Annotated in this window: 65 protein-coding genes (1 of these 65 cut by a window edge); 47 read left to right on the top strand and 18 right to left on the bottom strand. The window is 68.8% G+C overall.

The genetic code is table 11. The features are described from left to right. The 8 genes from ACFC09_RS27830 to ACFC09_RS27795 form a co-directional block, all read right to left on the bottom strand. Positions 1-813, bottom strand: the 5' portion of a protein-coding gene (locus ACFC09_RS27830) for a hypothetical protein (RefSeq protein WP_376533066.1). 324 nt of this gene lie to the left of the window's left edge; the window shows 813 of its 1,137 coding nt (coding positions 1-813); it begins with the start codon at positions 811-813; its stop codon lies beyond the left edge, outside the window. Then, positions 810-1,916: a hypothetical protein gene (locus tag ACFC09_RS27825; RefSeq protein WP_376533065.1), complete on the bottom strand. Its 1,107-nt coding sequence runs from the start codon at positions 1,914-1,916 to the stop codon at positions 810-812. Before ACFC09_RS27825 ends, ACFC09_RS27830 begins: the two co-directional genes overlap by 4 nt. Positions 1,917-2,092: 176 nt before the next feature. Further along, positions 2,093-3,310 (bottom strand): hypothetical protein, encoded by a 1,218-nt coding sequence (locus ACFC09_RS27820; protein ID WP_376533064.1) that lies wholly within the window; start codon positions 3,308-3,310, stop codon positions 2,093-2,095. Between the two features lie 70 nt (positions 3,311-3,380). Then, positions 3,381-4,571 carry a hypothetical protein gene (locus ACFC09_RS27815; RefSeq protein ID WP_376533063.1) on the bottom strand — a complete coding sequence of 397 codons (1,191 nt, stop codon included), beginning with the start codon at positions 4,569-4,571 and terminating at the stop codon, positions 3,381-3,383. A gap of 4 nt (positions 4,572-4,575) precedes the next feature. Then, the gene (locus ACFC09_RS27810; RefSeq protein ID WP_376533062.1) at positions 4,576-5,496 is read right to left on the bottom strand and encodes a phage tail protein; all 921 of its coding nucleotides are present in this window, start codon (positions 5,494-5,496) and stop codon (positions 4,576-4,578) included. A 106-nt stretch (positions 5,497-5,602) separates the two neighbouring features. Then, positions 5,603-6,844 (bottom strand): tape-measure protein, encoded by a 1,242-nt coding sequence (locus ACFC09_RS27805; RefSeq protein ID WP_376533061.1) that lies wholly within the window; start codon positions 6,842-6,844, stop codon positions 5,603-5,605. 62 nt (positions 6,845-6,906) lie between these two features. Next, positions 6,907-8,103, bottom strand: a complete 1,197-nt coding sequence (locus tag ACFC09_RS27800; protein WP_376533060.1) for a phage tail protein — start codon at positions 8,101-8,103, stop codon at positions 6,907-6,909. A 51-nt stretch (positions 8,104-8,154) separates the two neighbouring features. Next, entirely contained in the window at positions 8,155-8,802 is a 648-nt protein-coding gene (locus ACFC09_RS27795) for a hypothetical protein (protein ID WP_376533059.1), read from the bottom strand. A 59-nt stretch (positions 8,803-8,861) separates the two neighbouring features. Here ACFC09_RS27795 and ACFC09_RS27790 point away from each other — a divergent pair, with 59 nt between their 5' ends. Then, on the top strand, positions 8,862-9,254 hold the full coding sequence (locus ACFC09_RS27790) for a hypothetical protein (protein WP_376533058.1): 393 nt from the start codon (positions 8,862-8,864) through the stop codon (positions 9,252-9,254). Between the two features lie 143 nt (positions 9,255-9,397). On the opposite strand, the gene ACFC09_RS27785 is transcribed toward ACFC09_RS27790, so the two are convergent. Continuing rightward, positions 9,398-9,595: a hypothetical protein gene (locus ACFC09_RS27785; RefSeq protein ID WP_376533057.1), complete on the bottom strand. Its 198-nt coding sequence runs from the start codon at positions 9,593-9,595 to the stop codon at positions 9,398-9,400. A gap of 307 nt (positions 9,596-9,902) precedes the next feature. On the opposite strand from ACFC09_RS27785, the gene ACFC09_RS27780 reads away from it, so the two are divergent. Beyond that, positions 9,903-10,949 (top strand): hypothetical protein, encoded by a 1,047-nt coding sequence (locus ACFC09_RS27780; RefSeq protein WP_376533056.1) that lies wholly within the window; start codon positions 9,903-9,905, stop codon positions 10,947-10,949. 69 nt (positions 10,950-11,018) lie between these two features. On the opposite strand, the gene ACFC09_RS27775 is transcribed toward ACFC09_RS27780, so the two are convergent. The 5 genes from ACFC09_RS27775 to ACFC09_RS27755 form a co-directional block, all read right to left on the bottom strand. Beyond that, on the bottom strand, positions 11,019-11,420 hold the full coding sequence (locus tag ACFC09_RS27775; protein ID WP_376533055.1) for a hypothetical protein: 402 nt from the start codon (positions 11,418-11,420) through the stop codon (positions 11,019-11,021). 92 nt (positions 11,421-11,512) lie between these two features. Next, positions 11,513-11,803, bottom strand: a complete 291-nt coding sequence (locus ACFC09_RS27770) for a hypothetical protein (RefSeq protein ID WP_376533054.1) — start codon at positions 11,801-11,803, stop codon at positions 11,513-11,515. 126 nt (positions 11,804-11,929) lie between these two features. Further along, a complete protein-coding gene (locus tag ACFC09_RS27765; RefSeq protein WP_376533053.1) occupies positions 11,930-12,535 on the bottom strand; it encodes a phage tail protein in 606 nt (201 codons plus the stop codon). Positions 12,536-12,786: 251 nt separating this feature from the next. Beyond that, a complete protein-coding gene (locus ACFC09_RS27760; protein ID WP_376533052.1) occupies positions 12,787-13,200 on the bottom strand; it encodes a hypothetical protein in 414 nt (137 codons plus the stop codon). A gap of 369 nt (positions 13,201-13,569) precedes the next feature. Continuing rightward, on the bottom strand, positions 13,570-14,061 hold the full coding sequence (locus tag ACFC09_RS27755) for a helix-turn-helix domain-containing protein (RefSeq protein ID WP_376533051.1): 492 nt from the start codon (positions 14,059-14,061) through the stop codon (positions 13,570-13,572). Positions 14,062-14,325: 264 nt separating this feature from the next. Here ACFC09_RS27755 and ACFC09_RS27750 point away from each other — a divergent pair, with 264 nt between their 5' ends. The 6 genes from ACFC09_RS27750 (at position 14,326) to tuf (ending at position 20,402) form a co-directional block, all read left to right on the top strand. After that, a complete protein-coding gene (locus ACFC09_RS27750; RefSeq protein ID WP_376533050.1) occupies positions 14,326-15,201 on the top strand; it encodes a hypothetical protein in 876 nt (291 codons plus the stop codon). Continuing rightward, a complete protein-coding gene (locus ACFC09_RS27745) occupies positions 15,198-15,392 on the top strand; it encodes a hypothetical protein (RefSeq protein ID WP_376533049.1) in 195 nt (64 codons plus the stop codon). Before ACFC09_RS27750 ends, ACFC09_RS27745 begins: the two co-directional genes overlap by 4 nt. Before the next feature lie 649 nt (positions 15,393-16,041). Next, on the top strand, positions 16,042-16,413 hold the full coding sequence (rpsL, locus tag ACFC09_RS27740; protein WP_003948652.1) for a 30S ribosomal protein S12: 372 nt from the start codon (positions 16,042-16,044) through the stop codon (positions 16,411-16,413). A gap of 2 nt (positions 16,414-16,415) precedes the next feature. Further along, on the top strand, positions 16,416-16,886 hold the full coding sequence (gene rpsG / locus ACFC09_RS27735) for a 30S ribosomal protein S7 (protein WP_003992340.1): 471 nt from the start codon (positions 16,416-16,418) through the stop codon (positions 16,884-16,886). A gap of 39 nt (positions 16,887-16,925) precedes the next feature. Then, positions 16,926-19,052, top strand: coding sequence for an elongation factor G (gene fusA, locus ACFC09_RS27730; protein WP_376533048.1), 2,127 nt, complete (start codon positions 16,926-16,928; stop codon positions 19,050-19,052). A 156-nt stretch (positions 19,053-19,208) separates the two neighbouring features. Then, positions 19,209-20,402 (top strand): elongation factor Tu, encoded by a 1,194-nt coding sequence (tuf, locus tag ACFC09_RS27725; protein ID WP_376533047.1) that lies wholly within the window; start codon positions 19,209-19,211, stop codon positions 20,400-20,402. A 167-nt stretch (positions 20,403-20,569) separates the two neighbouring features. On the opposite strand, the gene ACFC09_RS27720 is transcribed toward tuf, so the two are convergent. Beyond that, positions 20,570-20,899 carry a hypothetical protein gene (locus ACFC09_RS27720; protein WP_376533046.1) on the bottom strand — a complete coding sequence of 110 codons (330 nt, stop codon included), beginning with the start codon at positions 20,897-20,899 and terminating at the stop codon, positions 20,570-20,572. A 103-nt stretch (positions 20,900-21,002) separates the two neighbouring features. Here ACFC09_RS27720 and ACFC09_RS27715 point away from each other — a divergent pair, with 103 nt between their 5' ends. Then, positions 21,003-21,650, top strand: coding sequence for a hypothetical protein (locus ACFC09_RS27715; RefSeq protein WP_376533114.1), 648 nt, complete (start codon positions 21,003-21,005; stop codon positions 21,648-21,650). A 189-nt stretch (positions 21,651-21,839) separates the two neighbouring features. Here the strand turns inward: ACFC09_RS27715 and ACFC09_RS27710 are convergent, their stop codons facing one another. Together ACFC09_RS27710 and ACFC09_RS27705 are read right to left on the bottom strand one after the other, a co-directional pair. Further along, complete coding sequence (locus ACFC09_RS27710) at positions 21,840-23,222, bottom strand: alpha-lytic protease prodomain-containing protein (protein ID WP_376533045.1); 1,383 nt, start codon at positions 23,220-23,222, stop codon at positions 21,840-21,842. 279 nt (positions 23,223-23,501) lie between these two features. After that, positions 23,502-24,458 (bottom strand): LysR substrate-binding domain-containing protein, encoded by a 957-nt coding sequence (locus tag ACFC09_RS27705; RefSeq protein WP_376533044.1) that lies wholly within the window; start codon positions 24,456-24,458, stop codon positions 23,502-23,504. Positions 24,459-24,742: 284 nt separating this feature from the next. Between ACFC09_RS27705 and ACFC09_RS27700 the strand changes: the two genes are divergently transcribed. From ACFC09_RS27700 to truA, 35 genes are all read left to right on the top strand, one after another. Next, positions 24,743-26,005 carry an AraC family transcriptional regulator gene (locus ACFC09_RS27700; RefSeq protein WP_376533043.1) on the top strand — a complete coding sequence of 421 codons (1,263 nt, stop codon included), beginning with the start codon at positions 24,743-24,745 and terminating at the stop codon, positions 26,003-26,005. 38 nt (positions 26,006-26,043) lie between these two features. Beyond that, the gene (locus tag ACFC09_RS27695) at positions 26,044-26,946 is read left to right on the top strand and encodes a carbohydrate-binding protein (RefSeq protein ID WP_376533042.1); all 903 of its coding nucleotides are present in this window, start codon (positions 26,044-26,046) and stop codon (positions 26,944-26,946) included. A 445-nt stretch (positions 26,947-27,391) separates the two neighbouring features. After that, complete coding sequence (locus tag ACFC09_RS27690; RefSeq protein ID WP_376533041.1) at positions 27,392-32,053, top strand: RHS repeat-associated core domain-containing protein; 4,662 nt, start codon at positions 27,392-27,394, stop codon at positions 32,051-32,053. Beyond that, entirely contained in the window at positions 32,041-32,553 is a 513-nt protein-coding gene (locus ACFC09_RS27685; RefSeq protein ID WP_376533040.1) for a hypothetical protein, read from the top strand. Before ACFC09_RS27690 ends, ACFC09_RS27685 begins: the two co-directional genes overlap by 13 nt. Positions 32,554-32,977: 424 nt before the next feature. After that, the gene (gene rpsJ, locus ACFC09_RS27680; RefSeq protein WP_003948644.1) at positions 32,978-33,286 is read left to right on the top strand and encodes a 30S ribosomal protein S10; all 309 of its coding nucleotides are present in this window, start codon (positions 32,978-32,980) and stop codon (positions 33,284-33,286) included. A gap of 16 nt (positions 33,287-33,302) precedes the next feature. Continuing rightward, positions 33,303-33,947 carry a 50S ribosomal protein L3 gene (gene rplC, locus ACFC09_RS27675; protein WP_031477844.1) on the top strand — a complete coding sequence of 215 codons (645 nt, stop codon included), beginning with the start codon at positions 33,303-33,305 and terminating at the stop codon, positions 33,945-33,947. 8 nt (positions 33,948-33,955) lie between these two features. Continuing rightward, positions 33,956-34,624: a 50S ribosomal protein L4 gene (gene rplD / locus ACFC09_RS27670; protein WP_376533039.1), complete on the top strand. Its 669-nt coding sequence runs from the start codon at positions 33,956-33,958 to the stop codon at positions 34,622-34,624. Further along, positions 34,624-35,043, top strand: coding sequence for a 50S ribosomal protein L23 (gene rplW / locus ACFC09_RS27665; protein ID WP_376533038.1), 420 nt, complete (start codon positions 34,624-34,626; stop codon positions 35,041-35,043). Before rplD ends, rplW begins: the two co-directional genes overlap by 1 nt. 50 nt (positions 35,044-35,093) lie before the next feature. Then, on the top strand, positions 35,094-35,930 hold the full coding sequence (gene rplB / locus ACFC09_RS27660) for a 50S ribosomal protein L2 (RefSeq protein ID WP_376533037.1): 837 nt from the start codon (positions 35,094-35,096) through the stop codon (positions 35,928-35,930). Positions 35,931-35,942: 12 nt separating this feature from the next. Beyond that, positions 35,943-36,224, top strand: a complete 282-nt coding sequence (rpsS, locus tag ACFC09_RS27655) for a 30S ribosomal protein S19 (RefSeq protein WP_376533036.1) — start codon at positions 35,943-35,945, stop codon at positions 36,222-36,224. 43 nt (positions 36,225-36,267) lie between these two features. Continuing rightward, complete coding sequence (rplV, locus tag ACFC09_RS27650; protein WP_217787114.1) at positions 36,268-36,615, top strand: 50S ribosomal protein L22; 348 nt, start codon at positions 36,268-36,270, stop codon at positions 36,613-36,615. Further along, the gene (rpsC, locus tag ACFC09_RS27645) at positions 36,615-37,460 is read left to right on the top strand and encodes a 30S ribosomal protein S3 (RefSeq protein ID WP_376533035.1); all 846 of its coding nucleotides are present in this window, start codon (positions 36,615-36,617) and stop codon (positions 37,458-37,460) included. The genes rplV and rpsC overlap by 1 nt, the downstream gene beginning before the upstream one ends. Before the next feature lie 5 nt (positions 37,461-37,465). After that, the gene (gene rplP / locus ACFC09_RS27640; RefSeq protein ID WP_143627890.1) at positions 37,466-37,885 is read left to right on the top strand and encodes a 50S ribosomal protein L16; all 420 of its coding nucleotides are present in this window, start codon (positions 37,466-37,468) and stop codon (positions 37,883-37,885) included. Then, the gene (gene rpmC, locus ACFC09_RS27635) at positions 37,885-38,109 is read left to right on the top strand and encodes a 50S ribosomal protein L29 (RefSeq protein WP_359307254.1); all 225 of its coding nucleotides are present in this window, start codon (positions 37,885-37,887) and stop codon (positions 38,107-38,109) included. Before rplP ends, rpmC begins: the two co-directional genes overlap by 1 nt. Beyond that, a complete protein-coding gene (rpsQ, locus tag ACFC09_RS27630; protein ID WP_376533034.1) occupies positions 38,109-38,402 on the top strand; it encodes a 30S ribosomal protein S17 in 294 nt (97 codons plus the stop codon). Before rpmC ends, rpsQ begins: the two co-directional genes overlap by 1 nt. A gap of 108 nt (positions 38,403-38,510) precedes the next feature. After that, the gene (rplN, locus tag ACFC09_RS27625) at positions 38,511-38,879 is read left to right on the top strand and encodes a 50S ribosomal protein L14 (protein WP_376533033.1); all 369 of its coding nucleotides are present in this window, start codon (positions 38,511-38,513) and stop codon (positions 38,877-38,879) included. Positions 38,880-38,881: 2 nt separating this feature from the next. Then, positions 38,882-39,205, top strand: coding sequence for a 50S ribosomal protein L24 (rplX, locus tag ACFC09_RS27620; protein ID WP_376533032.1), 324 nt, complete (start codon positions 38,882-38,884; stop codon positions 39,203-39,205). Continuing rightward, a complete protein-coding gene (gene rplE, locus ACFC09_RS27615) occupies positions 39,205-39,762 on the top strand; it encodes a 50S ribosomal protein L5 (protein WP_376533031.1) in 558 nt (185 codons plus the stop codon). The genes rplX and rplE overlap by 1 nt, the downstream gene beginning before the upstream one ends. 5 nt (positions 39,763-39,767) lie before the next feature. Beyond that, the gene (locus ACFC09_RS27610; RefSeq protein WP_003956452.1) at positions 39,768-39,953 is read left to right on the top strand and encodes a type Z 30S ribosomal protein S14; all 186 of its coding nucleotides are present in this window, start codon (positions 39,768-39,770) and stop codon (positions 39,951-39,953) included. A 268-nt stretch (positions 39,954-40,221) separates the two neighbouring features. Beyond that, positions 40,222-40,620: a 30S ribosomal protein S8 gene (rpsH, locus tag ACFC09_RS27605; RefSeq protein ID WP_043443042.1), complete on the top strand. Its 399-nt coding sequence runs from the start codon at positions 40,222-40,224 to the stop codon at positions 40,618-40,620. Positions 40,621-40,644: 24 nt separating this feature from the next. Next, positions 40,645-41,184, top strand: coding sequence for a 50S ribosomal protein L6 (gene rplF / locus ACFC09_RS27600; RefSeq protein ID WP_376533030.1), 540 nt, complete (start codon positions 40,645-40,647; stop codon positions 41,182-41,184). 3 nt (positions 41,185-41,187) lie between these two features. Further along, the gene (gene rplR, locus ACFC09_RS27595) at positions 41,188-41,571 is read left to right on the top strand and encodes a 50S ribosomal protein L18 (protein WP_376533029.1); all 384 of its coding nucleotides are present in this window, start codon (positions 41,188-41,190) and stop codon (positions 41,569-41,571) included. Positions 41,572-41,610: 39 nt separating this feature from the next. Further along, entirely contained in the window at positions 41,611-42,216 is a 606-nt protein-coding gene (gene rpsE / locus ACFC09_RS27590; protein ID WP_376533028.1) for a 30S ribosomal protein S5, read from the top strand. Next, positions 42,216-42,398, top strand: coding sequence for a 50S ribosomal protein L30 (gene rpmD / locus ACFC09_RS27585; protein ID WP_039656212.1), 183 nt, complete (start codon positions 42,216-42,218; stop codon positions 42,396-42,398). The genes rpsE and rpmD overlap by 1 nt, the downstream gene beginning before the upstream one ends. A gap of 2 nt (positions 42,399-42,400) precedes the next feature. Continuing rightward, on the top strand, positions 42,401-42,856 hold the full coding sequence (gene rplO, locus ACFC09_RS27580) for a 50S ribosomal protein L15 (protein WP_376533027.1): 456 nt from the start codon (positions 42,401-42,403) through the stop codon (positions 42,854-42,856). Positions 42,857-43,100: 244 nt separating this feature from the next. Next, positions 43,101-44,414 (top strand): preprotein translocase subunit SecY, encoded by a 1,314-nt coding sequence (gene secY, locus ACFC09_RS27575; protein WP_376533026.1) that lies wholly within the window; start codon positions 43,101-43,103, stop codon positions 44,412-44,414. Then, positions 44,414-45,079 (top strand): adenylate kinase, encoded by a 666-nt coding sequence (locus ACFC09_RS27570; protein ID WP_376533025.1) that lies wholly within the window; start codon positions 44,414-44,416, stop codon positions 45,077-45,079. The genes secY and ACFC09_RS27570 overlap by 1 nt, the downstream gene beginning before the upstream one ends. Before the next feature lie 133 nt (positions 45,080-45,212). Then, positions 45,213-46,049 (top strand): type I methionyl aminopeptidase, encoded by an 837-nt coding sequence (gene map / locus ACFC09_RS27565; protein WP_376533024.1) that lies wholly within the window; start codon positions 45,213-45,215, stop codon positions 46,047-46,049. A 152-nt stretch (positions 46,050-46,201) separates the two neighbouring features. Then, on the top strand, positions 46,202-46,423 hold the full coding sequence (gene infA, locus ACFC09_RS27560; protein ID WP_003948620.1) for a translation initiation factor IF-1: 222 nt from the start codon (positions 46,202-46,204) through the stop codon (positions 46,421-46,423). Positions 46,424-46,484: 61 nt separating this feature from the next. After that, positions 46,485-46,598 carry a 50S ribosomal protein L36 gene (gene rpmJ / locus ACFC09_RS27555; protein ID WP_003974245.1) on the top strand — a complete coding sequence of 38 codons (114 nt, stop codon included), beginning with the start codon at positions 46,485-46,487 and terminating at the stop codon, positions 46,596-46,598. 193 nt (positions 46,599-46,791) lie between these two features. Then, positions 46,792-47,172 (top strand): 30S ribosomal protein S13, encoded by a 381-nt coding sequence (gene rpsM / locus ACFC09_RS27550; RefSeq protein WP_018543922.1) that lies wholly within the window; start codon positions 46,792-46,794, stop codon positions 47,170-47,172. Positions 47,173-47,237: 65 nt separating this feature from the next. Further along, a complete protein-coding gene (rpsK, locus tag ACFC09_RS27545; RefSeq protein ID WP_003956432.1) occupies positions 47,238-47,642 on the top strand; it encodes a 30S ribosomal protein S11 in 405 nt (134 codons plus the stop codon). Positions 47,643-47,788: 146 nt separating this feature from the next. Further along, entirely contained in the window at positions 47,789-48,811 is a 1,023-nt protein-coding gene (locus tag ACFC09_RS27540; RefSeq protein WP_003966937.1) for a DNA-directed RNA polymerase subunit alpha, read from the top strand. A 204-nt stretch (positions 48,812-49,015) separates the two neighbouring features. Further along, positions 49,016-49,525 (top strand): 50S ribosomal protein L17, encoded by a 510-nt coding sequence (gene rplQ, locus ACFC09_RS27535; RefSeq protein ID WP_376533023.1) that lies wholly within the window; start codon positions 49,016-49,018, stop codon positions 49,523-49,525. Between the two features lie 125 nt (positions 49,526-49,650). Further along, positions 49,651-50,508, top strand: coding sequence for a tRNA pseudouridine(38-40) synthase TruA (gene truA / locus ACFC09_RS27530; protein ID WP_376533022.1), 858 nt, complete (start codon positions 49,651-49,653; stop codon positions 50,506-50,508). Positions 50,509-50,514: 6 nt separating this feature from the next. Here truA and ACFC09_RS27525 read toward each other — a convergent pair whose 3' ends face one another. Continuing rightward, entirely contained in the window at positions 50,515-51,393 is an 879-nt protein-coding gene (locus ACFC09_RS27525; RefSeq protein WP_376533021.1) for a hypothetical protein, read from the bottom strand. 323 nt (positions 51,394-51,716) lie between these two features. Between ACFC09_RS27525 and rplM the strand changes: the two genes are divergently transcribed. The 3 genes from rplM to glmM all read left to right on the top strand — a co-directional run bounded on the left by rplM (position 51,717) and on the right by glmM (position 54,301). Next, entirely contained in the window at positions 51,717-52,160 is a 444-nt protein-coding gene (gene rplM / locus ACFC09_RS27520; RefSeq protein ID WP_376533020.1) for a 50S ribosomal protein L13, read from the top strand. A 44-nt stretch (positions 52,161-52,204) separates the two neighbouring features. Continuing rightward, a complete protein-coding gene (gene rpsI, locus ACFC09_RS27515; protein ID WP_376533019.1) occupies positions 52,205-52,717 on the top strand; it encodes a 30S ribosomal protein S9 in 513 nt (170 codons plus the stop codon). Positions 52,718-52,942: 225 nt separating this feature from the next. Continuing rightward, positions 52,943-54,301, top strand: a complete 1,359-nt coding sequence (gene glmM, locus ACFC09_RS27510; protein ID WP_376533018.1) for a phosphoglucosamine mutase — start codon at positions 52,943-52,945, stop codon at positions 54,299-54,301. The last annotated feature ends 51 nt before the right edge of the window (positions 54,302-54,352 follow it).

The raw sequence follows: 54,352 nt of genomic DNA, 5'->3' as shown, positions 1-54,352 counted from the left end.
CACCGCGACCGTGGAGCAGACCGGCCGGGACTCGGAAGCCTGGTCGTCGTTGGCCGACGCGCCCCGGGCCCGAGCGGTGGTGCCGCCGCGGGTGGCGTCGCGCGGGAAGGAGTACGACAGGATCGTGCCCGGCCGGTCCAGCACCAGGTCGGTGCTGCCGGTGGTGATCGTCGGGCTGCCCAGCCGCAGCCGGCGCACCCGGGCGCCGGTGGTGGGGTCGAGATAGACGGAGACGTAGTGCTCGAAGCCGTGCTCCAGTGCCGCCAGCGCGTCCAGGGCGTCGAGGTAGACCGTCTCGTCGCCGTCCCGGTGGCTGACCGAGCGGGACACGTCCGAGACCTCGTCGCCGTAGGTGACGCCGATGTCGCCGCCCGGCAGCCCGGTCTGGAGGTCCTTCCACAGCGCCCGCGCGACGTCGAACTGCGGGCCGGTGAGCTGGAGCTTGTAGGTGGGGTCGTACGCGGCCGTGTGCGCCCGGACCAGCCGTCGGCTCGCGTACGACTCGAAGGTCGCCGCCTGGATGCCGAGCGTGAGCACCCCCTGTTCGTCGCTTTCCAGGGTGCTGGTCCACACGATGCCGCCCCACCACAGGTCATTTCCGCGCTGGAGGTAGACCGAGGTGCGGCCCTCCTCGATGCGGCGGGCCCGCGCGGCCATCGCCCGGTCCGGGATCGGGACGGTGCCGGAGAGCGAACCGGCCTTGCCGATGTAGTCGTCCACCGTGACGTCGCGCAGCGGCAGGATGTCGATGGTGGAGTCGGTGCGCAGATCGCAGAAGATCGCGCGGTAGGGGGTGTTGATGTTCGTCGTCATGCGGCGGCCTCGTAGGTGGCGGTGCCCCGGATGGCGTACGGGCTGGTCCAGGTCCACGGCGACAGGGCGTCCACGGAGCCGTAGTACGGCTGGACGGTCGCCACGGAGTCGACCCGGCCCGTGCTGATGTTCAGTTCGAAGGCGGTGGTCGTGCCGAGGTTGATCCGGCTGACCATGCGCAGGTTGTTGTTCCCGGACAGTTCGGCGAAGCCGATCACGGGGTGGGCGGCGGACGCGGCGACCGGCAGCGAGAACCGCCAGTTGTCGTCGGTGCCGGGGTTGGTGCCGAAGGTGGTGGTGCTGCCGAACTGGATGGAGAAGCTCAGGTGCACGGTCCTGCCGAACTTGACGTACCGGCAGTTGACCGTGGCGTTGCCGAACGACGGGGTGGCGTTGCCGGTACCGGTCGTCCAGGCCGGTGTCCAGCTCTGCCAGGTCGGGTACTGCGGAAAGGCGTCCCAGGCGGTGCCGTTCCAGCGCTGGAGCCCGCCGCTCACGTCCCGGTACTGGCCCGGGTAGGCGCCGTTCGTGGTGTCGGTGGTGACCGGCAGGATGCCGCCGATCGCGACGGTGGCGGTGCGCATGCCGGTCAGGGCCTTGTCCCAGTCGATGGCGGTGGTGCCGGTGCTCGCGTTGGCCGGCACGAGCACCTGGTACAGGGGGATCGACAGGGAAGGCAGCGGTGGGACGACCGGGACGGCCGCCGCCTCGCCCTGCACGATCTCCACGGCGGCCTCGGTGCGGATGGTGTCGCCGTCGCGGTACTCGTCGTGGATCCGCAGCACGACCAGGTCGATCCGCGCGTACTGGGCGGCGCCGTCGGCGAAGGTCAGCGGCAGGTACTCGGTGAGGGCGACCGGGTAGGCGCCCTGGGCGTCGGTGCCCTGGACGATCGCCCGGCCGGGGCTGACGGTGGCGGACATGGTGCCGGGGGTGCCGGTCAGGGTGAACCCGGTGATCCGCCACTGGCCGTCCGGCGAGCCGGGCAGGATGCCGGAGCGGGTGGCCACGGGCGAGGTCGGGGTGAGGGCGCCGAGCGAGACGAGCCGGGTGTCCTCGCGGGACTGGCTGTCCGGGGACAGCCATCCGGAGCGCAGCGGCATGGTCGACTCCTTTGTGAATCAGGCGGGTTGGTGATGTTCGGGCGATCGGTCGGCATGCGGACCGGTGCGGGCGGGTGTCGCGGCACGCGCGGCATACGGGCCGGGACGGGCGGGTGTCGCGGCACGCGCGGCATGCGGGCCGGGACGGGCGGGTGTCGCGGCACGCACCGCCGCGGTCAGGAGGCGGACTCGTAGGTCCCGTGGATGGACAGCACGTCTCCCGACGCCCAGGTGAAGGGCTGCGCCTTGCCCCAGACGCCGGAGCTGATCTTGAGGGTGTCGCGGAGCGAACGGACGATGCCGCCGCTCGTCGTCGAGAGCAGCGCGGTGCCCTGGTAGAACAGCGTGGGAGTCGAGGAGTCGTACGCCTCGACGCTCAGCACCCGCCCGTCCAGCTTCCAGGCCGTGTTGACCGGGGCGACCGGCAGCGAGAACGTCCAGTCGGTGCCCTGGGCGGACAGGTTGGTCGTCGAACCGATCTTCAGATAGATCCGGACGTGGACGACCGTGCCCGTCTTCACGTACGACCCGGCGATCGTGCCGTTGCCGATGGTGGGCGCCGTACCCGCCTCGACGCCCCACTTCGGCGTGTAGTCGGTCCAGGAGGGCACCGGCTGGTACGACACCCACGTCGTGCCGTTCCAGCGCTGCAACAGCCCGGCGGAGGAGTCCCGGTACTGGCCGGTGTAGCTGGCCGTGGCGACCGTACCGGCCGGCGCGATGCCGCCCAGGGCGCTCGGGTACGACACCCATGCCGAGCCGTCCCAGCGCTGGAGCGCGCCGCCGGAGTCGCGGTACTGCCCCGGGTAGGAGCCGTTGCCGGTGTCGCCGTAGACCGGCAGGATGCCGCCGACGGCGACCGTCGGCGTGCGCAGATCGGTGACGTCGGTGCTCCAGTTGATCCCGCCCTTGCCGGCGCTGATCCCCGCGCCGACCCGGACCTGGTAGATCGGCAGGCCGATGGCGGGGGCGCGGGGCGGCACCGGGGTGACGCCCGGCTCGCCCTTGACGATCTCCAGCGTGGCTCTGGCCCCGGTCTCCTCGGAGTTGTCGTACTGCGCGTCGCTGATCTTCAGGACGACGAGGTCGATCCGGGGGTTCGCCTCGCCGTCGGCGAAGGTGAGGGGCGTCGGTTCGGGCAGGGCGACCGGGTAGGCGCCCTGGCTGGGGCCCGCCTGGATGATGGCCCGCCCCTCGTGGACGACCGCCGTCATGGCGCCCGGGGCGCCCTCCATCCAGAAGCCGGACAGCCGGGACAGGCCGTCGTAGGACCCGGGCAGGATGCCGGAGCGGACCTCCAGCGGATTGGCCGGGGTGGTCGCGCCGATCTGGGTCAGCCGGGTGTCCTCGCGGGTCTGGCCGGTCTGCGCCACCCATGAGCTGCGCAGGTTCATGTGCGGGTCTCCTTTGGTGTCGTGCGGGCGGGGGTGCGGGTGGAGGTGCGGGTGGAGGTGCGGGCGGCGTTCAGGAACGGAGCCATTCCGCGGTGAAGTCGGTGGCGTAGCCGGAGCCGCCGAGCGTGGTGAGGGCGGCGCCCGAGTTCTGCAACCCGTACAGCGCGAGCCTGTCGCCGGCCGCGCACCTGAGGAGGACGCTGCCGCCGACGCTGGTCGCGCCCGGTCCGGCGCCGACCAGCCAGGTGGCGCGGGGCACACCGGAGCCGTTCTGGGCGATCCGGGCGCCGCGCGAGCCGGTGGGTTCCCCGGTCCAGGTGACGCCGCCGGTCACTCGCCACCAGCCGGTCCGGGACACCGTGTACGTGTTCGACCCGGACCAGCCGCCGACGTCGTCCACGTCGACGGTGGACAGGGTGATCTGGCTCCAGGTGTTGTTGGCCACGGACTGCGTCGTGCTCTGCTCGACGCTCAGCAGGATCTTCGAGCGTCCCTCCGCGTACTGCCAGGCCGAGCCGTCCCAGCGCTGGAGCTGCCCGGCGGCGTTCTCCTGGTACTGGCCGGTGTAACTCCCGCCGGTCAGCGCGCCGGCCGGGGCGATACCGCCCACCGCCTTCGGGTACGACACCCAGGTGGTGCCGTCCCAGCGCTGGAGGGTGCCCGGGGTGTCCCGGTACTGGCCGGCGTAGGCGCCGTTGAAGCCGCTGGCCGGGACGATCCCGCCGAGCGCGGCGGTCGCGTAGCGCAGGTTGGTGACCGCCGTGGTCCAGTCGAGCGGCTCGGTACCGGCGGAGGCGCCGGCCGGTACCAGGATCCGGTAGAGCGGCAGGGCGGTGCCGTCGGGGCTGTTCGGCACGGTCGGCGTGGCCGCGGGGGCGCCCACGACCAGGCGGATCATCGCCTCCGCGGCGTGGGTGCCGTCGTACGGGTCGTCCCTGACGACCAGTTCGACGAGATCGATCCGGCTGTACAGGGCGTCGCCGTCCGGCACGGTGAAGGTCTCGGGGTCGGTCACCACCACCGGGTAGACGCCCTGGAGCAGCCGGCCGCCCTGCACGAAGGCACGGCCCACGCCGATCGTGAACGTCATCGTCCCGGGGCCGCCGGTGAGTTCGAACCCGCCCGGGACGATGCCGCCGCGCCCCTTGAGCGGGATGTTCTCCGCAGCGCCCGCGTTGACGGTCAGCAGACCCGACAGACCGAGTCGGGTGTCCTCCCTGGTCTGTCCGGTTTCGGTGAGCCAGGACGCTCGTACGGTCATGTTGTCACCACTCCGCCGAGCGCCAGCGGACCTGGAGCTGCGCGCCGGCGCCGTAGCTGTCCGGCCGGAAGGCGAGCCGGGCCCGGCCGGGTTCGAAGGCGAACAGCTCCTCGGGGCTGCTGTCGCCCGCGGCGGTGTGGCGGCGCGAGGCGGTGCCGTTGAGCGTGACGGTCCCGGCGGCGGTGTCCACGACCAGCTCGTCGCCGGTGGCGAGCCCGATCTCGTAGCGCAGCCTGCGGCCCGACGACCGTTCGGTCACCGTGGGGTTGCCGCACGGACCGGTGAAGGTCAGCACCGGATGCGTCGGCGCCGAACCGTTGTTGTCGGCGTCGACGTCACCGGTGGAAGCGGTCTCGCCCCAGTACAACGGCCAGATCAGCGGCCAGGTCAGGCCGCTCTCCGGCTGCGGGCCGCCGGTGACCGCGCTCTGCTCGTCGACGGCGTAGCGGCGCGGGTCGGTGGCGTACCACTGCACGGACGCCTTGGCGACGCCCTGCGTGGTGTACGTCCGGTCGGCCGCCAGCACCCGCTGGCTGACCCGTGCCCGCACGGCCAGGGTCTCGCCGTGCAGCCGCACCGCCAGCCAGCGCTCCGCGTCGCCGAGCAGCAGGGCCTGGCGCAGGACGCGCGTCACGGTGAGGGAGGAGGCGGTGTCGTCGGCCGCCGGTACGCTCCACACCGTGCCGCCGACCTTGCGGGGCTTGGCGTAGCGGGCGCCCGGCCAGGCGCCGTGCGCGGTGGGGTGGTCGGCGTCGGTGGTGTCGTAGTCGGGCAGGTCCTCCCAGCCGGTGAGCCCGTCACTGCCGATCTCGTACGGAGTGCCGGGGCCCATCAGCAGTCCGGCCCACTGCATCTGCCCGTCGCGGGTGATGAGTGAGCCGGGGGGAACGTCGTCGGTGTATGCGGTTGGGGTCAGGTCGGCCATGGGGCCTTCACCTCACTTCGTGGGGTGCGCGGGTGGGTGTCGGTGGCTGGTGCCGGCGGCGGCGGCGGGCGGGTGCCGGGCGTGCGTCGGCGTCGCGGGCGGCCGGTCACGCGCCGGCGTGCGCGGCGGCCAGGAACAGCAGGTCCGTCGCGGTGGCGTGGGCGCCGGCGCCGTGGCTCTCGTGGAACTCCTTGACCTGGTAGCGGTGTGGGGAGGCACCGGCGTTGGCGCCGCGCTGCCTGCGGGCCGCTGCCCGTCGCCGCTCCAGGTCGTCGAGGGCGTCGAGGGACAGGACCTTCCCGGCCCTGGGGGCGGCGCCGGGAACGGCGATCCCGCCCTGCGCGAGCATCGGGATCTTGCTGAGGTGCACGCCGAACTTCTTGCCGAGGAAGCTGAAGCTGAGCTTGTTCAGCCCGTCGATCACCCAGTTCGCGAAGGCGACCAGCCCCTGGAACGGGCCCTTGATCACTCCGGCGACGGTCTGCGCGCCGGTGGTGACGAACTCTCCCATCGCGCGCAGGGTGCCGGAGGTCGCCTCCTTGATCCGGGTGAACCCGCGGGGGATGTCCTGGGTGATCCACTCCACCACCGGCCGTACGGCGTCCTTGAGCCCGTGCCAGACCGCCGACACCTTGCCGCTCAGGGCGCGGGTGTCACCGGTGGCGAGGGCCTTGACGACGGCGAAGGCGGTGCCGATGAGGGCGCCGATGGTGGTGAGGGCCGTGGTGATCAGGGTGAGGTAGCCGGTGACGTAGGTGTGCACCGCGCCCGCGATGGCCTGGAGGAGGGGTGTGAGGACGGCCAGGTAGCCCTGCACGTACTGGAGGATCAGCTTGGCGAGCTGGTCGATGATGCGCTGCCCGGTCTCCGAGTTCACCGCGAGATCGATCAGCCGGCCGGCCACCGGCAGGAGCAGCCCGGTGACGAAGCCGACGGGGCTGGCACGGGTCAGGGCGTTGATGACGAGCAGCACGCCGGAACCTATGGTCATGGCGGTGCCGAAGGTGCTGAGGAGGGTGCCGAAGACACCGGAGGCGCTGATGAGCGCGCCGACGATGGCGAAGACGCCGCCCAGGGCGGTGGTGAGTCTGCTGAGGGATTTTCCGGTGCTCGTCGCCCTGTTGCCGACGGACTTGATCCCGGAGGTTGCTGTTGCTGCCGTCTGTCCCGTCCTCGCGACCGAACGGGCGGCGGATTCCGCGGCCGACTTCGCCCTGCCGACCACGGTGGCCCCCTGAGAGGCGGCCGAACCGACGCGGTCGACACCCGTTGCAGCCTGTTTGATCCGACCGGTCAGGGAGCGCAGGTCGGTGCCGGCCTGCTGAATCCTGGACTGGAATGGGCGCATTACCGGCGCGACGCCCGCCAACGGATCCTGGGCCGGACCTCCCGCTGGGACCGATGCGCTGCTCATCCGCGGGCCTTCGCGAGGAACATCAGCGCGTCGGCGGTGCGCTGCGGGCTGCTGGTCTCGGCGGCGTAGTAGTTCTCGATGTGCAGTGCGCTGCCGTCGCCACCGGAGATCCCGGCGTACGCCCGGCCGCGCGCAGCCGCCGCCTTGAGCAGCCGGTCGAGCTTGCTGAGCGGCAGTACGGCCTCGGCCTCACCGGCCTCGGCGAGGATCGCCGGGACACCGCCGGAGCGGGGCATGATGACACCGCCGGTGGCCAGCGCGGGGATCCTCGGCAGGCTGACGCCGAAGGACTTGCCCCCGACCATCGGGACCCAGCCCGGTATGGAGACGTGGATCCGGTTGAGGGCGCTGATCGCGGAGTTGATGATGCCGATGACGCCGTTGATCGGGCTCCGGACGGCGTTCTTGATGCCGTTGAAGGCGTTGCTTGCGATGCCCTTGAGGCCGCCCCAGACGCTGGACAGCTTGTTCTTGACGGCCTGGAAGGCGTTCGGGATCGCGGACCTGACCCAGTTGACGACCGGCGAGATGACGGCCTTGATGCCGTTCCACACGCTGGAGACGACCGTCTTGATCGCGTTCAGCGCGGTGCTGATGACCTTCTTCCAGGTGTTGACGTAGGTCTTGATGACCGTGGCGACCGCCTTGACGACGTTGGAGATCGCCGACTTGATCCCGTTCCAGACCGACTTGATCAACTTGGCGGCGTTCTGCATGATCGGCCCGATGGCCTTCATGACGGTGCTGATCACGGTCTTGATGACGTCGAATGCCTGCTTCATGACCTTCTGCATGGTCTTCGACTGCGTCGCCATGTCGATGACCTTCTGGATGAGCGGCGCCAGGAGCTGCATGAGCATGCCGAAGAAGTTGCCCTTCATCGACTTGTTCATCTTGTCCTGGCCCTTGGCCGCCTTGCTCGCCCCGGACTCGTACTTGCCGAGGTTGGTTCCGGCACTGGAGCCGGTCTTCCCGGCCTTGGCCAACGACTTCTCGGCCTGGTCGGACGCGGTTTTGAGCTTCTTGAGCTCGCCACCGGAGTTTTGGGCGGACGACTTGAGGTTCTTGAGCCCGGAATCTGCGGAGCGGGCCCTGTCACCGATTCCCTTGGCGGCCGTGGCGGCGGCATTCGCTCTTTGGTTAAAGGCGGCCAGCGATGTGGAGGACCGGTTCAAGGACTGTACGAGGGACATGTGAGCCTCCAGAATTCATGAGGAGCCGCGCCGGGCGAAGCCGAAGCAGGCTCACCCGAGAGCTTCCGTGAGGAGACGTACTCGCGTCTCCAGTATGACGACGCGGTCGGTCGCGCCCGCCAGGGCCGGCGAAGACTCGGAGTGCCGGACCGCTTGCCTGGTCGTGTTCGACCTCCTTTTCAACTGGGCGACGGTTTTCTCTAGATAGTTGAGACGCTTCTGGGCGTTCTTGACCTTTGTGGGGAGGCCCTCCTTTATCAAGCGATCGATTCGCTGCTGTTCGGATTCCTTCCAGAGGAATCCGCTCGCGCGGCGCACGATGTGCCATCTCGCTTCGAGTTTCTTTTCGAAGGCTGCCTGCAGTGAATAGAAAGTTGGGAGTGCCACGGCGAGGAGGCTGCCGATGCCGATGGTGGCCACGGAACCGAGGGCGAGACTGGCTATGGAGCCAGTCGGCCAGGCGATTCCGGTGAAGCCCGGATCCGCTTCGGGTTTCCAGAGCTTTGACGCAGACCGCTCGGTGACCCATTTCTGCGTTGCCACCACTTCTTCGCCGGTGCTGGAAGCGAGTGCGGCGGGCCGGATCTGGCTGCTGAGGACATAATTGCTGAGGGTTGCGGTGTCCGTCTTCTTGACCATGTCCTGCTGGAGGATTTTGACCTTGTCTTCCAAGGCTGCGATCCTTGCTGCGTCACTCAAGAGACTTACCTCCTTCGCTTGCGTATGGCATGATATGAAAATCCGGACGGAGGGTGGGTATGTCGGGTTTCTATCTGTTGGGCTACTTGGTGCCCGTGGCGGTTTTCATCCTGGGTGCATCGGGATATTTCAGGCGGTTTATCCTAAAGCGGCGTGGGGTGTGCGTAACAGGTGCCCGCGCCGGTGAGAGTTGGAATGCCGGAATCTACTCCCTGATCGTTCACTACAAGGATCAGGACGGCGATAAGCATCGCCTATCCGTTTCACCCGAGAATGTGCCGAAAGGCAGCAGCAGTAAAATCTCCGTGGTATACGACCCGAAGAAGCCGGATTCCGCGCTGTCTGAGTTTGAGCTGCGGAAGTCCGCCTGGAAGACCACGGACATGTTGTTCTGCTGTCTTGGCTTCGGCATCGCCGTTGGTTATACCGTGGCGGTTCTGACCATGAGGTGACCGGTTACGAGTGCGATCCGGCTGTGTTGACTGCTTGAGCTGGCTTTCCCCGGACTTCGCCCGGAGGGCGGCCTCGTGAATGATGCCTCGATACGGAACCGGGGGCGACTTGGCGATCACCGGGTGGCGAGCCGGCGGTCGGGCTACGGCCGGCTCCGGCGGGCCTCCGTCAGCGCGTCCGTCCAGCCCGCCGCGTAGGCCCGTGACTCCCGAGTGAGCAGTTCCTCGTGCAGCCGGTCCAGCAGGGCCTCGCGGTCGGGGGTCGGGGTGGGGAGGAGGTGGGCGAGGCGGGTGTACGCGTCGATCGGCTGGTGCGGGGAATTGCTCGTGCCTGTCGCCATGTCGGCCTGCTTTCCGGTCTGTCCGCTGGGCTGGTGGTGCAGGCGGCGCTCCTGGAGCGTTCGAAGCGTCGGTTCGAACTAGTGTACGAGTAATCTTGTGGTGCCGGTCCGTGTTTGTCGAGCAAGCTCCTCGACCTCGCGTTCCCGACCTGCGGTGATGCGGGATCCAGTGAAGGTTGTGTCAGATCCGTGGAGTAAGATCCGGCCGTTCTGCCGTTGGTCAGTAGAAAGGTGAATGACACGGCCTGGTAGGGAGCCTGAGGGCCTGTCATACGACGGTGGGCGGCGGCAGGGCAGCCGTCCTCGCGTGGGGGCGCGACGGGGCAGGGACGAGAGCAAGGCCAATGGGGTGGACGGGGACGCGAGCAACGCGCGGCAACGGCATGTGATCGACTGGCTTGAACAAGCCCCCGACCTGCCGCATCTCATCGCTCGTGTCTCCGAGCTGGTGCTCCGTCTCGGTTACGAGCCCGACGATCTCGTCATCATGCCGCGCGGCGAACTCGACCGACGGGAGATGGCCGCCTACAGCGCGGGCTGGGCCGACGTGGTTGACGAGCAGCTTCCGGCCGTCCGGCGGGCGTACGAGCAGCGGATCACCGCCGCCTACGCCCAGGGGCAGGAGGACGGCCGTACCGGCCGCCGGCCGCGTGCGTCGAGCCGGTCCGAGGGGGAGCGGCGATCCGATGGCGGTGGCGAGGTCATTCCCCTGCACTTCGTCCAACTGCTGCGCCCTCCGTCCGAATTGACGCGGGTAGAACGGCGTGGGGAGCGGGAGCGGTCCGTGGCGGACGGGACACCCCTGCCGACGCCCGTTTTCGGCCAGGCGGACCGAGGAGGACCGCAAGGACAACAGCAGGGACAGCACAGACAGCAGGGACAGCAGGGACAGCAGGGGCGCCAGGGACACCGGGGACACGAAGGAGAAGGAAGCGGGCAGGGGGGTGCCGGTGCCGGCGTCGTCCACGCCGCGTCCGAAGAAGTCGAAGGTGACTGGCAGGGCCGTGCCGCGGACGAGGGACCGCACGACGCGGACGCCGGACCCGGGCCCGGGTCCGACACCCTGCTGTCCGCCCGCGAGGTACGGGAGAGGCGTGCCGTGCCCGGCGCCGAGCGGCGCTCGGTCGTACGGCGCAACGGGCGGCCCAGCGTGCCTCCGCTGACCCGGCCGCAGGAGGCGGGCGCCAACGGACGGGACAGGGGACGCAGGACGGAGCCGCCGGACCGGCCGCCGCAGGAGCAGACCGGTCCGGCCGGTCACCGCAACGAAGAGCGGACCCGGCTCTCGGACAAGGCCAGGGCCCTCGCGGACGAGTTGGAGGGCCGGGCTCCCGACCGGCACCGGGACGAGTAGCCCGGTACGGCGGGGCCGTACCGCCCCCGCCGTACCGCGTGCTCCGCGCACCCGGAGGTGTCAGCGCGCTCAGCTGAAGAACCGGGCCAGTTGCGCCGCGGATGGCGCAGACCCGGAGCCGGACCCGGACCCGGCCGTGTCCGGGCCGGGGTGCGGTTCGGCGATCGGGGACCGAGCCGCCCCGGCGGTGGCCGCTTCGACAGCCCCGTCGGCGTCGTCGGCCTCGTCAGTCCCGTCGGCCTCGTCGCCGTACGACGGACGCGGCACCGGCGCCGGTGGCTCCGGCTGGTCGCCCTCCTCCGAGTTGACGCACGCGAACATCCAGTTCGCCGCCGCCAGATGGTCCACGGCGGCGGCCAGCAGATGGTCGGAGACCGACCAGTCGGCGGCCTCGCCGTGCAGTTCCCGGTTCAGGGCGCTGTCCCGCGGCAGGTGCTTGACCAGTACCGCGAGCCGTCGTGCGGACAGCATCTCGCGGTGCCAGTCGAGCAGGTCGATGCCGTAGTAGCGGAGCAGGTCCGCTTCGAGGGCCTCGGCGTGTTCGTCGACGAACCCGACGAGGCTCAGCCTTCCCCCAGGCCGAGCCCGGTCTCCTTGCCGTAGGCCTCCAGGATGGCGGCGATGTCCTGCATGGTGATCTCGTGCTGTTCGAAGCGGGCGAACTGCTGCTCGCCCAGGAGCAGCGCGAGCAGCCCGTCCACGTCGTTGTCGTCGAGCTTGCGCAGCGCCTTCGCGGTGGCGCGGCTCAGCTCCGTGGGCAGGGTGAAGCTCTCGTCGTCCAGCTCGAACGACCAGGTGCGGCCGAGGGCTTCGAGGCGCTGGGCGCGGGCTGCGTTGACGTCGAAACGGGCCATGGTGATGCGTACTCCTCATGAAGAAGGCAGTGATGAAGAAGGCAGTGCGGAAGGGGAGGGGAAGGGAAGGGAGGATTGGGAGGAAGCGGGGTGGGACAGGCGGGGCGCCTGTCCCACCCCGGCGGGTCAGGACGCGGCGGAACCGGCGTACGCGGCGTCCTTCATCACGAAGCTGGCCAGCGCCGAGCCGTCGGGACTGGCCATCGCGGTGAAGGTGACGCCGAGCTGGGCCGCGGCCTTGCGGGCCAGCTTGATGTCGTCCGCCGCCGTGACCTGGCCGCGCTTGATGCCGAAGCGGTAGGTGACGTCGGCGCCGTCGGCCGTCCGGTCCGTGAACTCCAGGCCGAGGGCGCGCGCGTCGGCGTACGGCCGGTCGGCGACGTCGTACTTGTAGACACCCGTCGGAGTGGTCAGCGCCTCCGCCGAACCGCCGCCCATGAAGAACGGCAGCGTGTCCTTGTTGAACTGCATCAGCGAGAACTTCAGGGTCAGGTCGCGGTCCGAGTACACGAAGTGCACCGGGCTGACGGCCTGCCACACGTCGACCGGCTCCAGCTTGTCCTTCTTGCTGAAGGTGACGCCGTCGCCGGAGGTGAAGCCCAGGTCCGTCCACTGCGCCCAGTCGGTGGCGGTGTCGGGGCCGAAGGTCGTCGGGATGTCGGTGTCGGCCTTGGCCACGTAGAGGCGGCCTACGCCGGCGATCCGGATCTCGGACGAGTTGGTTCCTGCCATGGTGGTGGTTCTCCTTGTGGTCGTTCGTGGTGTGTGTGGTGCGTGCGTGGTGCGTGCGTGGTGCCTGTGTGTGGTGCCTGTGCGTGGTGCGGTGGTGCTGCCGTACGCGGTGGCCCGGGTACGGCGAAGGCCCCGCCGGGGTGGCGGGGCCTTCGGTCTGTGGGAGCGGAGCGTGCGGCGTGGGACCCGCCGCTCGGGTGGGGCGGGCGCGACGCTCCGTGCGGTCGGCGGGTACGACGTGCGTACGGCCGTCAGTAGACGTCCACGAACACCTTGATCACGGTGACGTAGCGGTTGGCCGCGGAGTAGAGGTAGTCGGGCAGCCAGCGCGGGCCGTCCTGTTCCTCGACCTCCGTGATGAGGTTCGTGCCGTACCGGTTGCCCGCCGCGGAGAGCAGGATCTGGCGGGCGTCGTTGGCCAGGACGTGTGCGGCGTGCTTGGTCGGGCCGTACACCTCCAGCTCGATCAGCGGTTGGTCGACGTGGCGTTCGCCGACCCAGGCGCCGCCGCGCCGGTTGACGAACACGGCGGGGGCCGTGCCGTCGAAGCCCGGCGGCGCCTGGACGGTGACGAGCGCGCCGGAAAGCCTCGGATCGTCGTCCAGGATGTCGACGACCATGGCCTCGACGTCCGGGAACGTGCTCGGTGGGGTGGGTGTGGTCATGCCGGTCACCTCGTGGCAGCTTCGGGAGGGCGTGCAGGACGCGACGAGCCAGTGTGCGGCCGGCCTGCGGGCACAGCTCCGCCGCTGCACCAACTGTGACAGAGGATCGTGCGCGCACGCAACTAAAATCGCGGAGGAGTTCTGCGGAGTTCCGCCGAGAGGCGCGTCAGGAGGCCCGAACGGGCGTAAGTGCGAGGTGGGAGCGGGGAGCGGGGAGAGGGGAGCGGGGAGAGGGGAGCGGGGAGAGGGGAGCGGGCAGGGGGAGCGGGAGAGGGGGAGGGGCGGGGGGCCGTTTCGGGGTTTCGGGGTTTCAGGGGGGTGCTGGCCCCAGGGGTGCGGGGGTGGAGCCGGGCGCAGGGCGGCCGGAGTTCAGTCGGCGGTGTGCGACGACCCGGTGACCGCTTCCTCCGGTACCCGGGCGTCCTCGGCGGCGTGGTCGCCGGCCGGTTCACCGTTCGGCAGGAACTGCTCGACCACGCGGACGAACATCTCCCGCCGGTCGTCCGGCACCCCCAGCAGGTCGGCGACCTCCTCCAGGGTCGGGCGGCGGCCCAGATCCGCGCCGGACGCGGGGGAGGTCAAGTAATCGTGCGGCTCGGCCAGTTCCTCGGCCGTGAGCCGGCCGGAGCGGATGAGCATCTCGCGGACCGGTACCCCGAGCACCCGGGCGAGCCGGCGCGTGGTTTCCAGGTCCGGCATGCTCTGCCGCTGGAGCAGGCGGGTGACGGCGGCGCGATGCACCCCCGCCTCGTCGGCGAGGCGCGACTTGCCACCGCCGCGCGGGCTGTCGATGTCGTACCCGCGGTCGCGCACCAGGTCCTCGACCCAAGCGGCGAACGCGTCCAGATCCCGGCTGGTCATCTGAGTGCTCGCTTCCTTTGGAGGAGGGCAGTTTAGCTTGCTTGCGCGCACGGAATTATGCATGTCTCGTGGTATCTGTGCAAAAAATCGTCGCATTGAAGGGTGATTTGGTGTAAGGGGGCGGCGGCTGGGGGGTGTTGAGGGCTTCTCGCGTGACGTTTTGTTGCGAGCGCGCGCGCAATCTGAAAAAGTGAGCACCTGCGTCACACCTGTCCCACCGTGCGCGCCGCACGTCTCACCCCACCCGACCGAGAGGGAGGTCCCGTGTCCGTCACCGGCCCGTGCCCACCACCCCATCCGAGAACGACGGTCCAGCCGGGCCAGGTCACCCGTCCCCGCAGTGAGCCGCAGGTCCGGCCGTGTCCGGACCCCCCGGCCCGCTCGCACTCGCTCAATTCCCTTGACTCGCCGGCACCCTCACGCCCGCTCAACTCCCCGGACTCCCCGGACTCCCCGGACTCCCCGAGCGTTTCGGAGTCCCCGGGCCTCCCGGACTCCCCGGACCCCACCGAGCGCGCCGCCCTCTGGATCGCCCTGCTCGTCCGGCAGTTCCCCGAGCTGTCCGCCGAACTCGCCCCGGGCCGCGCCACCCCGGCCCACCGCCCGGCCGCCCCGCCCCCGCCCGCCCCGGCCGACCGCCTCCGCGAGGAACGCGCGGAGGCGCTGCTCCTCCAGCAACGGCACGGACTCGTCGCCCCCGGCCACAGCGCCGCCCCGCTGCGCCTGCACATCTCCGACGCCATCCGGGACATCACCGACGGCGTGGTCGAACTGGAGGAGGCGGTACGGGACCGGCTCGGGCTGCCGCGTGCGCGCCGCGCGTCCGTGCCCGAACGGCTGCGCCGGATCGCGGCCCTGCTCGGCGACGTGGCCGCCGATGCCGTACTCGCCGCGCACGTACGGGACGAGACCCGCCGGATGGCCCGCCGGTGCGCCCGTGCGCTGGGTGACACCGAGACCGTCGTACGGGTCTTCGGCCGCTGCCCCTGGTGCGACTCCGTCTCGCTGCGGGCCTTCCCGGACCGCGCCGCCGTCCTCTGCGTCAACCCCGGCTGCCGCTGCCCGGAGCCCGACTGCGGCTGCCACGACGACCCGGCCTACCGGCACACCTGGAGCGAGGGGGAGTGGAGCCGCCGGTGAGGACCGAGCAGCCGACGCTGATCCCCGGAGCCCTCGCCGCCCGGGAGGCCGGTGTCGCACCGGCCACCATTCGCAAATGGGTCCAGTTGGGCCACCTCAAGGCCGCCGGCAAGGCGGGCCGTGCGGCACTGTTCCGTCTGGAGGACGTCTTCGCGGCGGAGCGCGCCGCGGCCCGCCGCGCCCCGCGGTGATCTTCGACGGGTCGCAGGGGCCGTAGGGGTCGCAGGGGCCGTAGGGGTCGCAGGGGTCGCAGGGGTCGTAGGGGGCCGGGGCCGCTCGCGCCCATCCCTACGGCCTCGTCGGCTCTCCTCCTCGCCGGCTCTCGTCCCCGCCGGCTCGACTCTCCCCTCGTCGGCTCTCCTCCTCGCCGGCTCTCGTCCCCGCCCCTATCTTCCGGATCCGGCCCTTTACCGCACGGCCGCCCTGCTGTATAGGGGTCGTCCTCGTATTCGGTGGCAGCCGGAGCATTCGACGATGGTCGTTCCCCGTCGTACGGTGAAACGCCGGGCGACGATTACGGAACGGTCTGCGACGTGCGCGGATCACCGATTCGTAGATCATCTACGGGGTGGAGGCTTGACACGCCCGGCGCCGCGGTACGCGTGACGCGTATTTGTTTTGACCGCAGCGAAAGCGCTGGGTACGCTCAGACCTTGTGCCTGGGGTGTGCCCTGGCTCTCCTGCGTGCCTACAACCGCGTGGCGAGCCGACACCGGCCACCGTAATCTGCGCCCTTTCCGTCTTGCGGCGGGAGTCTGCGGGATTCGACACACCCGACCGCGTGGGTCGGAGATGTTCCAGGTTAGTAGTACCTATCGGCACACAGAAACCGGAGAAGTAGTGCCCACGATCCAGCAGCTGGTCCGCAAGGGCCGGCAGGACAAGGTCGAGAAGAACAAGACGCCCGCACTTGAGGGTTCTCCTCAGCGCCGTGGCGTCTGCACGCGTGTGTTCACGACCACCCCGAAGAAGCCGAACTCGGCCCTGCGTAAGGTCGCACGTGTGCGCCTGACCAGCGGGATCGAGGTCACCGCTTACATTCCGGGTGAGGGACACAACCTGCAGGAGCACTCCATCGTGCTCGTGCGCGGCGGCCGTGTGAAGGACCTGCCGGGTGTTCGGTACAAGATCATCCGTGGCTCCCTCGACACCCAGGGTGTCAAGAACCGCAAGCAGGCCCGCAGCCGTTACGGCGCCAAGAAGGAGAAGTAAGAATGCCTCGTAAGGGCCCCGCCCCGAAGCGTCCGGTCATCATCGACCCGGTCTACGGCTCCCCTCTGGTGACCTCCCTGATCAACAAGGTGCTGCTGAACGGCAAGCGCTCCACCGCCGAGCGCATCGTCTACGGCGCCATGGAGGGCCTGCGTGAGAAGACGGGCAACGACCCGATCATCACGCTGAAGCGCGCTCTTGAGAACATCAAGCCGACCCTTGAGGTCAAGTCCCGCCGTGTCGGTGGCGCCACCTACCAGGTCCCGATCGAGGTCAAGCCCGGCCGTGCCAACACCCTGGCGCTGCGCTGGCTGGTCGGTTACTCCCGCGCCCGGCGCGAGAAGACCATGACCGAGCGTCTGCTGAACGAGCTCCTCGACGCCTCCAACGGCCTCGGTGCCGCGGTGAAGAAGCGCGAGGACACGCACAAGATGGCCGAGTCCAACAAGGCCTTCGCGCACTACCGCTGGTAGTCGCTACCCCATCGAGAACCGAGAGAAGACTGAAGCCTCATGGCTACCACTTCGCTTGACCTGGCCAGGGTGCGCAACATCGGCATCATGGCCCACATCGACGCGGGCAAGACGACGACCACCGAGCGGATCCTGTTCTACACCGGTGTCTCGTACAAGATCGGTGAGGTCCACGACGGTGCTGCCACCATGGACTGGATGGAGCAGGAGCAGGAGCGTGGCATCACGATCACTTCTGCTGCCACCACCTGTCACTGGCCGCTGGAAGACGTCGACCACACCATCAACATCATCGACACCCCGGGTCACGTCGACTTCACGGTCGAGGTGGAGCGCTCTCTGCGCGTGCTCGACGGTGCGGTGACGGTGTTCGACGGCGTCGCCGGTGTTGAGCCGCAGTCCGAGACCGTGTGGCGTCAGGCGGACCGCTACGGCGTTCCGCGTATCTGCTTCGTGAACAAGCTCGACCGCACCGGTGCCGAGTTCCACCGCTGCGTCGACATGATCTCCGACCGTCTGGGCGCGCAGCCGCTGGTCATGCAGCTGCCGATCGGTGCCGAGGCCGACTTCAAGGGCGTCGTCGACCTGGTCACGATGAAGGCCCTGGTGTGGTCCGCCGAGGCGACCAAGGGCGAGATGTACGACACTGTCGACATCCCGGCCACGCACACCGAGGCCGCCGAGGAGTGGCGCGGCAAGCTCATCGAGGCCGTCGCCGAGAACGACGAAGAGATCATGGAGCTGTACCTGGAGGGCGAGGAGCCCTCCGTGGAGCAGCTGTACGCCGCGGTCCGTCGTATCACCATCGCGTCCGGCAAGAGCGAGGACATCACCGTCACCCCGGTGTTCTGCGGTACCGCGTTCAAGAACAAGGGCGTCCAGCCCCTGCTCGACGCGGTCGTGCGCTACCTCCCCTCCCCGCTCGACGTCGAGGCCATCGAGGGCCACGACGTGAAGAACCCGGAGGAGGTCGTCCGGCGCAAGCCGTCCGACGAGGAGCCGCTGTCCGCGCTGGCGTTCAAGATCATGAGCGACCCGCACCTCGGCAAGCTCACCTTCGTCCGCGTGTACTCCGGCCGTCTGGAGTCCGGCACCGCCGTGCTGAACTCCGTCAAGGGCCGCAAGGAGCGCATCGGCAAGATCTACCGCATGCACGCCAACAAGCGTGAGGAGATCGAGTCGGTGGGCGCCGGCGACATCGTCGCCGTGATGGGCCTGAAGCAGACCACCACCGGTGAGACGCTGTGCGACGACAAGCAGCCGGTGATCCTGGAGTCCATGGACTTCCCGGCGCCGGTCATCGAGGTCGCGATCGAGCCCAAGTCCAAGGGCGACCAGGAGAAGCTGGGTGTCGCCATCCAGCGCCTGGCCGAGGAGGACCCGTCCTTCCAGGTCCACACCAACGAGGAGACCGGCCAGACCGTCATCGGCGGTATGGGCGAGCTTCACCTTGAGGTCCTGGTCGACCGCATGAAGCGTGAGTTCAAGGTCGAGGCCAACGTCGGCAAGCCGCAGGTCGCGTACCGCGAGACGATCCGCCGGGCGGTCGAGAAGGTCGAGTACACCCACAAGAAGCAGACGGGTGGTACCGGCCAGTTCGCCCGCGTCATCATCGCGATCGAGCCGATCGAGAGCGGCGACGCGTCGTACGAGTTCGTGAACAAGGTGACCGGTGGCCGCGTGCCGAAGGAGTACATCCCTTCGGTGGACGCCGGTGCGCAGGAGGCCATGCAGTTCGGCATCCTCGCCGGTTACGAGATGACCGGCGTGCGCGTCACCCTGCTCGACGGTGCCTACCACGAGGTCGACTCCTCCGAGCTGGCGTTCAAGATCGCCGGTTCGCAGGCGTTCAAGGAGGCCGCTCGCCAGGCCAAGCCCGTCCTGCTGGAGCCGATGATGGCCGTCGAGGTCACCACGCCCGAGGACTACATGGGTGACGTCATCGGCGACATCAACTCCCGCCGTGGCCAGATCCAGGCCATGGAGGAGCGGGCCGGTGCCCGCGTCGTGAAGGGCCTCGTGCCCCTGTCGGAGATGTTCGGCTACGTCGGCGACCTCCGCAGCAAGACATCGGGTCGCGCGAGCTACTCGATGCAGTTCGACTCCTACGCCGAGGTTCCGCGGAACGTCGCCGAGGAGATCATCGCGAAGGCCAAGGGCGAGTAACACACCCCGTTCACACGCCGTAGGCTTGACTCCGGAGCCTCCAGGGCATTCCTCCGCAAACGCGGACGGAATGCCCCGGGTTCCGGGCCTTTACAGCAAAGATCACCTGGCGCCGATGAAGTAAGGCGTACAGAACCACTCCACAGGAGGACCCCAGTGGCGAAGGCGAAGTTCGAGCGGACTAAGCCGCACGTCAACATCGGCACCATCGGTCACATCGACCACGGTAAGACGACCCTCACGGCCGCCATTACCAAGGTGCTGCACGACAAGTACCCGGACCTGAACGAGGCCTCGGCCTTTGACCAGATCGACAAGGCTCCTGAGGAGCGTCAGCGCGGTATCACCATCTCCATCGCGCACGTCGAGTACCAGACGGAGGCGCGTCACTACGCCCACGTCGACTGCCCGGGTCACGCGGACTACATCAAGAACATGATCACCGGTGCCGCGCAGATGGACGGCGCGATCCTGGTGGTCGCCGCCACCGACGGCCCGATGCCGCAGACCAAGGAGCACGTGCTCCTGGCCCGCCAGGTCGGCGTTCCGTACATCGTCGTCGCCCTGAACAAGGCCGACATGGTGGACGACGAGGAGATCCTGGAGCTCGTCGAGCTTGAGGTTCGCGAGCTGCTCTCCGAGTACGAGTTCCCGGGCGACGACGTTCCGGTCGTCAAGGTCTCGGCTCTGAAGGCCCTCGAAGGCGACAAGGAGTGGGGCCAGTCGGTCCTGGACCTGATGGACGCCGTCGACAGCGCGATCCCGGAGCCGGAGCGCGACGTCGACAAGCCGTTCCTCATGCCGATCGAGGACGTCTTCACCATCACGGGCCGCGGTACGGTCGTCACCGGCCGTATCGAGCGTGGCATCCTCAAGGTCAACGAGACCGTCGACATCATCGGCATCAAGACCGAGAAGACCACCACCACGGTCACCGGCATCGAGATGTTCCGCAAGCTGCTCGACGAGGGCCAGGCCGGTGAGAACGTCGGTCTGCTGCTCCGTGGTATCAAGCGCGAGGACGTCGAGCGCGGCCAGGTCATCATCAAGCCGGGCTCGGTCACCCCGCACACCGAGTTCGAGGCGCAGGCGTACATCCTGTCCAAGGACGAGGGTGGCCGTCACACGCCGTTCTTCAACAACTACCGTCCGCAGTTCTACTTCCGTACGACGGACGTGACCGGCGTCGTGACCCTCCCCGAGGGCACCGAGATGGTCATGCCGGGTGACAACACCGAGATGAAGGTGGAGCTCATCCAGCCCATCGCCATGGAAGAGGGCCTGAAGTTCGCCATCCGTGAGGGTGGTCGCACGGTGGGCGCCGGCCAGGTCACCAAGATCAACAAGTGATCTCGGACCGGTCCGGGTCCCCGACCCGGTAGGTCTTGGCACCGGTAGGTCTCTGAGAGGCCCGTACGACCTCGGTCGTACGGGCCTCTCGGCGTCCGCCGTCCCGTGCCGCGGTTCTGCCACCCGCCGGCGGGCGTCACCCGGGTGGTGCCGCCCGCCAGGCGGTGTCACGTGCGGGTGCCGCGGGTGTCCTCCGTCCTCACCGCGTCGTTGACCTTCTTCGCCAGGTCGTCGTCGAGCTTCGTGAACTCGCGCACCACCGCGTCCGACATGTCGGCGAGCGCGTCCAACTGCTGGGTGATGTCCTCGCGGCCGTCCTCCCAGTTCGACTCGAAGTCGTCGAGGGCGTCGTTGACCCTGCCGTCGCCGATGTCGTCCCGGTAGGACTCGAAAAGCTTCTTGGTGTGGTCGAGACGGGTCTTGATCGAGCGCAGCCGCCGACCGTAGTCCTCCAGCTCGGTCAGCGGGAGCGAGAGGTCGCTCTTGCCGTCGCCCATGGGTCCCTCCCCCGCTCTCATGGCCTGGCCCGTAGTCTGAGCCGCACCGTACAACAGCATGCTGCCTGGACAAGTGACCGACGAAACGGGGGATACGACAGCCGTGGCCCGCTACATGGAGGCGCTCACCGTCGAGCGCGGCGGCTTCCGCATCAAGGTGCCGGAGTCGTGGTGGGAGTTCGACGTACGCCCGGAGTCCCGTGACGACTCGATCCGGCGCATGGTGAACGAGCGGGTGGCGCTCCACCCGGAACTGGCCCCGTACCGCGACACGTACACCGGCTTCCTGCGAAAGGCCGCGGCCGACGCCTGGAAGTCCGGTGCGCTGTACTGCGGTTGCATGGCCGAGAGCTTCGGCGGCGACACCCCCGTCACCGGCTCGGTCACCGTCTCCCTCGTCGGCGGACGCACGAGCGAGGGCGAGCCGCTGCCCACCGACCCCGCGGCCATCGCCTCCCAGCTCGCCGTCAAGGAGGCCAGGAAGCCGGGGGACTCCTGGCGGAAGGTGACGACCGTCGAGATACCCGGGGTCGGTCCGGCCGCCCGTACCCATGGCGTCGAGGACATCCCGGTCCCGGACGACAGTCTGGGCCGCACCGTCCGGGCCGTGCTGATGCAGACGTACATTCCGGTCCCGGGACAGGAGGGCAAGGTCGCCCTGGTCGCCGGCAGCAGCCAGGTCCTCGACCTGGCCGACTCCTTCTTCGACATCTTCGACGCGATCACGTCGACGTTCCGCTTCACGGACTGACGGGGGCCTTCCCGACGGAACCGGACTCCGCCGTCGGGACGGGACTCTGGACGAGATGCGGATCGGGACGCGGGATCGGGACGCGGGATCGGGACGCGGATCGGGACGCGGAACGGGCCCGGACGCATCGGAGAGTGCGTCCGGGCCCTTCCCCCTGGGAGGCGATGGCTCAGCGGGTCGGCGTCCTGTTCAGACCTGCTCCCACAGCGCCGGTACGTTCGGGGGCTCCCAGCCCGGCTGGGCCTGGTGGCCCTGGAGGCAGCGGTAGGTGGCACTGCCGTACGTCACCGTGTCACCCGGCTGGTAGACGGTGCCCACCGCCCAGGTGCCGCCCGGGTCTCCGGGGTCGCCCGGGTCGCCCGGATCCCCGGGGCCGCTCGTGGTCGTCCTCAGGGTGAGGCCGTACGACTGGAGGATCGGGTTGATCGGCTGGAAGAACGTCGTCCCGCCGCTGGTGCAGTCGCCCGAGCCGCCGGAGGTGACGCCCTGCGCCTGGCTGCCGGAGATGAAGGAGCCGCCCGAGTCGCCCGGCTCGGCGCACACCGAGGTGCGGGTGACCCCGGAGACGGTGCCCTCCTGGTAGGTCACGCTGGTGTTCAACTGCTGGACCGTGCCGCAGTGCCAGCCCGTCGTGGAGCCGGAGCGGCACACGGACGCGCCGACCGTCGCCACGGTGGACCCGGCGACCTGGGCGCTGGAGCCGTTGACGTTCGGGGTCGCCGTCCAGTTGGAGTTCGTGGCCACCCACGACATGTCGTTGCCGGGGAAGACCGACGCCTGGAAGGTGCCCTGCGCCACCTGGTTGGCACCGGTGGTGCTGCTGCCCGCCCGGCCGCAGTGGCCCGCGGAGGCGAAGCCCTGCTGGGTGCCGCGGGTGACCGGGAAGCCGATGGAACAGCGGGTGCTGCCGTTGATGTAGTACGCGTCGCCGCCCCGCAGGTCGTACAGCGGACGGGGTCGCTCGGCCGACTTCACGACCCGGGCCAGGGACCCGTCCACTCCGGCGGCCGTCAGCAGCGCCCGTCCGGCCTCAGGGCGTACGGCCTGCACCACGAGGGAGTTGGTGCGGACGTCGACGTACCAGACCGGGGTGTCGGTGGTGGCGCGGTGGGCCGCCGCGCGGTCGAGCCGCGCCTTCGCGGCGTCCAGCGCGGTGAGGGAGTGGCCCACGACGACCGCGTCGGCGCCCCGCGCCTCGATCGCCGGTACGTCCGCGGCGTCCGTCGTCGCCACGGTCAGCGCGGCCGACTCCGGGCCGCGCACCCAGGCGCCCGCGAAGCCCGCGCCCAGCGCGGCCCGCAGTCGTCCAGCGGTGGCGCCCGCCTCCGCCTCGTTGACCAGGCGGCGCTCGGCCTGGTCGTGGTCGAGGCCGAGGTCCCGCTGCATGGCGTGGATGAGTGCGGGCGGGGCCTCGGCGGTTCGGAGGGCCGCGGCGGCGGTGGTCGCGGCGGCGTCGGAACGGGCGCCCGCCTGGCCCGGGTGCGCGCTCGCGGAGCCGCTGAGCCCGGCCACGAGCAGGGCACCCGTGGCCACGGCGGCGGCGCACGCGGCTCTGGCATGTCGTTGGAGCATGGGGAGGTCTCCTCGGATTCGGTGGGGGGAGCTGCCGAAACCGTAGGAGCGTCAACTGGTCTTCATAAGACATCAGTTGACCCCCTGCCCGGGTGTTATGGAACGCAGTGGGTCTGTCGGGGGAACGGGTTGGGGCTGGGGCTGGGTGCCTGGGCCGAGGGCTCGCTTGCCGTACGGACGGTGGGGGGTGGAGGCGCCGCGGGTCGCGGTCGCGGTCGCGGTCGCGGTCGCGGCCGGGGACCGGAGACGCGGGATCGGGCGAACGGCGGCGGGCCTCGGTCAGTCGGCGGGCGCCGCCCCGTGCGCCGCCAGCCAGTGGGCGTAACTGTCGCTGCGCGCGGCCGTGCCCGCGTGGGCGCTGCGGGCCTGCGCCAGGACGGTGGCGGCCGTGTCCGGCTGCTGGGCCGTCGGATGCCAGCCCAGCAGGTGCCGCCAGACGAGGGGTGTGCCGGTGAGCGGCCGGGTGGTGAGGCCGGGCGTGGACGGGAACGTGGCCCGGCACAGCCCGACCGCCCGCCCCACCTGCACCAGATGGACGCAGGACGCGGTGTCCGTCTCGTACATGCGGCGCGGGCTGAACCCGGCCCGCGCGCAGGCCGCGGTGAAGCAGTCGGCGAAGCAGCCGTCACCGGGTACGCAGGCCCACTCCTCGCCCGCCAGCGCGGCCAGGTCGATCTCCGGGCCGCGGGCCAGCGGATGGCCGTCGGCGAGCATGACGAACACCGGGTCGACGGCGATCTCCCGCCACACCAGGTGGGCGGCGCCGGGCGGCGCGGCCGAGCCGCAGGTGCCGGCGAGGGCGAAGTCCAGTCGGCCCTCCGCCAGTTGTTCGGCCAGCTCCCGCTCGGACCAGGAGGCGCAGGTGGTCACCGCCGCGTCGGGTGCCGCGTCCGCCAGCCGGTCCACCAGCGCGCCCAGCAGGGGGCCGTGGGTGCCCCCGAGCCGTAACCGCTGCGAGGTGCGCCGGGTACGGGCGAACCGGGCCGCCTCCCGCTGGAGTTCGCTCACCGCGGGCAGCACGACCCGGGTGCGTTCCAGTACCAGTTCGCCCAGCGCGGTCGCCCGCACGCCGTGCTGGCCGCGTTCGAACAGGGCGCCGCCCAGGGCCCGTTCGATCCGTCTGAGCTGGGCGCTCAGCGCCGGTTGCGCGAGCCCGAGCAGCGTCGCCGCCCGGGTGAGGCTGCCCGCGTCGGCGATCGTCCGAATGGTCCGCAGATGCCGCAACTCCAGGTCCATGAAGGGAGCTTGCGGCGCGGGCAGGACGGGGGCAAGGGGTTGGTGGGGACCAATGGCGCGGTGACGCGGGCGAACGGCGCGGGACCGAGGGGCCAGTACGGGCCAGTACGGGCCAGTACGGGCCAGGGGCGGTGAGGTGCCGTTCCCGCGGGCGTACGGACATGGCATGGTGGCCCCTCGCCCAATTGGTCTGCACCTGTGCCCGGCTCCTGCACATGACCTCCAGTGGTCCGCACCTGTGCAATGACCTCCTGTGGTCCGTACCTCTCGCGAAGGGTGAGCCGATGCGCAGCACCACCGTCTTACCGGGTACGCCCTGTCTCCCGCCCGCCGCCGGGGACGTGCCCCTGCACCGGCTGGAGGTCTCCGGGCCGGGGGCCGTGCCGTTCGCCGTCGGCACCTTCGAGGCGGTGGGGCCGCTGGCGCGGGCGAGCCGGCCGCACCGGCACACCTTCTACGAGATCGTCCACGTGACCGCGGGCACGGGCGCCCATGTCGTCGACCTCGCCCGCTGGCCGTTGCGACCGCCGCACCTCGCCGTGATCCGGCCGGGCCAGGTGCACCACTGGGAGCCGGGCGGCCAGGGCCCCGACGGCACGCTCGCCCTGTTCACCGAGGACTTCCTGCTGGACCATCCCGGCGACCGCGAGACGTTGCGGCGGCTGGGGGAGCGGTGCTGGTTCGCGCTGGACGCCGAGGCCGACGCGTGGACCGGACGGCTGATGGCCGAACTGGTCGCCGAGTACCGGCAGCGGGCCCCTGGGCACGAGAGCGTCCTGCGCTCCCTGCTGCACGTCCTGGTCGTCCGGGCGGCCCGGCTGCCGGGGCCCGGACGGCCCGGCGCGGCGACGGAGTTCTGCGACGCGGCGCCCGCGGGGGCTGCGGGGGCTGCGGGGAACGGCTGCCGGCCGCCGGGCGACCGGCGCGGCGGCGGGTGGCCGTCCGCCGGCGGGCGGGTGCCTGCCGGGGATCGGGCATCCGTCGGGGAACGTACGACTGCGGGGGCGCGGCCGTCCGGCGGGCGGGTGCCTGCTGCGGATCGGGCACTCGTCGGCGACCGAACGACTGCCGGGAACCGGGCACAGGCCAGCGATCGGGCAACCGTCGAGGGCCGCGCGCCCGTCGCGGAGCGCGCGCCCGTCGCGGAGCGCGCGCCCGTCGCCGAGCGGGCGCCCGTCGGGGACCGGGTGGTGGCGGTGGCCGAGGCGTTCGCGTCGCTCGTCGCGGGGCGGGAGGCGGTCGGCCGGACGGTGGGGGAGTGCGCCGCCCGGCTCGGTGTCACGCCCGGCTACCTCACCCAGGCGGTACGTGCCGCCACCGGCCGCAGCCCCGGCCGGCTGCTGATCGAGGCACGCGCCTACCAGGCCCAACAACTGCTGGCCCACACACAGTTGTCCGTACGGCAGATCGCCGCGCGCACCGGATTCGCCGACCCCGCCTACTTCTGCCGCTTCTTCCGGCGGGAGACCGGCATCAGCCCCGGCACCTTCCGAAAACACCACAGCCGCCATCACCAGTCCATCGAAGCCCCGGGGAGCCACGCCTAGGTTCTTTTCCGATCCGACGCCCCCCACAAGGAGCAGGCATGGACAGCGAGAAGAACTCCCCGAACCATCCGGACTCCCTGAACCTCCCGGACTCCGCGAACCTCCCGGACTCCGCGCGGTCTCCGCAGCCCGCGGAGCCCGGAACCCCTCGCCTCATCCGCCGCAAGACGGTCCTGCGTGCGGCGCTCGCGGCCACCGCCGCCGTCCCCTTGGTCCTGGCCGGTGCCCCGGCGCTCGCCCGCACCCTCGCCGCCTCCGGCAAGGCGCCCGAACTCACCCCGTCGTGCGACGACGGCGACGACCCCACGCCGGAGCAGATCGAGGGCCCGTACTTCAAGCCCAATTCGCCGCAGCGCAGCAGCCTCCTGGAACCGGGCATGCCCGGCACCCCGCTGACCGTCACGGGTTATGTCTTCGGCCGCGCGTGCCTCCCGATCAGCGGCGTCCTGCTGGACTTCTGGCAGGCCGACACCAACGGCGCCTACGACAACACCGGGTTCCGCCTGCGCGGCCACCAGTTCACGAACGCCCAGGGCGCCTTCACCCTGACCACGATCGTCCCCGGCCTCTACCCCGGCCGCACCCGGCATCTCCACGTCAAGCTACAGGCACCCGGCCGCCCGATCCTCACGACCCAGCTGTACTTCCCGAACGAGCCGCGCAACGCCACCGACACGATCTTCGACCCGCGCCTGCTGATGACGGTGCGGGACGCGGGCGGCGGCCGGGAGGCGTCGTTCGACTTCGTCCTGGACGTACCCCAGGACCCGGGGCAGCCGCCGACCACCCCGCCCCCGTCCGGCACCTGGGCGGTGGGCACCGCGTACCGGGCCGGCGACCAGGTCACGTACGCGGGCCGCGCCTACATATGCCAACAGCCGCACACGGCCCAGCCCGGCTGGGAGCCCCCGAACGTGCCCGCCCTCTGGCTGCCGGCCTGAGGCACCGCAGTACAGCGGCGGCGCCGCGGAACGCCCGTCGGACGTCCGCGGCGCCGCGCCTTCGTCTCGGATTTCCTCGGAGATGTACGACTTGTAGAAGGAGAGGTCCACGGCCACCAGCTGCCTCCAGAGTTCCGCGGCCGGGTGCTTGCCCATGCCTTGTGCGATGAGTTCGATGGTCGGGCTCCGTCAGCCTGTTGATGCCGGAGGACCCCGCGAGCGATCCCTTCTCCGCAGAGGTGCTGAAGGACTTCGCCGAGTCGTTCGACGGTGTTGCATAAAGGTATTACAGAGGCCGGCAACCGGGCGTCCGAGCGACGGCGCGCGGACGCCGCTGCCGCGCCGAGGTCCGCCGCCGTAGCCGGGCTTCCTGTCGTACGCCTGTTCCTTGTAGGTTCGCGCGTGCACGGGCTGTTGAGGATGCTGGCGTGACGGGGGTTGCGGGATGGTGGGGCATCGGCCTGCGGACTGGCATCCGCTGGAACTGGACAAGGATCCGACTCCGGGTGATCCGCAGCGCGTGCGTTCTCTGGCGAAGCAGCTGCACGACTTCGCGGACGACGTCTCCGACGCGTTGCGCCTGGTCAAGGGGATGGCGGGCGAGGACACGCTCCTGGAGTGGGCGGGCAAGTCCGCGGAGGCGTTCAAGGAGCAGTTCGGCGGGGTTCCGAAGGACCTGAAGAAGCTGAGGACGTCGTACGAGATGTGCGGCGACGCCCTTGCGGACTACTGGCCGAAACTGGAGCGCGCGCAGGCGCTGGCGGACCGGGCGCTGGCGAAGGCGAAGGAGGCCCAGGACGACCTTTCCTCGGCCAAGTCGCGTCTGTCCTCGGCCGATTCGTGGGTGACGCGTGCCAACAAGGAGGCCGACAAGTACAAGGACGATCCGACCGGCAGTGAGTCGGACGCCGGCAAGCCGGACGAGGCGAAGGTGCGTGCGGCGACCCGGGATGCGCAGAACGCGAAGTCGGCGCATGACACGGCCCAGTCGGACGTCACGGCTGCGCGGAGTGCGTTGGACGCGGCGAAGAAGATGGCCGAGGACGCGCGGAAGATGCGTGACGAGGCGGCCCGTGAGGCGAAGTCGAAGATCGATGAGGCGTCGGACGCGGGGATCCAGAACCGTAAGTGGTGGCAGGACATCGGCCACTGGTTCGAGAACAACTGGGACTCGATCGTCGCGGTCTGCAAGGTGGTCGTGACGGTCGTCGGGATCGTCGCGATGATCATCGGCGGGCCGATCCTGGGTGCGATCGTGCTGGTGGCGGCACTCGTCGTGCTCGCCGACACGCTCTACAAGTACTCGAAAGGCCAGGCGTCCCTGTGGGACGTGGCCTTCGCGGCACTGGACTGCATACCCGGTATGAAGGGCATGACCACGCTCGGCGGACTGGCCAAGGGGCTGAAAGGTCTCAAGAGCCTGAAGGGCATGGCGGCAGGGCTGCGCGGTCTGGGCAAAGCAGGTCTCGCCTCCCTCAGGGGCGGCGCGGGGGACCTGGCGAAGAGGGCCAAGGCGCTTGCGGGGCGATGCCCGGGGGGTGACCCCATCGACATGGTCACCGGAGAGATGCTCATGTACGACACGGACATCGAGCTGCCTGGTGTGCTGTCACTGGCTCTCAGACGTACGCACATCTCCACGTACCGGGAAGGACGCTGGTTCGGCAGGTCGTGGGCGTCCACGCTCGACGAGCGGGTCGAACTGGACGACCAGGGCGTCCTGTTCGCCGCGGAAGACGGGATGATCCTGGCCTATCCGGTGCCCCGCCCGGGACAGCCGACGCTGTCCGTCGAAGGCCCGAGATGGCCTCTGGAGTGGGACGGCCCCGAGAGCGGCGCCCTGCGCATATACGATCCGGCTCTCGGCGTCACCCGCCATTTCTCGGTGGTGGACGATCCGCTTCCGGGCATGCCGTACATGCTGGTGCTCTCCGCGATGACCGACCGCAATGACAACCGCGTCGATTTCGACCGGCTGCCCGACGGAACCCCGACCGCTGTGCGTCACTCCGGCGGATATCACGTGGTGGTCGAGACGACGGACGGTCTGGTGACCGGTCTGGATCTGCGTGGCGGCAGGGATGACGGGAGTTCGCAGCCGCTCCTCCGCTACGGCTATTCGTCCGACCGCGATCTCACGGACATCCGGAACTCCTCCGGCGTCCCCTTCCGGCTCAGCTACGACGACCGGGCCCGCATCACCTCCTGGACCGATCGCAACGGCAACTGGTACCGGTTCACCTACGACGAGGAGGACCGCTGCATCGAAGGACGGGGCGCCGGAGGCTTCCTCGACTGCGTCATCTCGTACGACCCGGCGCGACGCACGACGACCTACACGAACTCCTTCGGGCACAGCACGCGATACCACTATGACGAACTCCTGCACCTGGTCCGGGTGACCGATGCGGCCGGCCGCAGCGAATCGCTGGAGTGGGACCGCTACGGGCGCCTGCTCACGCAGATCGACCCGGTCGGAAGGGAGACCTCGTACGCCTACGACCAGGAAGGCAATGTCACAGCCGTCATCGGGCCGGACGGCCGCCGGGCGACCGCTGAGTACAACGCGTTCCACCTGCCCGTCGTGACGGTGGGAGTGGACGGCGCGGTGCGCACGTACACCTATGACGAGCGCGGCAACCGAACGTCCGTGAACGAACCGGGGGAAGCGGTGACGCGGTTCACCTACGGCCCCAGCGGTGACCTCACCGGAGTGAGGGACGCCGTGGGCTCGGCCGTCGCCTTCGCGACGAACGCGGCGGGGCTGCCCGTGAGGGTGACCGGCCCGAGTGGCGCGGTCGTGGAGTACACGCGGGACGCGTTCGGACGGGTCAGCTCCGTGGTGGACCCGCTGGGCGGTGTGACCCGCATGGCATGGACCGTCGAGGGCAAGCCCAGGGAACGGACCGCGGCCGACGGGAGCCTCGCCACCTGGAGTTGGGACGCGGAGGGAAACCTTCTCTCCCACACGGATGCGGCAGGTACGACCACGGTCTCGCGGTATTCGCACTTCGATCTCCTCGTGAGCCGGACCCATCCCGGAGGAGACGGCCTTCGGTTCGATTACGACACGGAGTTGCGGCTCACCGCTGTCACCAATGAGCGGGGACTCACCTGGCAGTACACCTATGACGAGGTCGGCCGTCTGATGGCCGAGGAGGACTTCGACGGCCGACGGCTGCGCTATGTCCACGACGAGGTGGGACGGCTCGTGAGACAGGTGAACGGAGCCGGTGAAGAGATCGCATACGTACGCGACCTCAACGGGAACGTCGTGCGAAAACAGACCGGCGACTCGATCACGGTGTTCCGCTACGACGACGCCGGGCTGCTCAAGGACGTACGGTCGCCCGACGCGGACCTCTCGTTCGAGCATGACGCGTACGGGCGGGTCACGTCCGAGACGGTCAACGGGCGTACCAGCAGGTTCACGTACGACCGCATGGGCCGTCGGCTCAGCCGGATCACTCCGTCGGGGGCGCGGAGCGTCTTCTCGTACGGCGCGGACGGCCTCCCACTGGAAGTGCACGCCTTCGGCCACGACCTGCACTTCGCTCACGACACGGCCGGCAGGCAGACGGAGATCCGGCTCGACGGCGCACTGTCGTTGCTCCAGACATGGGACGCGCTGCACCGGCTACGCCGCCAGACGGTGACTGCGGCGCACGGCGGCGCGCAACAGGACGGGGCCGGGGAGACGGCGCTCGACCGCGAGTACCTCCACGCGCCCGCGGGTCTGGTGGAGACGGTGGAGGCAGGGGGCCGTAGGAGCAGCTACACACTGAACGTGGCGGGCCGGGTGACCGCGGTCCGTGCGGATTCCTGGAGCGAGAGCTACGCGTACGATTCCTCCGGAAACCTGGCCTCCGCGCACGGCTCGCGAACCGGGCTCGCCGACGAACCGCCGCAGCGGTTCACCTACGAGGGCAACCGGCTCATCAGGACCGGCCGGATCACCTACTCCTACGATGCCCAGGGCAGAGTGGTCAGGAGGACCGCGGCCACCCTCTCCGGCCGGCGCAGGACCTGGACGTACACGTGGGACGCGGACGACCGGATGACCGGTCTCGTGACGCCCGGCGGCACGATCTGGCGCTACTCCTACGATCCGCTCGGGCGCCGGATCAGCAAGGAGCGGCTGGACGCGTCGGGCGCCGTCGAAGAGGCCGTCTTCTTCGTGTGGGACGGAAATCGCCTGGCGGAGGAAATACGGCACACCGGCGCCGAGCGGGCGAGTATCACCTGGGAGTATTCACCCGACAGCCATCGGCCAGTGGCCCAGAGCCGGCGCGAATGGCTTCGAGATGCTCCCCAGGAAGAGGTGGACCGACGGTTCCGGCTCATCGTCGGTGATCTGGCCGGAAGCCCGACCGAACTGGTTTCCCCCCAAGGGGAGGTTACCTGGAAGAGCAGATCCCTGCTGTGGGGCGAGCAGCTGGATCCAGAAAGTCGTTCGGAAGAATGCCGGCTACGTTTCCCAGGGCAGTATTTCGATGACGAGAGCGGCCTCCACTACAACTACTTCCGCTATTACGACCCGCGGACGTCCCGCTATCTCTCGCCCGACCCGCTCGGGCTGCTGGCCGGAGCCGATCACTACGCGTATGTCGTCAACCCGCTCGACTGGTCCGACCCGCTGGGCCTTCAGTCCTGCCCGACCTTCAAGGGGCTCGCCTGGCTGACCGACAAACTGCTGAAGCGTCCTTCGTTCAGATATCAGCGCCTCGTCTCCGGCACGGACTACGAGCAGATATGGAAGCTCGCCGACGGTCGTGAAGTGCACGTGGACGGCGGACCGGCCCATGGCTGGATCATGGAAGCAAAATTCACCGGAGGAAAGGAGAAGGAGTGGGCCAAGTCTGCCTACAATCCTGAGAGTGAATTCTACAGCGAGGAAAAGATAACCAGTCAGGCGGGCAAACTCCTGGATCTCAATGACGGACTCGGGGGTAAGGGAGTTCGCTACGCCATTTCAAACGAATCGGGTGCCGCTCACTTCCGCGAGGTGCTCGGAAAACATTTCCCGGACGCGATTGCGAATGGTACACTCGCGGTCTTTCACGTGCCGGGCAACGGGATGAGCGGAATGAGTAAATGGTTGACGTAACCGCCGAACTGGGTCAGCTGTCCGATCTCGACGAACTCACCGGCCCGGCCGTGGAAGCGGTCCTGACCGGGGCGGGGTGGGACGGCGAGCGCAGGAACCCGGCCAAGGCGTGGGCCACCACGTGGCGACGCGCGGGCGCCAGCGCCTGGGTGCAGGGCGCCGGGCCGGTCGAAGTGCAGTTCACCCTCTGGTACCGCGAGGTCGAGGACGAGCGGCCGGACCCCGAGACGTACATCGAGAACCTGTACGACGCTGCCGTCGCCGAGCTCCCGTCGGTGGTCTCGCGGTTGGAGTCCGGCGCGTTGGGAGCACGCCTCCAGGGATCCGGCGAGGACCTGACGGACGGCGAGGACTACATCGAACACACGGCGTGGACGATCTCGGGCAAGGTGCTGCTGGCCGGCGTCAAGCAGAGCGACACCGATGCACCGGTGCAACTCGTCGTCGTGCTGCGTGAACACGCCAAGGACGAGGACGACGGGGAGAACGAGTGGCTCTGAGGCATCCGCCGGGTGGCCCCGCCCCCTGTTTGACCCCCACCACCCCCGGGGTACCCTCTACCGCCCGATTGGCCAGCCCCCCGCCGCCTGTGGCAGACTGTCCGAGTTGCTCGGTCGAGTGTTGATGCTGCGCGCCTCCCGCCGGGAGGACCGGAAGCGAGTCCCACAGTACTCGTCAACCCCATGTGGGTTGGACGTACGGGAATCTTCCGGGAAGTGTCGGCGCGGCACCGACCAGGCGCCCGGTGGGCCTTCCGTCCCCGGTCTGCGGTTCCGGTAGGGCCGTGTGCATTCCCCGCAGGGATGTTCGAACAAGGGGCATCTGTGTCAGCGGGGCTGCGACACGCCCGACCGCGTGGGTCGGAGAGGGGCAAGGGGACGCCGGGTTCCAGAGCGTGAGAAGAGACAGGACTACTGAGTAGCCATGGCGGGACAGAAGATCCGCATCCGGCTCAAGGCCTACGACCACGAGGTCATCGACTCCTCGGCGAAGAAGATCGTCGAGACGGTGACCCGTACTGGTGCGTCGGTCGCGGGCCCGGTGCCGCTGCCCACTGAGAAGAACGTGTACTGCGTCATCAAGTCGCCGCACAAGTACAAGGACTCGCGCGAGCACTTCGAGATGCGCACGCACAAGCGCCTGATCGACATCCTCGACCCGACCCCCAAGACCGTTGACTCTCTGATGCGACTCGACCTCCCGGCCGGTGTCGACATCGAGATCAAGCTCTGAGGCCGGTGATCTGAGAATGGCTAAGCAGATCAAGGGCATCCTGGGCGAGAAGCTCGGCATGACGCAGGTGTGGGACGAGAACAACCGTGTCGTCCCGGTCACCGTCGTCAAGGCCGGACCCAATGTCGTGACCCAGGTCCGTACCAATGACGCCGACGGCTACGAGTCCGTCCAGCTCGCCTTCGGCGAGATCGACCCGCGCAAGGTGAACAAGCCCCTCAAGGGTCACTTCGCCAAGGCCGACGTCACCCCGCGTCGTCACCTCGTCGAGATCCGCACGGCGGACGCCTCCGAGTACACGCTGGGCCAGGAAGTCACCGCCGAGGTGTTCGAGGCCGGCGTCAAGGTCGACGTCACCGGCAAGAGCAAGGGCAAGGGCTTCGCCGGCGTCATGAAGCGCCACAACTTCCGTGGCCTCGGCGCCGGGCACGGTACCCAGCGCAAGCACCGCTCGCCCGGTTCCATCGGTGGCTGCGCCACCCCCGGCCGTGTGTTCAAGGGCCTGCGCATGGCGGGCCGCATGGGCAACGAGCGGGTCACCACCCAGAACCTGACCGTCCACGCCGTTGACGCGGAGAAGGGTCTGCTGCTCATCAAGGGCGCGGTTCCCGGTCCGAACGGCGGCCTCGTCCTGGTCCGCACCGCGGCCAAGGGGGCCTGAGGTTAACCATGAGCACCCCGATGAACATTGACATCCTTTCGCCGGCGGGCGAGAAGGCCGGCTCCGTCGAGCTCCCCGCGGAGATCTTCGACGTCGAGAAGGTCAGCATCCCGCTGATCCACCAGGTCGTCGTCGCGCAGTTGGCGGCTGCCCGCCAGGGCACGCACAAGACGAAGACGCGTGGCGAGGTCCGTGGTGGTGGCAAGAAGCCGTACCGCCAGAAGGGCACCGGCCGCGCCCGCCAGGGTTCGACCCGCGCGCCGCAGTTCGCCGGTGGTGGCGTCGTGCACGGTCCCGTGCCGCGTGACTACTCGCAGCGGACCCCGAAGAAGATGAAGGCCGCGGCCCTGCGCCACGCCCTCACCGACCGGGCCCGCCACAACCGCATCCACGTCGTCTCCGGCGTGACCGAGGGCGAGACCCCCAGCACCAAGTCCGCCAAGAGCCTGTTCGGCAAGATCAGCGAGCGCAAGAACCTGCTCCTGGTCATCGAGCGCTCGGACGAGGCCGCCTGGCTCTCCGCCCGCAACCTGCCCCAGGTCCACATCCTGGAGCCGGGCCAGCTGAACACGTACGACGTTCTCGTCTCGGACGACGTGGTCTTCACCCAGGCCGCTTTCGAGTCCTTCGTCGCCGGCCCGAACAAGGCCACCGACACCGAAGGGAGCGAGGTCTGATGGCCACCCGTCACCCCTCTATCGCCTCGAAGGCGGCCAAGGCCGCCAAGGCCGCGCGCGTCGCCAAGGCGCGCCGCCACGCCGCCGAGGGCAAGAACACCGTCGTCACCCCGGCCAGCAAGGCGTACACGGACCCCCGTGACGTGCTGCTGAAGCCGGTCGTGTCGGAGAAGAGCTACGCGCTGCTCGACGAGAACAAGTACACGTTCGTCGTCGACCCGCGGGCCAACAAGACCCAGATCAAGCAGGCCGTCCAGGCGGTCTTCGACGTCAAGGTCACCGGGGTCAACACGATCAACCGCCAGGGCAAGCGCAAGCGGACCCGCACCGGCTTCGGCCAGCGCGCGGCCACCAAGCGCGCGATCGTGACCCTTGCCGAGGGCGACCGCATCGACATCTTCGGCGGTCCGACCGCGTAAGCGGTCGGGATCGTCCAGATTTCGGAAATACTTCCGAGGACTGAGAGACAATGGGAATCCGCAAGTACAAGCCGACGACTCCTGGCCGTCGTGGCGCCAGCGTCGCCGACTTCGTCGAGGTCACGCGGTCCACGCCGGAGAAGTCGCTGGTTCGCCCCCTGCACAGCAAGGGTGGCCGTAACAACTCCGGTCGTGTGACCGTCCGCCACCAGGGCGGTGGCCACAAGCGCGCCTACCGCGTGATCGACTTCCGTCGGCACGACAAGGACGGCGTGCCGGCGAAGGTCGCGCACATCGAGTACGACCCCAACCGCACCGCGCGCATCGCGCTGCTGCACTACGCCGACGGCGAGAAGCGCTACATCCTCGCGCCGCGCGGCCTGGTCCAGGGCGACCGCGTCGAGAACGGCCCCGGGGCCGACATCAAGCCGGGCAACAACCTCGCCCTGCGCAACATCCCGGTCGGTACCACCCTGCACGCCATCGAGCTGCGTCCGGGCGGCGGCGCGAAGTTCGCCCGCTCCGCCGGCGCCTCCGTGCAGCTGCTCGCGAAGGAGGGCTCCATGGCCCACCTGCGCATGCCGTCCGGTGAGATCCGGCTGGTCGACGTCCGCTGCCGCGCCACCGTCGGCGAGGTCGGCAACGCCGAGCAGTCCAACATCAACTGGGGCAAGGCAGGCCGCAAGCGGTGGCTGGGCGTCCGCCCGACCGTCCGTGGTGTGGTCATGAACCCGGTCGACCACCCGCACGGTGGTGGTGAGGGCCGTACCTCCGGTGGCCGCCACCCCGTGTCCCCGTGGGGCAAGAAGGAAGGCCGTACTCGTTCTCCCAAGAAGGCGAGCAACAAGTACATCGTCCGCCGCCGCAAGACGAACAAGAAGCGCTAAGGACGGGTTGAGATGCCTCGTAGCCTGAAGAAGGGGCCCTTCGTCGACCTCCACCTGATCAAGAAGGTGGATGCCCAGAACGAAGCCGGCACCAAGAACGTCATCAAGACCTGGTCCCGTCGCTCGATGATCGTCCCGGACATGCTGGGCCACACGATCGCGGTGCACAACGGCAAGACCCACATCCCGGTGTTCGTCACCGAGTCGATGGTCGGCCACAAGCTCGGCGAGTTCTCGCCGACCCGCACCTTCCGGGGTCACGTCAAGGACGACCGGAAGTCGAAGCGCCGCTAGGGCGCGGATCGCAACAGACACGTAAGAAACTGAAGGGACAACCATGGAAGCCAGGGCCCAGGCGCGGTACATCCGCGTCACGCCCATGAAGGCCCGCCGTGTGGTGGACCTCATCCGTGGCATGGACGCCACGGAGGCCCAGGCTGTTCTGCGATTCGCTCCGCAGGCAGCCTCCGTGCCGGTCGGCAAGGTGCTCGACAGCGCCATCGCCAACGCCGCGCACAACTACGACCACTCCGACGCCGACTCGCTGTTCATCTCCGAGGCGTACGTCGACGAGGGCCCGACCCTGAAGCGGTTCCGGCCGCGCGCCCAGGGCCGTGCCTACCGGATCCGCAAGCGGACCAGCCACATCACCGTGGTCGTCAGCAGCAAGGAAGGAACCCGGTAATGGGTCAGAAGGTAAACCCGCATGGGTTCCGACTCGGTGTCACCACTGACTTCAAGTCGCGCTGGTACGCCGACAAGCTGTACAAGGACTACGTCAAGGAAGACGTCGCCATCCGTCGGATGATGACGTCCGGCATGGAGCGCGCCGGCATCTCCAAGGTCGAGATCGAGCGCACCCGTGACCGCGTCCGCGTGGACATCCACACCGCGCGTCCGGGCATCGTCATCGGCCGCCGCGGCGCCGAGGCCGACCGCATCCGCGGTGACCTGGAGAAGCTGACCGGCAAGCAGGTCCAGCTGAACATCCTTGAGGTCAAGAACCCGGAGACGGACGCTCAGCTGGTGGCCCAGGCCGTCGCCGAGCAGCTGTCCTCCCGCGTCTCCTTCCGCCGCGCCATGCGCAAGAGCATGCAGTCGGCGATGAAGGCGGGCGCCAAGGGCATCAAGATCCAGTGCGGTGGCCGTCTCGGCGGCGCCGAGATGTCCCGCTCGGAGTTCTACCGCGAGGGCCGGGTGCCGCTGCACACGCTCCGCGCGAACGTGGACTACGGCTTCTTCGAGGCCAAGACGACCTTCGGCCGCATCGGCGTGAAGGTCTGGATCTACAAGGGCGACGTCAAGAACATCGCCGAGGTCCGCGCCGAGAACGCCGCCGTCCGTGCGGGCAACCGCCCGGCCCGCGGTGGTGGCGCAGGCGACCGTCCGGCCCGTGGTGGCCGTGGCGGCGAGCGGCGCGGTCGCAAGCCGCAGCAGGCCGGCGGCGCCGAGGCCCCCAAGGCCGAGGCGACCCCGGCGGCCGCTCCGGCTGAGGCCGCGTCCTCTTCTTCTGGCGGAACGGAGGCCTGACCGACATGCTGATCCCCCGTAGGGTCAAGCACCGCAAGCAGCACCACCCGAAGCGCTCCGGCGCTGCCAAGGGCGGTACCCAGGTTGCGTTCGGCGAGTACGGCATCCAGGCACTGACCCCGGCGTACGTCACGAACCGCCAGATCGAGGCGGCTCGTATCGCCATGACCCGCCACATCAAGCGTGGCGGCAAGGTCTGGATCAACATCTATCCGGACCGTCCGCTGACGAAGAAGCCGGCCGAGACCCGCATGGGTTCCGGTAAGGGTTCTCCGGAGTGGTGGATCGCCAACGTCAAGCCCGGACGCGTGATGTTCGAGCTGTCGTACCCCAACGAGAAGATCGCCCGTGAGGCGCTGCTGCGCGCGGCCCACAAGCTGCCGATGAAGTGCCGGATCGTCAAGCGCGAGGCAGGTGAAGCGTGATGTCGGTCGGCACCAAGGCGTCCGAGCTGCGCGAGCTGGGCAACGAGGAGCTGCTGGACAAGCTCCGCGAGGCCAAGGAAGAGCTGTTCAACCTCCGTTTCCAGGCGGCGACGGGTCAGCTCGAAAACCACGGCCGTCTGAAGGCGGTCCGCAAGGACATCGCGCGGATCTACACCCTGATGCGCGAGCGTGAGCTGGGCATCGAAACGGTGGAGAGCGCCTGATGAGCGAGAGCAACGTGACTGAGACTGCAACCAACAGCGGCGAGCGCAACGCCCGCAAGACCCGCGAGGGTCTGGTCGTCAGCGACAAGATGGACAAGACCGTCGTCGTCGCCGTCGAGGACCGTGTGAAGCACGCGCTGTACGGCAAGGTCATCCGCCGTACCAACAAGCTCAAGGCGCACGACGAGCAGAACGCTGCCGGCGTCGGCGACCGCGTCCTCCTCATGGAGACCCGGAAGCTGTCCGCCACCAAGCACTGGCGCATCGTCGAGATCCTCGAAAAGGCCAAGTAGTTATTCCTGCGGGGCAGTTGCCTCGCAGGACAGTTCCGCCAGGCTCGGCGAGAGGCGTGACGCGTTCGCGCCTCTCGCCGGGAACCGGCAGACACACAGGAGATAGACGTGATCCAGCAGGAGTCGCGGCTGCGTGTCGCCGACAACACGGGTGCGAAGGAGATTCTTTGCATCCGTGTACTCGGTGGCTCCGGCCGTCGCTACGCGGGCATCGGTGACGTCATCGTCGCCACCGTCAAGGACGCGATCCCCGGCGGCAACGTGAAGAAGGGTGACGTCGTCAAGGCGGTCATCGTTCGCACCGTCAAGGAGCGCCGCCGTCCGGACGGCTCGTACATCCGCTTCGACGAGAACGCCGCCGTCATTCTGAAGAACGACGGCGACCCTCGTGGCACCCGCATCTTCGGCCCCGTCGGCCGTGAGCTGCGCGAGAAGAGGTTCATGAAGATCATCTCCCTCGCGCCGGAGGTGCTGTGAGCATGAAGATCAAGAAGGGCGACCTGGTTCAGGTCATCACCGGCAAGGACAAGGGCAAGCAGGGCAAGGTCATTGCCGCTTTCCCGCGCGAGGACCGCGTCCTGGTCGAGGGTGTCAACCGGGTCAAGAAGCACACCAAGGCCGGTCCGACGGCCAGCGGCTCGCAGGCCGGTGGCATCGTGACCACCGAAGCGCCGGTCCACGTCTCCAACGTCCAGCTGGTCGTGGAGAAGGACGGCAAGAAGGTCGTCACGCGTGTCGGCTACCGCTTCGACGAAGAGGGCAACAAGATCCGCGTTGCCAAGCGGACGGGTGAGGACATCTGATGGCTACCACCACCGCTCCGCGTCTGAAGACGAAGTACCGCGACGAGATCTCCGGCAAGCTGCGTGACGAGTTCAAGTACGAGAACGTCATGCAGATCCCGGGCCTCGTCAAGATCGTGGTCAACATGGGTGTGGGCGACGCCGCCCGCGACTCCAAGCTGATCGAGGGCGCCATCCGCGACCTCACCACGATCACCGGTCAGAAGCCGGCCGTCACCAAGGCCCGTAAGTCCATCGCGCAGTTCAAGCTGCGTGAGGGCCAGCCGATCGGTGCCCACGTCACGCTCCGTGGCGACCGCATGTGGGAGTTCCTGGACCGCACCCTGTCGCTCGCGCTGCCGCGCATCCGCGACTTCCGCGGTCTGTCTCCCAAGCAGTTCGACGGCCGTGGCAACTACACCTTCGGTCTCACCGAGCAGGTCATGTTCCACGAGATCGACCAGGACAAGATCGACCGCACCCGGGGTATGGACATCACCGTGGTCACCACGGCGACCAACGACGCTGAGGGCCGCGCGCTCCTTCGTCACCTCGGCTTCCCGTTCAAGGAGGCGTGAGCGAGATGGCGAAGAAGGCTCTGATTGCCAAGGCTGCTCGCAAGCCCAAGTTCGGTGTGCGTGCGTACACCCGCTGCCAGCGCTGCGGCCGTCCGCACTCCGTGTACCGCAAGTTCGGCCTCTGCCGCGTGTGCCTTCGTGAGATGGCCCACCGTGGTGAGCTGCCGGGCGTGACCAAGAGCTCCTGGTAGTTCCGGCTCACCCGTCGCCCGACCACCGTCCTTCAGGGGCGGTTCGCCGGGCCGACGGGCTGGATCGGAATTCGCCAGGCTCTCGGTAAGCAGTGGGCGTGTCAGGTGCCCTCCGCTCCATGGCTTAGGCTTGGAGGGTTGGGCGCCTGACTTCCGCCCAGACGACTTACTACGCCGTAGGTCCACCGCACCGCACCTGCCCCGTCTCGGATCGGGGAGAGGGACGGCGCACCAGGAAACCCCGGCGAGAGAGGCCGAAGGCCAATTCATGACCATGACTGATCCGATCGCAGACATGCTGACACGTCTGCGGAACGCGAACTCGGCGTACCACGACTCGGTGGGGATGCCGCATTCCAAGATCAAGTCGCACATCGCGGAGATCCTCCAGCAGGAGGGCTTCATCACGGGCTGGAAGGTCGAGGACGCCGAGGTCGGCAAGAACCTCGTCCTTGAGCTGAAGTTCGGCCCGAACCGTGAGCGCTCCATCGCGGGCATCAAGCGGATCTCCAAGCCCGGTCTCCGGGTGTACGCGAAGTCCACCAACCTGCCGAAGGTGCTCGGCGGCCTGGGTGTGGCGATCATCTCCACGTCGCACGGGCTCCTCACCGACAAGCAGGCCGGCAAGAAGGGCGTGGGTGGGGAAGTCCTCGCCTACGTCTGGTAGCAGAAGGGAACGGAGGAAACAGCTATGTCGCGCATCGGCAAGCTCCCCATCGCGGTTCCCGCCGGCGTGGACGTCACCATCGACGGCCGCGAGGTCTCGGTCAAGGGCCCCAAGGGCTCGCTGACCCACACCGTCGCGTCGCCGATCGAGATCGTCAAGGGCGAGGACGGCACCCTGAAGGTGAGCCGCCCCAACGACGAGCGTCAGAACAAGGCCCTGCACGGCCTGTCCCGCACGCTGGTGGCGAACATGATCACCGGCGTGACCCAGGGTTACGTGAAGAAGCTCGAAATCAGCGGTGTCGGTTACCGCGTGACCGCCAAGGGTTCGAACCTGGAGTTCGCTCTCGGTTACAGCCACCCGGTCATCGTCGAGGCCCCCGAGGGCATCACCTTCAAGGTGGAGAGCCCGACCCGCTTCTCGGTCGAGGGCATCGACAAGCAGAAGGTCGGCGAGGTCGCGGCCAACATCCGCAAGCTGCGCAAGCCGGACCCGTACAAGGCCAAGGGCATCAAGCTTGAGGGCGAAGTCATCCGCCGCAAGGTCGGAAAGGCGGGTAAGTAAGCCATGGCATACGGGCAGAAGATCCTCAAGGGCGACGCCTACAAGCGCGCCGCGATCAAGCGCCGTCACATCCGGATCCGCAAGCGGATCTCGGGTACGGCGGAGCGTCCCCGTCTGGTCGTGACCCGCTCCAACCGTCACATCGTGGCGCAGGTCATCGACGACCTGAAGGGCCACACCCTGGCGTCGGCGTCCACCCTGGACACGTCGATCCGCGGCGGCGAGGGCGACAAGTCCGCGCAGGCCAAGCAGGTCGGCGCCCTGGTCGCCGAGCGTGCCAAGGCCGCCGGTGTCGAGGATGTCGTGTTCGACCGCGGTGGCAACCAGTACGCCGGGCGCATCGCCGCTCTGGCGGACGCCGCCCGCGAGGCCGGGCTCAAGTTCTGAGTCGCTTCCGAGCTAGCGGAAACAGAGAGAGGTAATCCAATGGCTGGACCCCAGCGCCGCGGTGGCGGTGCCGGTGGCGGCGAGCGGCGGGAGCGTAAGGGCCGTGACGGCGGCGCAGCCGCCGCCGAGAAGACCGCGTACGTCGAGCGCGTCGTCGCGATCAACCGCGTCGCCAAGGTTGTGAAGGGTGGCCGTCGCTTCAGCTTCACCGCGCTGGTCGTGGTGGGCGACGGTGACGGCACCGTGGGTGTCGGTTACGGCAAGGCCAAGGAGGTGCCGGCCGCCATCGCCAAGGGTGTGGAGGAGGCCAAGAAGCACTTCTTCAAGGTCCCCCGGATCCAGGGCACCATCCCGCACCCGATCCAGGGTGAGAAGGCTGCCGGTGTCGTCCTCCTCAAGCCGGCTTCGCCGGGTACCGGTGTGATCGCCGGTGGTCCCGTGCGTGCCGTCCTGGAGTGCGCCGGTATCCACGACGTGCTGTCGAAGTCGCTCGGCTCCGACAACGCGATCAACATCGTGCACGCGACCGTGGAGGCCCTGAAGGGCCTGCAGCGCCCCGAGGAGATCGCGGCCCGCCGTGGTCTGCCCCTGGAGGACGTCGCCCCCGCGGCCCTGCTGCGTGCGCGCGCCGGGGCGGGTGCGTGATGGCTCAGCTGAAGATCACGCAGGTCAAGTCCTACATCGGCAGCAAGCAGAACCACCGTGACACCCTGCGGTCGCTTGGTCTCAAGGGGATCAACACCGTGGTCGTCAAGGAGGACCGCCCCGAGTTCCGCGGCATGGTGCACACCGTCCGCCACCTCGTGTCGGTCGAGGAGGTCGACTGATCATGGCGGAGCAGAACCCGCTCAAGATCCACAACCTCCGTCCGGCCCCGGGCGCCAAGACCGCCAAGACCCGTGTCGGTCGTGGTGAGGCGTCGAAGGGCAAGACGGCCGGTCGTGGTACGAAGGGCACGAAGGCCCGCTACCAGGTTCCGGAGCGCTTCGAGGGCGGCCAGATGCCGCTCCACATGCGCCTCCCGAAGCTGAAGGGCTTCAAGAACCCGTTCAGGACCGAGTACCAGGTCGTGAACCTCGACAAGCTGGCCGAGCTCTACCCCGAGGGTGGCGAGGTCACGGTCGAGGGTCTGGTGACCAAGGGCGCCGTTCGCAAGAACAGCCTGGTCAAGGTGCTGGGCCAGGGTGAGATCTCGGTGGCGCTCCAGGTGACGGTCGACGCCGTCTCCGGTTCCGCCAAGGAGAAGATCACCGCCGCCGGCGGCACCGTCACCGAGCTCGTCTGACTCTTTCGGACGTCTCGATGACCTGAACGATCCCGACCGGGGATACCCCACAAATGGGGTATCCCCGGTTGGTCGTTCCAAGGGGGGCAGTCTCGCCGGTAAGGTGGCCTGCACTGCCCACTTACATCAGGTGCTGCTCATGGGGCACTCTGATCGGCAGTTGGCCGTTACGTACTTGTCGAATTCGTCGAACTTCAAGACCGTCACCCTTGACGCAGTCGCGCGGGGGGTCGCAGGAGGCACCGTGCTCACCGCGTTCGCCCGGGCGTTCAGGACGCCCGACCTGCGCAAGAAGCTGCTCTTCACGCTGGGCATCATCGTGGTCTACCGGGTCGGTACCCACATCCCGATCCCCGGCGTCAACTACCAGGCCGTCCAGCAGTGCGTGAAAGAGGCATCCGGAAACCAGGGCCTCTTCGGTCTCGTCAACATGTTCAGCGGCGGCGCGCTGCTGCAGATCACCGTCTTCGCCCTCGGCATCATGCCGTACATCACGGCGAGCATCATCCTTCAGCTGCTGACCGTGGTCATCCCGCGCCTGGAGGCCCTCAAGAAGGAGGGCCAGTCCGGTACGGCGAAGATCACGCAGTACACCCGGTACCTGACGGTGGCGCTGGCGATCCTCCAGGGCACCGGTCTGGTGGCCACCGCCCGCAGCGGCGCCCTGTTCTCCGGCTGCACCGTCGCGTCGGGCATCGTCCCCGACCAGGCGATCTTCACGACCATCACCATGGTCATCTGCATGACCGCGGGCACGGCCGTCGTGATGTGGCTCGGTGAGCTGATCACCGACCGCGGCATCGGCAACGGCATGTCGATCCTGATGTTCATCTCGATCGCCGCGACCTTCCCGTCCGCGCTGTGGGCGATCAAGAAGCAGGGCACCCTGGCCGGCGGCTGGATCGAGTTCGGGACCGTCATCCTGGTCGGCCTGGTCATGGTCGCGCTCGTCGTCTTCGTCGAGCAGGCCCAGCGCCGTATCCCCGTGCAGTACGCGAAGCGCATGATCGGCCGTCGTTCGTACGGCGGTACGTCCACCTACATCCCGTTGAAGGTGAACCAGGCGGGTGTCATCCCCGTCATCTTCGCGTCCTCGCTGCTCTACATCCCGGCCCTGATCGCGCAGTTCGCCGGGGGCAACTCCGGCTGGAAGCAGTGGATCACCACGAACCTCACCAAGGGTGACCACCCGATCTACATCACCCTTTACTTCTTGCTCATCGTTTTCTTCGCGTTCTTCTACGTGGCGATCTCCTTCAACCCCGAGGAAGTCGCCGACAACATGAAGAAGTATGGTGGCTTCATCCCGGGCATCCGGGCTGGCCGACCGACCGCTGAGTACCTCTCGTACGTGCTCAACCGGATCACCTGGCCGGGTTCGCTGTATCTGGGCCTGATCGCTCTCGTACCGACGATGGCGTTGGTTGGCTTTGGGGCAAGCCAGAACTTCCCGTTCGGTGGCACCAGCATCCTGATCATCGTGGGTGTGGGTCTGGAAACGGTGAAGCAGATCGAGAGCCAGCTCCAGCAGCGCAATTACGAAGGGTTCCTCCGCTGATGCGAATCGTCCTCGTCGGGCCGCCGGGCGCTGGTAAGGGAACGCAGGCCGTGCGGCTTGCCGGGAAACTGGGCGTCCCGCACATCTCCACGGGCGACCTGTTCCGGGCCAACATCAGCCGCCAGACGGAGCTGGGGAAACTCGCGAAGTCCTACATGGACGCCGGAAACCTGGTCCCCGACGAGGTGACCATCGCGATGGCCAAGGACCGCATGGAGCAGGCGGACGCCGAGAACGGCTTCCTGCTGGACGGCTTCCCGCGGAACGTCTCCCAGGCCGGGGCGCTGGACGAACTGCTGGAGAACGAGGGCGTCAAGCTGGACGCGGTGCTCGACCTCGAAGTCCCCGAGGACGAGGTGGTCAAGCGGATCGCCGGCCGTCGCACCTGTCGCAACAAGTCGGAGCACGTCTTCCACGTGACCTACAGCCCGCCGAAGCAGGAGGGTGTCTGCGACATCTGCGGCGGCGAGCTGTACCAGCGCGACGACGACTCCGAGGAGACCGTCCGCACCCGGCTGGAGGTCTATCACACGCAGACCGAGCCGATCATCGACTACTACAAGACGCAGGGCCTGGTCGTGACGATCTCGGCCCTGGGCCCGGTGGACGTGATCACACAGCGGGCGCTGGAGGCGCTGAAGCGTGACGAGGGCGCCGAGAACTAGTTCTCGGGCGTCGTACCGGCCGCGGTTGCCCTCCCCCGGATTCCGTCCGGGGGACCCCAGGGCACCGCGGCCGTACTGTTGTTGAAATACGTGTACTGACCGACCGAGCGAGTGACGGAGAGCGCAGGCCCCCATGGTGCAGATCAAGACCCCCGAGCAGATCGCCAAGATGCGTGCGGCGGGGCTGGTCGTCGCCGCGATCCACGCGGCCACCCGCGAGGCCGCCGTCCCCGGCGCCAGCACCAAGGACCTGGACGAGGTCGCCCGCAAGGTGCTCGCCGAGCACAACGCGACACCGAACTTCCTCGGGTACGGCGGTTTCCCCGCCACCATCTGCACCTCGGTGAACGAGGTCGTCGTCCACGGCATCCCGTCGGACGAGGTCGTCCTCAAGGACGGCGACATCATCTCCATCGACTGCGGCGCGATCGTGGACGGCTGGCACGGCGACGCCGCCTACACGGCCTTCGTGGGCTCCGGTCACGCTCCGGAGCTGGTGGAGCTGTCCCGGGTGACGGCGGAGTCCATGTGGGCCGGGATCGCGGCGATGAAGCCTGGCAGTCGGCTCGTCGACGTCTCCCGGGCCATCGAGACCTACATCCGCCGCCAGCCGAGGCCCGGCGGCGGCCGGTACGGGATCATCGAGGACTACGGCGGCCACGGCATCGGCACCGAGATGCACATGGACCCGCACCTGCTGAACTACGTCGACCGCAAGCGCGGCAAGGGCCCCAAGCTGGTGCCCGGCTTCTGCCTGGCGATCGAGCCGATGGTCTCCCTGGGCACCCCGAAGACGGAGGTGCTCCAGGACAACTGGACGGTGATCACCACCGACGGCACCTGGTCCGCCCACTGGGAGCACTCCGTCGCGCTGACCGAGCAGGGACCGCTGGTGCTGACCGCTCCCGACGGCGGCCGGGCCAAGCTGGCGGAGTTCGGCGTCACGGCTGCTCCCGACCCGCTCGCATAACGATCTCCGGTCCGGGGCAGACTTTCCCGATTCGTCTTTCCGGGTGCACTGGCGTAGACTGACGCGTCGGCTCTCGTGCACCCGCATGTCCGCATGCGCCCGTGAAGGGACGCGTGGGAGTCGATCAAGGTAGTCGATTCGAAGGGCGAAGCGTGGCCAAGAAGCAGGGTGCCATCGAGATCGAGGGCACTGTCGTCGAGTCTCTTCCGAACGCCATGTTCAAGGTCGAGCTCCAGAACGGCCACCAGGTCCTGGCACACATCAGCGGCAAGATGCGTATGCACTACATCCGCATCCTCCCTGACGACCGGGTCGTGGTGGAGCTGTCTCCGTACGACCTGACGCGTGGCCGGATCGTCTACCGATACAAGTAGATCTTGCCCGCGCCCCGGTTCTGCCGGGGCGATGGCACTGACCCGGAGAACCTCACATCCCATGAAGGTCAAGCCGAGCGTCAAGAAGATCTGCGACAAGTGCAGGGTGATCCGCCGTCACGGTCGGGTCATGGTGATCTGCGACAACCCGCGCCACAAGCAGCGCCAGGGCTGACACAGGACCGCACCTCTGCATCACGCAGGGCTTCGCGCGACGCAAGCTGAATATGTTCATACGCAGGACCCGGACAACCTCGCACGGGTTTCCGACACCCCCGGCTCGGAGGCCGGGGACCCAGTTCGTACCTGGTACGGCGGCTGGGATCCGGTCCTGTGGAAGACCTCCGACAAGCAACTGGAGCCATTGAATGGCACGCGTTTCCGGTGTTGACATCCCGCGCGAAAAGCGCGTGGAGGTCGCCCTGACCTACGTGTTCGGCATCGGCCGGACTCTCTCGCAGGAGACGCTGGCTGCGACCGGCGTCGACCCGAACACCCGCGTCCGCGACCTCTCCGAGGAGCAGCTCGTCGCGATCCGCGAGTACGTCGACAGCAACATCAAGACCGAGGGTGACCTCCGTCGTGAGATCCAGGCCGACATCCGCCGCAAGGTGGAGATCGGGTGCTACCAGGGTCTCCGTCACCGTCGCGGTCTGCCCGTTCGCGGCCAGCGCACCAGCACCAACGCCCGCACCCGCAAGGGCCCGCGTCGCGCCATCGCCGGCAAGAAGAAGCCGGGCAAGAAGTAGTCCGCAGCGGACACCTGTCCACGGTCTTCGCTGTAGGACCGACCACCTCCCGTAGGAGTTAGTAGATGCCCCCCAAGGGTCGTCAGGGCGCCGCCAAGAAGGTGCGCCGCAAGGAAAAGAAGAACGTCGCTCACGGCCACGCGCACATCAAGAGCACGTTCAACAACACGATCGTCTCGATCACGGACCCGTCCGGCAACGTGATCTCCTGGGCCTCCGCCGGCCACGTCGGCTTCAAGGGCTCCCGGAAGTCCACGCCGTTCGCCGCGCAGATGGCCGCCGAGTCGGCTGCCCGCCGCGCCCAGGAGCACGGCATGCGCAAGGTCGACGTGTTCGTGAAGGGCCCGGGTTCCGGCCGCGAGACCGCGATCCGCTCCCTTCAGGCCACGGGCCTTGAGGTCGGCTCCATCCAGGACGTCACCCCGACCCCGCACAACGGCTGCCGTCCGCCCAAGCGCCGCCGCGTCTGACGCGTCGCGCGGGCTGTGGTTGCGGGCGGTACCTCCCCTTCGGGTCGTACCGCCCGTACCCTTGCAGTACCCCGTGCCGTGCGAGCGGCACGGATCCGTCGGGCGTCAAATAGCGGGCGTCCACGAAAGAAGGATCTGATCCACACATGCTGATCGCTCAGCGTCCCTCGTTGACCGAAGAGGTCGTCGACGAGTTCCGCTCCCGGTTCGTGATCGAGCCGCTGGAGCCGGGCTTCGGCTACACCCTCGGCAACTCCCTCCGCCGCACCCTCCTGTCGTCGATCCCCGGTGCCGCTGTCACCAGCATCCGCATCGACGGCGTCCTGCACGAGTTCACCACCGTGCCGGGCGTCAAGGAGGACGTCACCGACCTGATCCTCAACATCAAGCAGCTGGTCGTCTCCTCGGAGCACGACGAGCCGGTCGTGATGTACCTGCGCAAGCAGGGCCCGGGTCTGGTCACCGCCGCCGACATCGCGCCCCCGGCCGGTGTCGAGGTGCACAACCCCGACCTGGTCCTCGCCACGCTCAACGGCAAGGGCAAGCTGGAGATGGAGCTGACCGTCGAGCGCGGTCGCGGCTATGTCTCCGCCGTGCAGAACAAGCAGGTGGGCCAGGAGATCGGCCGTATCCCGGTCGACTCGATCTACAGCCCGGTGCTCAAGGTCACGTACAAGGTCGAGGCCACCCGTGTCGAGCAGCGCACCGACTTCGACAAGCTGATCGTCGACGTCGAGACCAAGCAGGCCATGCGTCCCCGTGACGCCATGGCGTCGGCCGGCAAGACCCTGGTCGAGCTGTTCGGTCTGGCCCGTGAGCTGAACATCGACGCCGAGGGCATCGACATGGGCCCGTCCCCGACGGACGCCGCCCTGGCCGCTGACCTCGCCCTGCCGATCGAGGAGCTGGAGCTCACCGTTCGGTCGTACAACTGCCTCAAGCGTGAGGGCATCCACTCCGTGGGTGAGCTGGTCGCGCGCTCCGAGGCGGACCTCCTCGACATCCGCAACTTCGGTGCGAAGTCGATCGACGAGGTCAAGGCGAAGCTGGCCGGGATGGGTCTGGCGCTCAAGGACAGCCCGCCCGGATTCGACCCGACCGCCGCCGCGGACGCGTTCGGCGCCGACGACGACGCCGACGCCGGTTTCGTGGAGACCGAGCAGTACTGAGAGTTCGGGCCTTGCGGTCCGTACTCGGGTGCGGGTGCGTTGCGCTTGATCGCGCCCACGCGACGGAGTCACACCGTGACACCGCCCGCGCCCTTTCCGGGGCGCCCCTTCGGGGACGCCCCGGATCTCCGACGGGCAACCGCCCGCTCGGATACTGACCCCGGTACCTGACACGGCCGGGGCAGACACCACAGGAGAAGAACCATGCCGAAGCCCACCAAGGGTGCCCGTCTGGGCGGCAGCGCCGCGCACGAGAAGCTGCTCCTCGCGAACCTCGCGAAGCAGCTGTTCGAGCACGGCCGTATCACCACCACCGAGGCGAAGGCCCGCCGGCTGCGGCCCTACGCCGAGCGTCTGGTCACCAAGGCGAAGAAGGGCGACCTGCACAACCGTCGCCAGGTGCTCCAGGTCATCACGGACAAGGGCATCGTCCACACGCTGTTCACCGAGATCGGCCCGCGCTACGAGAACCGTCCCGGCGGTTACACGCGCATCACCAAGATCGGTAACCGTCGTGGCGACAACGCGCCCATGGCCGTCATCGAGCTGGTCGAGGCACTGACCGTCGCGCAGCAGGCGACCGGTGAGGCGGAGGCCGCCACCAAGCGTGCGGTCAAGGAAGACGCCCTCAAGAAGGACGAGGCCGTCGAGGCCAAGTCCGACGAGGCCGTCGAGGACGCTCAGCCGGAGGCGGAGGAGTCGAAGGAGGCGTAAGGCCGACCTTCGACCGGAGCAGCGTCGTGGTTGCTCGCGCAGTTCCCGCGCCCTTCGGGGCGCATGAGCGGGCCCGTTCCTTTTCTGGGGCGGGCCCGCTTTCAGGTACTTGAGAGGATCCAGGGGTGAGTGGCGAAGTTGAGCCTGGTTTCGTCCGGGTCCGGCTCGACCTGTCGTACGACGGCACGGGCTTCCACGGCTGGGCGAAGCAGGCCGGCGGCAGGCGGACCGTGCAGGGGGAGATCGAGGACGCCCTGCGGACCGTCACGCGGTCCGGGGGGACGACGTACGAGCTGACGGTGGCCGGGCGCACGGACGCGGGCGTGCACGCCCGCGGTCAGGTGGCGCACGTGGACCTGCCCGTGGGGCTGTGGGCGGAGCACCGGGAGAAGCTGCTGAAGCGGCTGGCGGGGCGGTTGGCCAAGGACGTGCGGATCTGGCGGCTGACCGAGGCCCCCGCGGGCTTCGACGCCCGTTTCTCGGCGATCTGGCGGCGCTACGCCTACCGCGTGACCGACGCGCCGGGCGGTGTCGACCCGTTGCTGCGGGGGCACGTCCTGTGGCACGACTGGCCGCTGGACGTGGCCGCCATGAACGAGGCCGCGCGGCGGTTGCTGGGGGAGCACGACTTCGCCGCCTACTGCAAGAAGCGCGAGGGCGCGACCACGATCCGTACGCTCCAGGAGCTGAGCCTGGTGCGCGGGGCCGACGGGATCATCACCGCGACGGTGCGGGCCGACGCCTTCTGCCACAACATGGTGCGGTCGCTGATCGGGGCGCTGCTGTTCGTGGGGGACGGGCACCGGGACGCGGACTGGCCGGGCAAGGTGCTGACGGCGGGCGTGCGGGACTCGGCGGTGCACGTGGTGCGGCCGCACGGGCTGACCCTGGAGGAGGTCGGCTACCCCGCCGACGGGCTGCTGGCCGCGCGCAGCAAGGAGGCGCGCAACAAGCGCTCGCTGCCGACGGCGGGGTGCTGCTGAGCGTTCCTACTGGCCGGCCGCCGCCGACGCCTGGGCCTCGCCCCGCCGGCGGATCTGGCCGAACGCGAACGCCGCCAGGTTGTCCCCGGTGGTGAAGACCGCGGTGTCCTTGGTCGTCACGTCCTTGCCGTCGGTGAAGCCGGTGATCGTGAAGTAGGCGTAACGGCCGTAGGAGTTGGTCGTCGAGCGGCAGATCGCCGCGTCGCAGAAGGTCTTGACGCCGTTGCCCGTGAGGGACTTCACGATGCTCTTCGTGTCGGCCTGGCTCTTGGCCCGGCCGGCCTCGGCCTCGGTCTCGAAGACGGCGACACCGACGGTGACCGCGATGTCGTCCTTCGTGTAGGTGGCGCGCAGCAGTCGGGTGCAGTGGTTGGCGGTGAGGACCTTGGGGAGGGTGCCGCCGGCCGCCGAGGTGCAGTTCGTGGTGTCGGCGGTGGCGCCCTTGCGGTAGACGGTCCCGCCCGTGGTCAGCTGGGCGCCCGGGAAGAGGGTCGCGGCGCTGAGCGGCGCGGTGTCCTTCCGCGCGCTGGATATGAAGTCCTTCGGGTCCAGCGGCGGCGGCGCGGTGGTGGGCGCAAACGACGGCACCGCCGCGTCGGAGCCGCTCGGCAGGGAGGCGCTGGCCGGCAGGTCGGAGGGCCCGCCCGCGGTGTCGTCGCTGCCGCCCGCGGAGACCACGGCGAGGGCGACGGCCGCGCCGACCGCCACGGTGGCGAGCGCGCCACCGCCGATGAACAGCAGCCTGCGCCGCTTGTTCCGGGCCTCCGACGCCTCCGCCAGCGCGGCCCAGTCCGGGGTCTGGCCGCTGTCGCTGTTCCCGCCCTGCTGAGAATGCGGTTTCCAGGGATCCCAACCGGACTGGGGTCCCCCCTGCCCATAACTCATGGGGCGCATCCTAGACGGGGACGGGACGGCCCGGCGGTTCGCTACGACGGGCCATAGTGGACCTATCGGTGCAGGGTGGAGCATCCTGCGGCGCCGAGTGTCGGAGGCCACTCGTTTTGACCCGTACGGGGCACCCCGGTATTCTGCTTCTTCGTTGTGTATTGGCTTGCTCATTCTCACGGGACGGGCCCTTACACCGGTCCACCGGGCCGATGACCAGCGACCAGCACGCGGTTTGCGTCACCGCAGTGCGGTCAGGGCTGTCGTGATCGTCTTCGGTGACCTTGTCAGGACCATTCACTGAGAAGCGAAGGCTACGAACCGTGCGTACGTACAGCCCCAAGCCCGGCGATGTGACGCGTCAGTGGCACGTCATCGACGCTCAGGACGTCGTCCTGGGCCGTCTGGCCACCACCGCCGCCACCCTCCTCCGGGGCAAGCACAAGCCGATCTACGCCCCCCACGTCGACACTGGTGACTTCGTCATCATCATCAACGCGGACAAGGTGCACCTCTCCGGCAACAAGCGGACCCAGAAGATGGCGTACCGCCACTCCGGCTACCCGGGCGGTCTGCGCTCGGTCCGGTACGACGAGCTGCTCGACAAGCACCCGGAGAAGGCCATCGAGAAGGCCGTCAAGGGCATGCTCCCCAAGAACTCCCTGGGCCGTCAGATGCTCACGAAGCTGAAGGTCTACAAGGGTGACCAGCACCCGCACGCCGCTCAGCAGCCGGTGCCGTTCGAGATCACCCAGGTCGCGCAGTAAGTCCGGCCACACCCCCTAAGACCGAAGAGAATCTGAGGAGAATCGTGGCCGAGACCACTGCCGAGCAGCCGCTCGAAGAGCTTGACATCGACAGCTACACCACCGAGTCCGAGGTCCCCGTCGAGGGTGAGTACACCTCGGAGTCCATGGCCTCCCGCTTCGGCGAGCCGCAGCCGGCCGCCGGCCTGGGTCGCCGCAAGAACGCCATTGCCCGGGTCCGGATCGTTCCGGGCTCCGGCAAGTGGAAGATCAACGGCCGCACCCTTGAGGACTACTTCCCCAACAAGGTGCACCAGCAGGAAGTCAACGAGCCGTTCAAGGTTCTGGAGCTGGACGGCCGTTACGACGTGGTCGCCCGCATCGCGGGTGGCGGTGTCTCCGGCCAGGCCGGTGCGCTGCGTCTCGGTGTCGCCCGTGCGCTGAACGAGGCGGACGTCGACAACAACCGCGGCCCGCTGAAGAAGGCCGGCTTCCTGCGTCGTGACGACCGTGCGGTCGAGCGCAAGAAGGCCGGTCTGAAGAAGGCCCGCAAGGCCCCGCAGTACAGCAAGCGCTAAACACAGCTGCCTGCACGTACTCCGAACGCCCCGGCGGCACGCCACAGTGCCACCGGGGCGTTCGTCTATCGCGATCCAAAGGCGTATAACGGCACAAGACGCTCAAAGGCTTGTGTGATCGGATGTCCAGGTGCGCGGCGCCTGGGATGCGGAGCCGACCGAACGGGCATCGAACCATCGCATGCCTCCGCGGCTTCCGTAACTGACGTTTCCTCAGGAGGACAAGTGGGACGACTCTTCGGCACGGACGGCGTGCGCGGTGTCGCAGGCGCGGATCTGACGGCCGAGATGGCGCTCGGCCTCTCCGTCGCCGCGGCGCACGTACTGGCCGAGGCGGGCACCTTCGAGGGCCACAAGCCGACGGCCGTGGTCGGGCGGGATCCGCGTGCGTCCGGGGAGTTCCTGGAGGCCGCGGTCGTCGCGGGGCTGGCGAGCGCGGGTGTGGACGTGCTGCGGGTCGGTGTGCTGCCGACGCCCGCGGTCGCCTTTCTGACCGGCGCCCTCGGAGCCGATCTGGGTGTCATGCTCTCCGCAAGCCACAACCCGATGCCGGACAACGGTGTCAAGTTCTTCGCCCGCGGCGGCCACAAACTGGCCGACGAGCTGGAGGACCGGATCGAGGGCGTCTACGAGGACCACCGCACGGGTGCTCCCTGGGACCGGCCCACCGGCGCCGGCGTGGGGCGGGTGCGGACCTACGACGAGGGGTTCGACCAGTACGTCACCCATCTGCTCGGCGCGCTGCCGAACCGGCTCGACGGGCTGAAGATCGTCCTCGACGAGGCGCACGGCGCCGCCGCCGCGGTGTCGCCCGAGGCGTTCTCGCGGGCCGGGGCGCAGATCGTCACCATCGGCGCCGAGCCCGACGGGCTCAACATCAACGAGGGGTGCGGCTCCACCCACCTGGACCAGCTGAAGGCCGCGGTCGTCGCGCACGGCGCCGACCTCGGCATCGCGCACGACGGCGACGCCGACCGCTGTCTGGCCGTGGACCACACCGGCGAAGAGGTCGACGGCGACCAGATCCTGTCCGTGCTCGCGCTGGCGATGCGGGAGCGTTCCGCGCTGCGCTCCGACACCGTCGTCGCGACCGTGATGTCGAATCTGGGCTTCAAGCTGGCGATGGAGCGCGAGGGCATCCACCTCGTGCAGACCGCGGTCGGCGACCGCTACGTCCTGGAGGAGATGAAGGAGCACGGCTACGCCCTCGGCGGCGAGCAGTCCGGGCACGTCATCATCCTCGACCACGCCACCACCGGCGACGGCACGCTGACCGGGCTGCTGCTGGCCGCGCGGGTCGCCGAGACCGGCCGTACGCTGCGGGATCTCGCGTCGGTCATGGAGCGGCTGCCCCAGGTCCTGATCAACGTGCGGGACGTGGACAAGGCCCGGGTGCGGACCTCCGCCGACCTGGCCGCCGCGGTCGCCGAGGCGGAACGGGAGCTGGGGTCCACCGGACGGGTACTGCTGCGTCCCTCGGGCACCGAGCCGCTGGTGCGGGTGATGGTCGAGGCGGCGGACATCGAACAGGCCCGGACCGTGGCCGGCCGGCTGGCCGACGCGGTGAAGTCGGCGCTGGGGTAGGCGGGCGGGGCGGTCGTGGTGGGCAGCCGCAGGCCGGCGGTTGCCCGCCAC

Source organism: Streptomyces sp. NPDC056161, from assembly GCF_042268025.1.
Lineage (GTDB): Bacteria > Actinomycetota > Actinomycetes > Streptomycetales > Streptomycetaceae > Streptomyces.
The sequence above is the reverse complement of the archived record's forward strand: the minus strand, read 5'-3'. Positions and strand labels throughout refer to the sequence as shown.

Excerpts from the sequence above, each read along its gene's own strand:
- rpsM (WP_018543922.1), top strand. The coding sequence starts at position 46,792 with ATGGCACGCGTTTCCGGTGTTGACATCCCGCGCGAAAAGCGCGTGGAG.
- rplW (WP_376533038.1), top strand. The coding sequence starts at position 34,624 with ATGGCCACCCGTCACCCCTCTATCGCCTCGAAGGCGGCCAAGGCCGCC.
- ACFC09_RS27695 (WP_376533042.1), top strand. The coding sequence starts at position 26,044 with ATGGACAGCGAGAAGAACTCCCCGAACCATCCGGACTCCCTGAACCTC.
- rpsC (WP_376533035.1), top strand. The coding sequence starts at position 36,615 with ATGGGTCAGAAGGTAAACCCGCATGGGTTCCGACTCGGTGTCACCACT.
- rpsK (WP_003956432.1), top strand. The coding sequence starts at position 47,238 with ATGCCCCCCAAGGGTCGTCAGGGCGCCGCCAAGAAGGTGCGCCGCAAG.
- ACFC09_RS27720 (WP_376533046.1), bottom strand. The coding sequence starts at position 20,899 with ATGGGCGACGGCAAGAGCGACCTCTCGCTCCCGCTGACCGAGCTGGAG.
- ACFC09_RS27775 (WP_376533055.1), bottom strand. The coding sequence starts at position 11,420 with ATGCTGTCCGCACGACGGCTCGCGGTACTGGTCAAGCACCTGCCGCGG.
- ACFC09_RS27690 (WP_376533041.1), top strand. The coding sequence starts at position 27,392 with ATGGTGGGGCATCGGCCTGCGGACTGGCATCCGCTGGAACTGGACAAG.
- ACFC09_RS27525 (WP_376533021.1), bottom strand. The coding sequence starts at position 51,393 with ATGAGTTATGGGCAGGGGGGACCCCAGTCCGGTTGGGATCCCTGGAAA.
- rplB (WP_376533037.1), top strand. The coding sequence starts at position 35,094 with ATGGGAATCCGCAAGTACAAGCCGACGACTCCTGGCCGTCGTGGCGCC.
- ACFC09_RS27710 (WP_376533045.1), bottom strand. The coding sequence starts at position 23,222 with ATGCTCCAACGACATGCCAGAGCCGCGTGCGCCGCCGCCGTGGCCACG.
- rplQ (WP_376533023.1), top strand. The coding sequence starts at position 49,016 with ATGCCGAAGCCCACCAAGGGTGCCCGTCTGGGCGGCAGCGCCGCGCAC.
- rplV (WP_217787114.1), top strand. The coding sequence starts at position 36,268 with ATGGAAGCCAGGGCCCAGGCGCGGTACATCCGCGTCACGCCCATGAAG.
- ACFC09_RS27815 (WP_376533063.1), bottom strand. The coding sequence starts at position 4,571 with ATGACCGTACGAGCGTCCTGGCTCACCGAAACCGGACAGACCAGGGAG.
- rplD (WP_376533039.1), top strand. The coding sequence starts at position 33,956 with ATGAGCACCCCGATGAACATTGACATCCTTTCGCCGGCGGGCGAGAAG.
- ACFC09_RS27810 (WP_376533062.1), bottom strand. The coding sequence starts at position 5,496 with ATGGCCGACCTGACCCCAACCGCATACACCGACGACGTTCCCCCCGGC.
- ACFC09_RS27570 (WP_376533025.1), top strand. The coding sequence starts at position 44,414 with ATGCGAATCGTCCTCGTCGGGCCGCCGGGCGCTGGTAAGGGAACGCAG.
- rpmJ (WP_003974245.1), top strand. The coding sequence starts at position 46,485 with ATGAAGGTCAAGCCGAGCGTCAAGAAGATCTGCGACAAGTGCAGGGTG.
- rpsE (WP_376533028.1), top strand. The coding sequence starts at position 41,611 with ATGGCTGGACCCCAGCGCCGCGGTGGCGGTGCCGGTGGCGGCGAGCGG.
- map (WP_376533024.1), top strand. The coding sequence starts at position 45,213 with ATGGTGCAGATCAAGACCCCCGAGCAGATCGCCAAGATGCGTGCGGCG.
- ACFC09_RS27800 (WP_376533060.1), bottom strand. The coding sequence starts at position 8,103 with ATGTCCCTCGTACAGTCCTTGAACCGGTCCTCCACATCGCTGGCCGCC.
- rplR (WP_376533029.1), top strand. The coding sequence starts at position 41,188 with ATGGCATACGGGCAGAAGATCCTCAAGGGCGACGCCTACAAGCGCGCC.
- rpsJ (WP_003948644.1), top strand. The coding sequence starts at position 32,978 with ATGGCGGGACAGAAGATCCGCATCCGGCTCAAGGCCTACGACCACGAG.
- rpsG (WP_003992340.1), top strand. The coding sequence starts at position 16,416 with ATGCCTCGTAAGGGCCCCGCCCCGAAGCGTCCGGTCATCATCGACCCG.
- ACFC09_RS27770 (WP_376533054.1), bottom strand. The coding sequence starts at position 11,803 with ATGGCCCGTTTCGACGTCAACGCAGCCCGCGCCCAGCGCCTCGAAGCC.
- ACFC09_RS27760 (WP_376533052.1), bottom strand. The coding sequence starts at position 13,200 with ATGACCACACCCACCCCACCGAGCACGTTCCCGGACGTCGAGGCCATG.
- rpmC (WP_359307254.1), top strand. The coding sequence starts at position 37,885 with ATGTCGGTCGGCACCAAGGCGTCCGAGCTGCGCGAGCTGGGCAACGAG.
- rpmD (WP_039656212.1), top strand. The coding sequence starts at position 42,216 with ATGGCTCAGCTGAAGATCACGCAGGTCAAGTCCTACATCGGCAGCAAG.
- rplX (WP_376533032.1), top strand. The coding sequence starts at position 38,882 with ATGAAGATCAAGAAGGGCGACCTGGTTCAGGTCATCACCGGCAAGGAC.
- ACFC09_RS27540 (WP_003966937.1), top strand. The coding sequence starts at position 47,789 with ATGCTGATCGCTCAGCGTCCCTCGTTGACCGAAGAGGTCGTCGACGAG.
- rplF (WP_376533030.1), top strand. The coding sequence starts at position 40,645 with ATGTCGCGCATCGGCAAGCTCCCCATCGCGGTTCCCGCCGGCGTGGAC.
- rplO (WP_376533027.1), top strand. The coding sequence starts at position 42,401 with ATGGCGGAGCAGAACCCGCTCAAGATCCACAACCTCCGTCCGGCCCCG.
- ACFC09_RS27765 (WP_376533053.1), bottom strand. The coding sequence starts at position 12,535 with ATGGCAGGAACCAACTCGTCCGAGATCCGGATCGCCGGCGTAGGCCGC.
- rpsQ (WP_376533034.1), top strand. The coding sequence starts at position 38,109 with ATGAGCGAGAGCAACGTGACTGAGACTGCAACCAACAGCGGCGAGCGC.
- ACFC09_RS27700 (WP_376533043.1), top strand. The coding sequence starts at position 24,743 with ATGCGCAGCACCACCGTCTTACCGGGTACGCCCTGTCTCCCGCCCGCC.
- ACFC09_RS27755 (WP_376533051.1), bottom strand. The coding sequence starts at position 14,061 with ATGACCAGCCGGGATCTGGACGCGTTCGCCGCTTGGGTCGAGGACCTG.
- rplP (WP_143627890.1), top strand. The coding sequence starts at position 37,466 with ATGCTGATCCCCCGTAGGGTCAAGCACCGCAAGCAGCACCACCCGAAG.
- rplC (WP_031477844.1), top strand. The coding sequence starts at position 33,303 with ATGGCTAAGCAGATCAAGGGCATCCTGGGCGAGAAGCTCGGCATGACG.
- ACFC09_RS27705 (WP_376533044.1), bottom strand. The coding sequence starts at position 24,458 with ATGGACCTGGAGTTGCGGCATCTGCGGACCATTCGGACGATCGCCGAC.
- ACFC09_RS27825 (WP_376533065.1), bottom strand. The coding sequence starts at position 1,916 with ATGCCGCTGCGCTCCGGATGGCTGTCCCCGGACAGCCAGTCCCGCGAG.
- ACFC09_RS27805 (WP_376533061.1), bottom strand. The coding sequence starts at position 6,844 with ATGCGCCCATTCCAGTCCAGGATTCAGCAGGCCGGCACCGACCTGCGC.
- ACFC09_RS27820 (WP_376533064.1), bottom strand. The coding sequence starts at position 3,310 with ATGAACCTGCGCAGCTCATGGGTGGCGCAGACCGGCCAGACCCGCGAG.
- rpsH (WP_043443042.1), top strand. The coding sequence starts at position 40,222 with ATGACCATGACTGATCCGATCGCAGACATGCTGACACGTCTGCGGAAC.
- ACFC09_RS27790 (WP_376533058.1), top strand. The coding sequence starts at position 8,862 with ATGTCGGGTTTCTATCTGTTGGGCTACTTGGTGCCCGTGGCGGTTTTC.
- ACFC09_RS27610 (WP_003956452.1), top strand. The coding sequence starts at position 39,768 with ATGGCGAAGAAGGCTCTGATTGCCAAGGCTGCTCGCAAGCCCAAGTTC.
- ACFC09_RS27685 (WP_376533040.1), top strand. The coding sequence starts at position 32,041 with ATGGTTGACGTAACCGCCGAACTGGGTCAGCTGTCCGATCTCGACGAA.
- rplE (WP_376533031.1), top strand. The coding sequence starts at position 39,205 with ATGGCTACCACCACCGCTCCGCGTCTGAAGACGAAGTACCGCGACGAG.
- ACFC09_RS27785 (WP_376533057.1), bottom strand. The coding sequence starts at position 9,595 with ATGGCGACAGGCACGAGCAATTCCCCGCACCAGCCGATCGACGCGTAC.
- rpsS (WP_376533036.1), top strand. The coding sequence starts at position 35,943 with ATGCCTCGTAGCCTGAAGAAGGGGCCCTTCGTCGACCTCCACCTGATC.
- fusA (WP_376533048.1), top strand. The coding sequence starts at position 16,926 with ATGGCTACCACTTCGCTTGACCTGGCCAGGGTGCGCAACATCGGCATC.